At 69.5% G+C, this 56,417-nt stretch carries 50 protein-coding genes and 8 pseudogenes; 32 read left to right on the top strand and 26 right to left on the bottom strand.

Features of this window, described 5'->3' with window-relative positions; all coding sequences use genetic code 11:
- Positions 1-571: 571 nt before the first annotated feature.
- A protein-coding gene (locus tag OIC96_RS46500) for an IS5 family transposase (protein WP_330302018.1) occupies positions 572-1,463 on the bottom strand; the annotation gives its coding sequence in 2 pieces (ribosomal slippage) (positions 572-1,303 and positions 1,305-1,463; 891 coding nt in all).
- A gap of 213 nt (positions 1,464-1,676) precedes the next feature.
- On the opposite strand from OIC96_RS46500, the gene OIC96_RS46495 reads away from it, so the two are divergent.
- From OIC96_RS46495 to OIC96_RS46470, 6 genes and pseudogenes are all read left to right on the top strand, one after another.
- The gene (locus tag OIC96_RS46495) at positions 1,677-2,027 is read left to right on the top strand and encodes an antibiotic biosynthesis monooxygenase family protein (RefSeq protein ID WP_330302019.1); all 351 of its coding nucleotides are present in this window, start codon (positions 1,677-1,679) and stop codon (positions 2,025-2,027) included.
- Between the two features lie 149 nt (positions 2,028-2,176).
- Positions 2,177-2,563 carry a VOC family protein gene (locus OIC96_RS46490; protein WP_330302020.1) on the top strand — a complete coding sequence of 129 codons (387 nt, stop codon included), beginning with the start codon at positions 2,177-2,179 and terminating at the stop codon, positions 2,561-2,563.
- A gap of 859 nt (positions 2,564-3,422) precedes the next feature.
- On the top strand, positions 3,423-3,983 hold the full coding sequence (locus OIC96_RS46485; RefSeq protein ID WP_330302021.1) for a hypothetical protein: 561 nt from the start codon (positions 3,423-3,425) through the stop codon (positions 3,981-3,983).
- The gene (locus OIC96_RS46480; RefSeq protein ID WP_330302022.1) at positions 3,980-6,097 is read left to right on the top strand and encodes a SpoIIE family protein phosphatase; all 2,118 of its coding nucleotides are present in this window, start codon (positions 3,980-3,982) and stop codon (positions 6,095-6,097) included. The genes OIC96_RS46485 and OIC96_RS46480 overlap by 4 nt, the downstream gene beginning before the upstream one ends.
- A 296-nt stretch (positions 6,098-6,393) precedes the next feature.
- On the top strand, positions 6,394-6,849 hold the full coding sequence (locus OIC96_RS46475) for an SUKH-3 domain-containing protein (protein ID WP_330302023.1): 456 nt from the start codon (positions 6,394-6,396) through the stop codon (positions 6,847-6,849).
- Positions 6,850-6,861: 12 nt separating this feature from the next.
- Positions 6,862-7,095 (top strand): annotated as a pseudogene (locus tag OIC96_RS46470) (IS5/IS1182 family transposase); the annotation flags it as partial.
- A gap of 144 nt (positions 7,096-7,239) precedes the next feature.
- Here OIC96_RS46470 and tnpA read toward each other — a convergent pair.
- A pseudogene (gene tnpA, locus OIC96_RS46465) lies at positions 7,240-7,657 on the bottom strand (IS200/IS605 family transposase).
- A 25-nt stretch (positions 7,658-7,682) separates the two neighbouring features.
- Here tnpA and OIC96_RS46460 point away from each other — a divergent pair.
- The 3 genes and pseudogenes from OIC96_RS46460 (at position 7,683) to OIC96_RS46450 (ending at position 11,510) form a co-directional block, all read left to right on the top strand.
- Positions 7,683-8,906: an RNA-guided endonuclease InsQ/TnpB family protein gene (locus OIC96_RS46460; protein WP_330302024.1), complete on the top strand. Its 1,224-nt coding sequence runs from the start codon at positions 7,683-7,685 to the stop codon at positions 8,904-8,906.
- Positions 8,816-9,525: pseudogene (locus OIC96_RS46455) on the top strand (transposase). The gene OIC96_RS46460 and the pseudogene OIC96_RS46455 overlap by 91 nt, the downstream one beginning before the upstream one ends.
- A 908-nt stretch (positions 9,526-10,433) precedes the next feature.
- The gene (locus tag OIC96_RS46450; protein WP_330302025.1) at positions 10,434-11,510 is read left to right on the top strand and encodes a hypothetical protein; all 1,077 of its coding nucleotides are present in this window, start codon (positions 10,434-10,436) and stop codon (positions 11,508-11,510) included.
- Between the two features lie 449 nt (positions 11,511-11,959).
- Here OIC96_RS46450 and OIC96_RS46445 read toward each other — a convergent pair.
- Both OIC96_RS46445 and OIC96_RS46440 read right to left on the bottom strand, forming a co-directional pair.
- Positions 11,960-12,097, bottom strand: a pseudogene (locus tag OIC96_RS46445) (IS5/IS1182 family transposase); the annotation flags it as partial.
- 387 nt (positions 12,098-12,484) lie between these two features.
- On the bottom strand, positions 12,485-12,883 hold the full coding sequence (locus OIC96_RS46440; protein ID WP_330302026.1) for a hypothetical protein: 399 nt from the start codon (positions 12,881-12,883) through the stop codon (positions 12,485-12,487).
- Between the two features lie 274 nt (positions 12,884-13,157).
- Between OIC96_RS46440 and OIC96_RS46435 the strand changes: the two genes are divergently transcribed.
- Positions 13,158-14,675 (top strand): hypothetical protein, encoded by a 1,518-nt coding sequence (locus tag OIC96_RS46435; protein ID WP_330302027.1) that lies wholly within the window; start codon positions 13,158-13,160, stop codon positions 14,673-14,675.
- A gap of 185 nt (positions 14,676-14,860) precedes the next feature.
- Complete coding sequence (locus OIC96_RS46430; protein WP_330302028.1) at positions 14,861-16,423, top strand: flavin-containing monooxygenase; 1,563 nt, start codon at positions 14,861-14,863, stop codon at positions 16,421-16,423.
- Between the two features lie 549 nt (positions 16,424-16,972).
- Here OIC96_RS46430 and OIC96_RS46425 read toward each other — a convergent pair.
- From OIC96_RS46425 to OIC96_RS46405, 5 genes are all read right to left on the bottom strand, one after another.
- Positions 16,973-17,527, bottom strand: a complete 555-nt coding sequence (locus OIC96_RS46425; protein ID WP_330302029.1) for a TIGR03086 family metal-binding protein — start codon at positions 17,525-17,527, stop codon at positions 16,973-16,975.
- A complete protein-coding gene (locus tag OIC96_RS46420; RefSeq protein WP_330302030.1) occupies positions 17,524-18,066 on the bottom strand; it encodes an SRPBCC family protein in 543 nt (180 codons plus the stop codon). The genes OIC96_RS46425 and OIC96_RS46420 overlap by 4 nt, the downstream gene beginning before the upstream one ends.
- Positions 18,063-18,425, bottom strand: coding sequence for an ArsR/SmtB family transcription factor (locus OIC96_RS46415; RefSeq protein WP_330302031.1), 363 nt, complete (start codon positions 18,423-18,425; stop codon positions 18,063-18,065). The genes OIC96_RS46420 and OIC96_RS46415 overlap by 4 nt, the downstream gene beginning before the upstream one ends.
- A gap of 254 nt (positions 18,426-18,679) precedes the next feature.
- Positions 18,680-18,847: a hypothetical protein gene (locus tag OIC96_RS46410; RefSeq protein ID WP_330302032.1), complete on the bottom strand. Its 168-nt coding sequence runs from the start codon at positions 18,845-18,847 to the stop codon at positions 18,680-18,682.
- Between the two features lie 74 nt (positions 18,848-18,921).
- Positions 18,922-19,119 (bottom strand): helix-turn-helix domain-containing protein, encoded by a 198-nt coding sequence (locus OIC96_RS46405; protein ID WP_330302033.1) that lies wholly within the window; start codon positions 19,117-19,119, stop codon positions 18,922-18,924.
- A 487-nt stretch (positions 19,120-19,606) separates the two neighbouring features.
- Between OIC96_RS46405 and OIC96_RS46400 the strand changes: the two genes are divergently transcribed.
- A complete protein-coding gene (locus OIC96_RS46400; RefSeq protein WP_330302034.1) occupies positions 19,607-23,248 on the top strand; it encodes a patatin-like protein in 3,642 nt (1,213 codons plus the stop codon).
- Positions 23,249-23,694: 446 nt separating this feature from the next.
- Positions 23,695-24,504 carry a leucine-rich repeat domain-containing protein gene (locus tag OIC96_RS46395; RefSeq protein ID WP_330302035.1) on the top strand — a complete coding sequence of 270 codons (810 nt, stop codon included), beginning with the start codon at positions 23,695-23,697 and terminating at the stop codon, positions 24,502-24,504.
- Positions 24,505-24,559: 55 nt separating this feature from the next.
- On the opposite strand, the gene yczE is transcribed toward OIC96_RS46395, so the two are convergent.
- Positions 24,560-25,201 carry a membrane protein YczE gene (yczE, locus tag OIC96_RS46390; protein WP_330302036.1) on the bottom strand — a complete coding sequence of 214 codons (642 nt, stop codon included), beginning with the start codon at positions 25,199-25,201 and terminating at the stop codon, positions 24,560-24,562.
- A gap of 130 nt (positions 25,202-25,331) precedes the next feature.
- Here yczE and yczR point away from each other — a divergent pair, with 130 nt between their 5' ends.
- From yczR to OIC96_RS46365, 5 genes and pseudogenes are all read left to right on the top strand, one after another.
- Positions 25,332-26,723: a MocR-like transcription factor YczR gene (gene yczR / locus OIC96_RS46385; protein WP_443058489.1), complete on the top strand. Its 1,392-nt coding sequence runs from the start codon at positions 25,332-25,334 to the stop codon at positions 26,721-26,723.
- A 127-nt stretch (positions 26,724-26,850) separates the two neighbouring features.
- Positions 26,851-27,129, top strand: a pseudogene (locus OIC96_RS46380) (4-hydroxybenzoate 3-monooxygenase); the annotation flags it as partial.
- A gap of 25 nt (positions 27,130-27,154) precedes the next feature.
- On the top strand, positions 27,155-27,304 hold the full coding sequence (locus OIC96_RS46375; RefSeq protein ID WP_330302038.1) for a hypothetical protein: 150 nt from the start codon (positions 27,155-27,157) through the stop codon (positions 27,302-27,304).
- Positions 27,305-27,335: 31 nt separating this feature from the next.
- On the top strand, positions 27,336-28,097 hold the full coding sequence (locus OIC96_RS46370) for a phosphotransferase family protein (protein ID WP_330309951.1): 762 nt from the start codon (positions 27,336-27,338) through the stop codon (positions 28,095-28,097).
- A 10-nt stretch (positions 28,098-28,107) separates the two neighbouring features.
- Positions 28,108-29,172: an SMP-30/gluconolactonase/LRE family protein gene (locus OIC96_RS46365; RefSeq protein WP_330302039.1), complete on the top strand. Its 1,065-nt coding sequence runs from the start codon at positions 28,108-28,110 to the stop codon at positions 29,170-29,172.
- Here the strand turns inward: OIC96_RS46365 and OIC96_RS46360 are convergent.
- Entirely contained in the window at positions 29,162-30,175 is a 1,014-nt protein-coding gene (locus OIC96_RS46360) for an AraC family transcriptional regulator (protein WP_330302040.1), read from the bottom strand. The two genes, OIC96_RS46365 and OIC96_RS46360, sit on opposite strands and share 11 nt — an antisense overlap.
- Before the next feature lie 125 nt (positions 30,176-30,300).
- On the opposite strand from OIC96_RS46360, the gene OIC96_RS46355 reads away from it, so the two are divergent.
- The 5 genes and pseudogenes from OIC96_RS46355 (at position 30,301) to OIC96_RS46335 (ending at position 36,116) form a co-directional block, all read left to right on the top strand.
- The gene (locus tag OIC96_RS46355) at positions 30,301-30,498 is read left to right on the top strand and encodes a hypothetical protein (protein WP_330302041.1); all 198 of its coding nucleotides are present in this window, start codon (positions 30,301-30,303) and stop codon (positions 30,496-30,498) included.
- 108 nt (positions 30,499-30,606) lie between these two features.
- The gene (locus tag OIC96_RS46350; RefSeq protein ID WP_330302042.1) at positions 30,607-31,710 is read left to right on the top strand and encodes a baeRF2 domain-containing protein; all 1,104 of its coding nucleotides are present in this window, start codon (positions 30,607-30,609) and stop codon (positions 31,708-31,710) included.
- 119 nt (positions 31,711-31,829) lie between these two features.
- Positions 31,830-32,069: pseudogene (locus OIC96_RS46345) on the top strand (hypothetical protein); the annotation flags it as partial.
- A gap of 421 nt (positions 32,070-32,490) precedes the next feature.
- Positions 32,491-34,545, top strand: coding sequence for a DUF4139 domain-containing protein (locus OIC96_RS46340; protein WP_330302043.1), 2,055 nt, complete (start codon positions 32,491-32,493; stop codon positions 34,543-34,545).
- Positions 34,546-34,553: 8 nt separating this feature from the next.
- Positions 34,554-36,116 carry a mucoidy inhibitor MuiA family protein gene (locus OIC96_RS46335; RefSeq protein WP_330302044.1) on the top strand — a complete coding sequence of 521 codons (1,563 nt, stop codon included), beginning with the start codon at positions 34,554-34,556 and terminating at the stop codon, positions 36,114-36,116.
- Positions 36,117-36,300: 184 nt separating this feature from the next.
- On the opposite strand, the pseudogene OIC96_RS46330 reads toward OIC96_RS46335, so the two are convergent.
- Positions 36,301-36,663, bottom strand: a pseudogene (locus tag OIC96_RS46330) (alpha-ketoglutarate-dependent dioxygenase AlkB); the annotation flags it as partial.
- A gap of 368 nt (positions 36,664-37,031) precedes the next feature.
- Here OIC96_RS46330 and OIC96_RS46325 point away from each other — a divergent pair.
- Positions 37,032-39,575 carry an ATP-dependent Clp protease ATP-binding subunit gene (locus OIC96_RS46325; protein WP_330302045.1) on the top strand — a complete coding sequence of 848 codons (2,544 nt, stop codon included), beginning with the start codon at positions 37,032-37,034 and terminating at the stop codon, positions 39,573-39,575.
- 341 nt (positions 39,576-39,916) lie between these two features.
- Here OIC96_RS46325 and OIC96_RS46320 read toward each other — a convergent pair.
- Positions 39,917-40,063 (bottom strand): annotated as a pseudogene (locus OIC96_RS46320) (IS1380 family transposase); the annotation flags it as partial.
- Positions 40,064-40,067: 4 nt separating this feature from the next.
- The gene (locus OIC96_RS46315) at positions 40,068-40,670 is read right to left on the bottom strand and encodes a sugar O-acetyltransferase (protein WP_330302046.1); all 603 of its coding nucleotides are present in this window, start codon (positions 40,668-40,670) and stop codon (positions 40,068-40,070) included.
- 132 nt (positions 40,671-40,802) lie between these two features.
- Between OIC96_RS46315 and OIC96_RS46310 the strand changes: the two genes are divergently transcribed.
- Entirely contained in the window at positions 40,803-41,009 is a 207-nt protein-coding gene (locus tag OIC96_RS46310; protein WP_330302047.1) for a hypothetical protein, read from the top strand.
- A gap of 146 nt (positions 41,010-41,155) precedes the next feature.
- Here the strand turns inward: OIC96_RS46310 and OIC96_RS46305 are convergent, their stop codons facing one another.
- The 4 genes from OIC96_RS46305 to OIC96_RS46285 all read right to left on the bottom strand — a co-directional run bounded on the left by OIC96_RS46305 (position 41,156) and on the right by OIC96_RS46285 (position 43,751).
- Positions 41,156-41,635: a hypothetical protein gene (locus OIC96_RS46305; protein ID WP_330302048.1), complete on the bottom strand. Its 480-nt coding sequence runs from the start codon at positions 41,633-41,635 to the stop codon at positions 41,156-41,158.
- A gap of 296 nt (positions 41,636-41,931) precedes the next feature.
- Positions 41,932-42,366, bottom strand: coding sequence for a VOC family protein (locus OIC96_RS46295; protein WP_327326263.1), 435 nt, complete (start codon positions 42,364-42,366; stop codon positions 41,932-41,934).
- Between the two features lie 468 nt (positions 42,367-42,834).
- The gene (locus tag OIC96_RS46290; RefSeq protein ID WP_330302049.1) at positions 42,835-42,969 is read right to left on the bottom strand and encodes a hypothetical protein; all 135 of its coding nucleotides are present in this window, start codon (positions 42,967-42,969) and stop codon (positions 42,835-42,837) included.
- A 44-nt stretch (positions 42,970-43,013) separates the two neighbouring features.
- On the bottom strand, positions 43,014-43,751 hold the full coding sequence (locus OIC96_RS46285) for a VOC family protein (RefSeq protein ID WP_330302050.1): 738 nt from the start codon (positions 43,749-43,751) through the stop codon (positions 43,014-43,016).
- A 362-nt stretch (positions 43,752-44,113) separates the two neighbouring features.
- On the opposite strand from OIC96_RS46285, the gene OIC96_RS46280 reads away from it, so the two are divergent.
- The 5 genes from OIC96_RS46280 to OIC96_RS46260 all read left to right on the top strand — a co-directional run bounded on the left by OIC96_RS46280 (position 44,114) and on the right by OIC96_RS46260 (position 50,296).
- Positions 44,114-46,858, top strand: a complete 2,745-nt coding sequence (locus OIC96_RS46280) for a helix-turn-helix transcriptional regulator (protein ID WP_330302051.1) — start codon at positions 44,114-44,116, stop codon at positions 46,856-46,858.
- A 94-nt stretch (positions 46,859-46,952) separates the two neighbouring features.
- Entirely contained in the window at positions 46,953-47,777 is an 825-nt protein-coding gene (locus OIC96_RS46275) for an alpha/beta fold hydrolase (protein ID WP_330302052.1), read from the top strand.
- Between the two features lie 19 nt (positions 47,778-47,796).
- Positions 47,797-48,627, top strand: a complete 831-nt coding sequence (locus OIC96_RS46270) for an alpha/beta fold hydrolase (protein WP_330302053.1) — start codon at positions 47,797-47,799, stop codon at positions 48,625-48,627.
- A gap of 19 nt (positions 48,628-48,646) precedes the next feature.
- The gene (locus OIC96_RS46265; RefSeq protein ID WP_330302054.1) at positions 48,647-49,444 is read left to right on the top strand and encodes an alpha/beta hydrolase; all 798 of its coding nucleotides are present in this window, start codon (positions 48,647-48,649) and stop codon (positions 49,442-49,444) included.
- A gap of 60 nt (positions 49,445-49,504) precedes the next feature.
- Positions 49,505-50,296: an MBL fold metallo-hydrolase gene (locus OIC96_RS46260; RefSeq protein WP_330302055.1), complete on the top strand. Its 792-nt coding sequence runs from the start codon at positions 49,505-49,507 to the stop codon at positions 50,294-50,296.
- Between the two features lie 81 nt (positions 50,297-50,377).
- On the opposite strand, the gene OIC96_RS46255 is transcribed toward OIC96_RS46260, so the two are convergent.
- Positions 50,378-50,965, bottom strand: coding sequence for a TetR/AcrR family transcriptional regulator (locus tag OIC96_RS46255; RefSeq protein WP_330302056.1), 588 nt, complete (start codon positions 50,963-50,965; stop codon positions 50,378-50,380).
- 169 nt (positions 50,966-51,134) lie between these two features.
- On the opposite strand from OIC96_RS46255, the gene OIC96_RS46250 reads away from it, so the two are divergent.
- A complete protein-coding gene (locus OIC96_RS46250) occupies positions 51,135-52,094 on the top strand; it encodes an alpha/beta hydrolase family protein (protein WP_330302057.1) in 960 nt (319 codons plus the stop codon).
- Positions 52,095-52,232: 138 nt separating this feature from the next.
- Here OIC96_RS46250 and OIC96_RS46245 read toward each other — a convergent pair whose 3' ends face one another.
- The 7 genes from OIC96_RS46245 to OIC96_RS46215 all read right to left on the bottom strand — a co-directional run bounded on the left by OIC96_RS46245 (position 52,233) and on the right by OIC96_RS46215 (position 55,528).
- Positions 52,233-52,397 (bottom strand): hypothetical protein, encoded by a 165-nt coding sequence (locus OIC96_RS46245; RefSeq protein ID WP_330302058.1) that lies wholly within the window; start codon positions 52,395-52,397, stop codon positions 52,233-52,235.
- Between the two features lie 38 nt (positions 52,398-52,435).
- A complete protein-coding gene (locus OIC96_RS46240) occupies positions 52,436-52,747 on the bottom strand; it encodes an AfsR/SARP family transcriptional regulator (RefSeq protein WP_330302059.1) in 312 nt (103 codons plus the stop codon).
- Positions 52,740-52,916 (bottom strand): hypothetical protein, encoded by a 177-nt coding sequence (locus OIC96_RS46235; RefSeq protein ID WP_330302060.1) that lies wholly within the window; start codon positions 52,914-52,916, stop codon positions 52,740-52,742. Before OIC96_RS46235 ends, OIC96_RS46240 begins: the two co-directional genes overlap by 8 nt.
- A 152-nt stretch (positions 52,917-53,068) precedes the next feature.
- Positions 53,069-53,803, bottom strand: a complete 735-nt coding sequence (locus OIC96_RS46230) for an alpha/beta hydrolase (RefSeq protein ID WP_330302061.1) — start codon at positions 53,801-53,803, stop codon at positions 53,069-53,071.
- Positions 53,804-53,897: 94 nt separating this feature from the next.
- Positions 53,898-54,275 (bottom strand): transposase, encoded by a 378-nt coding sequence (locus tag OIC96_RS46225; protein WP_330302062.1) that lies wholly within the window; start codon positions 54,273-54,275, stop codon positions 53,898-53,900.
- Between the two features lie 18 nt (positions 54,276-54,293).
- On the bottom strand, positions 54,294-54,677 hold the full coding sequence (locus OIC96_RS46220) for a transposase family protein (protein ID WP_330302063.1): 384 nt from the start codon (positions 54,675-54,677) through the stop codon (positions 54,294-54,296).
- Between the two features lie 131 nt (positions 54,678-54,808).
- The gene (locus tag OIC96_RS46215) at positions 54,809-55,528 is read right to left on the bottom strand and encodes a TetR/AcrR family transcriptional regulator (protein ID WP_330302064.1); all 720 of its coding nucleotides are present in this window, start codon (positions 55,526-55,528) and stop codon (positions 54,809-54,811) included.
- A gap of 114 nt (positions 55,529-55,642) precedes the next feature.
- On the opposite strand from OIC96_RS46215, the gene OIC96_RS46210 reads away from it, so the two are divergent.
- Complete coding sequence (locus tag OIC96_RS46210; protein WP_330302065.1) at positions 55,643-56,344, top strand: NAD(P)-dependent oxidoreductase; 702 nt, start codon at positions 55,643-55,645, stop codon at positions 56,342-56,344.
- Positions 56,345-56,417: the final 73 nt, after the last annotated feature.

Genomic DNA, 56,417 nt, shown 5'->3' with positions numbered 1-56,417 from the left:
TAGATTGGTATGTCCGTCACGAGCTCTTCATCGTCTGCGAAGGTCAAACCTTCGATCTCGCCTCTCCCCTGCTGTCCGCCAGGCAGACGCCACGCGCCCTGGCATGGGCCGTTCCAGTTGCAGTGCACGTATCCTTCGGTCTTCGTCTGGTGCCCGTCGATGAACCGGTAGGTGTTCTTCGCGGCGAACCACAACGGCAGCGCAAGCGCACACAGGCACACGACCAACACCACCCGTTGCCAAGGCTTGAGCCCAACTATCAGATCTGCGCTCCACGACCATGGGCCCACGCCCCGCACCTCACCTTCTGTGACCACCACATCGGATCCCAGATGGCCGACGGCGTGCCTCTCAAAGCATGGCAGGCCGCCACCAGCCGATTCAGGAAAGCGCACCAAGACCCTGAAGCTGCCCGTCCGGCAACCCGTAGTTGCCCCACCGTGAACTCGACGTCCTCGTGATCGATTCGCTCTACACGTCATCCACGCACCAGAGGGTAGACGCAGGCGGTTCCACCTGTAGACAAGGCGAACATTGCCTGATGCGGCACTGGGACGTGTTGGAGATGTGGTCACAGTCCTTGACGTATCAGGGTGAGTTGGACGGTGGCTTCGTGGCGGACGGCGAGCTTGTCGTACCGGGTCGCGAGGCCGCGGGCCTGTTTCAGCGGCCCGATCCGGCTCTCGACCTTGTGCCTGCGGTTGTACATCTCGCGGTCGAAGCTGGGTGGCCGTCCGCCGGCCGTACCGCGCCGCAGACGGTGTCCGGCCTGGTCGCGCTTCTCCGGGATGGCGTGCGGGATCTGCCGGCGGCGCAGGTATTCGCGGATGGCCCGGGAGGAGTCGGCCCGGTCGGCCAGCACGTGGCCCGGCCGGGTGCGTGGATGCCCGCCGCCGATACGCGGGACACGGATGCGGTTCATGACCTCGGTGAACACCGGGGCGTCGGCTCGCTGTCCGGCGGTGACTACGGCCGCCAGGACGTGGAAGGACGCGTCGACGGCGAGGTGCGTCTTGGTGGTCAGACCACCGCGCGAGCGGCCCAGCGCGTGGTCGTCCGGCTCGGGCGCCACGCCGTTGGCGGACGCCCGGCCCGGACCGTGAGCCCCCTTCTTGCGGGCCCCGGCCTCGTGCTGGCGGGCCCGGCAGACGGTCGAGTCGACCGACACCTCCCACTCGATGTGCCCGGCCGCATCCGCTGCGACCTGCAGCACCGTCGCCCACGTGCCGTCGATCTGCCAGCGCCGGAAGAGGGTGTACGCGGTCTCCCCCGGACCGTAACGCTCGGGCACGTCCCGCCAAGGGCGAGCCGGTTCGCGCCCGCCACCAGATCCCGTCGAAGACCTGCCGACGGTCGCGTGGCGGCCGGCCCATCTTCGGCAACGGCGGCAACAGCGGTTCCAGCCGCCGCCATTGTTCGTCCGTCAGATCGCCCCGAGCCACCCCCTCAGGGTCCGGTGTCATCCCCAGGTATGGCACGGCTTCGCGCGGTCCGACCGAAGTCGCCCATCGGAACGGGAACTGCGGCTGACTTCACGGCCCGCTTACGCCGGGACGATGGAACGGTCCCCAGAAAGCAGTACCCGTAGGGACAAGGGAGTGTCGTCGCCGGATCCAGTACGGCGGTGTCCGGCCTCGGTGCCGTAGGAAAACCGATAGCGAGAGGAAGTACCGAAGATGGCCAAGCTGCAGAGCCTGGACCCGATTACCCCGATGTTCGCTCAGTTCAAGGAGAAGACCGGGCCTATCGTCCTGGCCAACACCTTCTTCGTTCCGAAGGAGAGGACTGAAGCGTTCCTGACCCTCTTTCGGAAGCAGGCGGAGTTCATGAAGGCTCAGTCGGGATTCGTCTCCCTGCAGATGCACAAGGGAACGGCGGAGAGTCAGCTTCTGATGAACGTCGCGGTCTGGGAGTCGACCGAGGCGCTCGCCACGGCGCTCGGCAGCCCGGAGTTCCAGCGCATGGCGGCCGAGTTCCCCGACGACATCGTGTCGTACCCGCACATCTTCGAGCAGATCGACGTATGACACGGCAGCTGTCGCCGGAGGAGGGCAGCCGGAGAAGCCCTGCCCTCCCCCGGGCAGTCACGCATCCATGCACCATGCCGGGTCGCCGAGGCCGCCGAGACCGCCGAGCACCCCACCACGCGCAGCCCCGTCCCTGAAGAGGAGTCACTATGACCGTGGAACTGAATCACACGATCGTCCCCGCCCGTGATCCGCAAGCCTCGGCGCAGTTCCTGGCAGAAATCCTCGGCCTGAGTGTCGATCCGCCGGTGGCGCACTTCACGCCGGTCACGCTGGCCAACCAGGTCAGCCTGGACTACGACCAGTTGGACGACTTTGAGCCACACCACTACGCGTTCATGGTCAGTGAGCAGGAGTTCGACGCCGCCCTCGCCCGCATCCAGCACGGCGGAATCACCCACTACGGCGATCCCGCATGCCAAGAAATTGGGCAGATCTATCACAGTGAGCGCACCATAGGCCGCAGGGGCACCTACTTCCACGACCCCGACGGGCATCTCATGGAAATCCTCACCCCGGGCGGCGCCGGGTCGTGAGGCCGATGGCGGCCCAGCGGATCATGGCTTCGCTGGTGGCGGGATCGTGTTCGTAGTCGCGGGCAGGCGGCGATGCGCGCTCAGCCGCGTCAGCCGTCCGTTCCACGACCCATCTGCAGGGCGGCACTGCGAAGCACTTCTGGTCTGCGGGTTTACGGACGATACTGACGGTCGTGCCCAGGGTCTGAGCGGCCCAGTCGACCAGAGGTCCGGCGAAATCGGCGTCGGCGAAGACGAACCGGCAGGCCGGCGCGGTCAGAGGCGCCCCGAGTAGGGCGATCCTGGCGCCCTGCCGGGCGGTAGGCGACCTGCCGTCCGCCGAGGCCCACGCTCCCTTGAATGCCGGGACAGCGCGAACGGACGGAACTGCTGGAGATTCGCGATCTACCAGACGGGCACTGGGCCCGCTCACCATCGTGCATGCGCGTCGCCGCGACATCCGCAGAGCCTGCGTCTTGTGGGACCCGGGGCGCATGATCCTCTACAACGGCTGGGAGTCGGCGCCGGCGGCAGCCGAAGCCGACCGGCTCGAAGGGGACGTCAGGAAGGCCAGCCACGGCAGGAGTAGCTACTCCAATGGCGAGTCCACCATGTGGCCGAACCGAGTGAGCAGGAGCGCCGCCGGACGCCGCGCTCTCCCCCCTGCTCCGGAGCGGTTCTCGTCCGAGTTGATTGCACTTCGACGCAGTCCTGCCCTCCCACCCTCGCTGTCAGCGATCGGACGTCTCTTCGCGTATCGGCTCGCGGCGGGCCCATCCGCACACGGCTTCTGGTTCGATGCGTGACCGACCGCTGTCGGGCAGTGAGGCAGCCACCGACTGGAGAGCGGGCTGGTGCTGCCGGGGTGACCATAGGAGATGTGAAGGAAGCGCAACCGGCAGCCGCCTTTGCCGGGCGGCTCCGGGAGCTGACCGCGGCGCCCTTTCTGTTCGCAGGCAGCGGCATGTCGTGGCGCTGCCTGGGGCTTGCAGGCCGGGAAGTGCTGCTGGAAAAGCAATGCGCCAACTTTCTCCGGCCGCACGCCTACTACCGTGCCACGGCGGGCGCGGATCTGCCCGGTGTCGCACATTTGAGCTCGGGACGTCCAGGAGCCGCGGTGGTCCGATGCGTACGCCGACCAAACAGTCGGCAAGGAGGCGGCGGACCCCCAGTCGGCTCACAAGATCCCCCCGCTCCGCCCACGCCCGGCGAGCTGGAAACCCCCAACCTGGTGGAACTGGTCGGCTTCTCCCCCCTCCTCGACCCTGGCACGTACCAGCTCGATGAGCTGCGGGAGGGTCTGGCGGAGCACATGGAAGACCGCGACCCGGGCAGGAACATGCACAAGACCGACTTCCACATGCGCGTACACATGCGCGTGTGCCTGTCCGACCTCCTGAAGCACGGCCCGGACTCTGCCCACATGCGAGGTGCGGGATGAGAGAACCGAACCCGGTCGAGGAACTGATCAGCGGCGCCGCACAGGACGCCGGCGGCTGGCTCGGGGCGCTGCCAGTGGCACAGGTGGCCACCAGCGCCGACGGAACGATCGTGCGCTGGAACCGGGCCGCCGTCGAGCTGCTCGGCTTCACCCCGCAGCAGGTGATCGGACGGCACATCGCCGAGCTGTTGCACCCGGGCGCGGACCGAAGCCTTGGCCGGTCGTTGTGGGAGGCGGCGGCCGGCGGACGGGGGGTCATGGGCACAGTCACCGCCTGGCACCGGGACGGGCACCCCGTGGAACTGGAGATCTGGGCAAGTCCCGTTCCCGACCGGCGTGACGACGCCTCCGCGATCCTGATCTTCGCCGCCGAGGCGCACACGGCCCGGCGTATCCGCGGATCGTCGGCGGTATGGGACGGATTGTTCGCCCGCTCCCCGGTCGGTATCGCTGTCCTGGACACACAGCTGCGATTCCTCCGGGTCAACCCGGCCCTGGAGCAGATGAACGGACTGTCGGAGTCGGCACACGTCGGCCGGCGCCTGGCCCAGCTGCTGCCCGAGGTCAACGCCGAGGACATGGAGGAGGCGATGCAGCAGGTCCTGGACAGCGGTGAGTCGATCTTGGACCGCCGCCACATCGGCCGCACGCCGGCCGACCTCGACCGCGACCGGGTGTGGTCATGCTCCTACGTACGCGTCGAAGACCCCGGCGGCCGGGCCATCGGCGTCATCGCCTCCCTGCTCGACATCACTGACCAGCAGCGCGCCCATTCCGAAGCCGAAGCAGGACGGCGCAGGCTCGCTCTGCTCAGCGAGTCATCCATCCGGATCGGCTCCAGCCTGGACCTGGAGCGCACCGCCCAGGAACTCGCCGACCTCGCCGTTCCCCACCTCGCCGATGCGGTCACCGTCGACGTCCTGGACACCCTCGCCCACGGCGACGAACCCGGCATGGGCCTGACCGGCGGTGTCGCCCTGCGCCGCTTGGGCAAAGCCCCGCTGACCGGCTCCGCGGTCGCTGATGTCCTCGCCCCGCTGGGCCGCACCCTCGACTTCCCAGCGGCCGCCCCCTACACCCAGGCTCTCGCCGGGCGCCAGCCGTTCCTGATCGCCCGCCTCGACGAGAAGGCCATCGCCCCCGCCGCCCGCCACACCAGCAAACCGGCGCAGCTGCTGAAACTCGGCGTGCACTCGTTCATGATGGCCCCGCTCGTCGCCCGGGACCTGGTGCTGGGCGTGGCGACCTTCTATCGCACGCGATCAGTCAGCCCTTTCACCTCCGAGGACGTGACGCTGGCCGGTGAGCTGGCCGCGCGTGCCGCGCTCAGCATCGACAACGCTCGCCTCTACCACCGCGAGCACGACACCGCGCTCACCCTGCAGCGCAGCATGCTGCCTCAGCACATCACCCCGCCCCCCGGGATCGAGGTCGCCCATCGCTACTTGCCCGCCAGCGACGTCAACGAGGTCGGCGGCGACTGGTACGACGTGCTGCACCTGCCCCGAGGCAGAGTGGCCCTCCTCATCGGCGACGTCATGGGTCACGGCACCCAGGCCGCAGCCGTCATGGGACGGCTCTCCGCCAGCGTCCGGGCACTCGCCCGGCTCGACCTCGAACCCGAGGAACTGCTGCACCAGTTGGAAGCAGCCCTCGACGATCTCGCCGAGCCGATGCTCGCCACCTTCCTCTACATCGTGATGGACCTGACGACCGGCCGCTGCCGCATGACCCGCGCCGGCCACCCGCCGCCCGTCACCGTCAGCCCCGGCGGCACCGTCCACGTGCTCGACCTTCCGCCCGGCACCCCACTCGGTGTCGGAGGCACCCGCTTCACCACCACCGAGACCACCCTGGAACCGGGCAGCATCCTCGTGCTGTACACCGACGGCCTCATCGAGTCCCGCGGCAGCGACATCGACGAACGCCTCGCTGAACTGACCCATCTGCTCGCCCAGCCCCACCCGTCCCTGACGGGACTGTGCGACAACCTGCTCACTCACCTCGCGCCGGGCTCCGCCGACGACGACATCGCCCTGCTGATCGCCCGCCTCCCCGGCGGCGGAACCGACCCGCACCTGAGCATGGAAGCGCGCGCACCCCTTCTTCGTTGACCCTCCGCCCCAGGCGGACCCAGTCGCCCAGCTCTCTCCCCCCAGCGCTCGGATACCGTCCAGGCATGGACACATCGGCCGACCCTCTATGACACCATTCGGCCCTTCTTCACAGACGACCAGTCAAAGACCCGCGATGCCGCCCCAAGGGTTGTCCCGTAAACGATCTCCGTGTCCTTCGTGGCCAATGGCCCTGTCTGCTGGTCGGGATGTGCGGCAGACTGGGGCAACAGACACGGTCGAGGGGAGGGCGCATAGAGCACGTTAGTGAGTCGATGACGGCTTGCAGTCCGTCGGTGACGGACGCGCTTGGTGCTGCTGGTTGGACAGCAGGTCGCAAGATCGCCACTAGGGACTGGAGACGGCAACTGACGGGTGCCGGGTTCGAACTCAACGACGTGGCGATAGCGGTCTGGGCCGAGTTCGGCGAGCTGACGATTGAGAGCTCCTCGACCCGTGTCCCCGGTTCATCACTGCACATGGACCCCGTTGACGCCTGCATCGACGCCGCCGAGGAAGCGTCCAAGTTGAGGCTTCACTACGGAGAGAACTACAGCCCTCTGGGCATGTGGTCGAGCCAGTTCTGTGCGTACATTGCGGCCAGCGGTCGCGTCGTCGCCGTGGGGCCGAACTGCCTCTGGCCGCTGGGTTCTTCCTTCATGGAGGCGTTGGCCTACGTGGTGGACGGCGATGGCGGCGTCAATCGTGCGGAACGGGCAGACTGGCTCGCCAACTGCCTGCCCGGCAGGTGAGACGATCTTGCCCTGGCTGGTGTGATCACGGCGTCAGAGCCCTCGTGGAGAGCCCCGTTTACCGGGCTGAGCCCACGGCAGTTCGCCAAGCTACTCACCACGTTGCGGCGCGAAGGCGCAGACCCGGTCCGCAAGGGCAGGCCCTGAAGCCTGTCGCTGGAGGACCGGGTGCTGCTGGTCACCGCGTGCTGGCGCACGAACCTGACGCTGCGGCAGCTGGCGCTACCGGGATTCATTCGCAGTGCTCCGGCCTTCAGGCCGGGGGTGAAGCGAATCTGACGGTGGCGACGCGGAGCGTCGCGGATTCCGGTCCGGCGGAGCCGGATGCCGCCTGTTCACCACCATGGCGCGGAGCGCCGCGATGGCTGCTCCGGCGGAGCCGGGCGATGCTCACACCGGCCGGTTCTGCTGCTCGATGTACTCCCTTGACCACCGAGAGCGGGGCGCCGCCGACGGTGCCGGCGAAGGAGGAACCGGACCAGAGCTTGTTGGCCCGCCAGTAGTGGCGTACCAGGTCGGGGAACTCCTGGCGCAGGCGGCGGGAGGAGACGCCCTTGAGGGAGTTGACGAGTTTGGTGACGGCGACCTTGGGCGGGAAGTTCACCAGGAGGTGGACGTGGTTGTCCCCACCGTTGAACTCCACCAGCTCGCACTCGAAGTCCGCGCACACCGACCGCATGATCTCCTCCATCCGCGTCAGGTGATCGTCCGTGAATACGTTGTGCCGGAACTTTGTCACGAAGACCAAGTGCACATGCATCACGAAAACACAGTGCCGACCAGTTCTCATCTTCTGCATCTCACCCATAACCCACATATGTAGCGTGGCGGCCATGCAGCTCCGGTACAGCTTCCGCCTGTACCCGGATGCCGGCCAACGCACCGCGCTGGCACGGGCGTTCGGGTGTGCCCGCGTCGTGTTCAACGACGCCGTGCGCGCCCGCGAACACGCCCGCCGAGCGGGCGAGGCCTTCCCGGCGGCCGGTGAGCTGTCGAAGAGGCTGATCACTGAGGCGAAACGGACCGAGGCCCGCTCCTGGCTGGGCGAGGTCTCCGCCGTCGTGCTCCAGCAGGCGCTGCGCGACGCGGAGGCCGCCTACAAGAACTTCTTCGCCTCCCTCAAGGGCCAGCGGCAGGGCGCGAAGATGGGTGCACCCCGGTTCAAGTCCCGCAAGGACAACCGGCAGTCGATCCGCTTCACGGCCAACGCCCGCTGGTCGATCACCGACAACGGGCGGCTGAACCTGCCCAAGGTCGGGGCGGTGAAGGTGAAGTGGTCACGGACTCTGCCCACCCAGCCCTCCTCGGTCACCGTGATCAAGGACGCGGCCGGACGGTACTTCGCCTCCTTCGTCATCGACACCAACCCGCACACCGACGCCACCCGGATGCCCGACACCGACCAGATCGTCGGCATCGACCTCGGCCTGACCCACTTCGCGGTCCTGTCCGACGGCCGCATGATCGACTCCCCCAGGTTTCTGCGCCGCGCGGAGAAGAAACTCAAAAGAGCCCAGCGGGAGTTGTCCCGCAAGCAGAAAGGCAGCAAGAACCGCAAGAAGGCCCGCCTCAAGGTCGCCCGCGCCCACGCGAAGGTGACCGACGCGCGCAAAGAATTCCACCACCAGCTCTCCACCCAGCTGATCCGCGACAATCAAGCGATCGGTGTGGAAGACCTGGCGGTCAAAGGACTCGCGCGCACCAGACTGGCCAAGAGTGTCCACGACGCCGGATGGTCGGCGTTCGTGACCATGCTGGAGTACAAGGCGGCCCGGTACGGCCGGACCCTGGTCAAGATCGGCCGGTTCGAGCCGACCTCCCAGACCTGCTCGGCCTGCGGGGCCAAGGACGGACCCAAGCCCCTACACGTACGGTCATGGACCTGTGCTGCCTGCGGTGCGGTCCATGACCGGGACCACAACGCCGCGATCAACGTCAAAACGGCCGCCGGACTGGCGGTTGCAGCCTGCGGAGCGCCGGTAAGACCAGGACTCGTCCTGGCACAGCGCGAAGAAACAGGAAGCCACGGATTCTCTCCCGAACCCCGTGCCGCGTAGCGGCACAGCAACGGACGAGAAAGCCAGAATCCTCGGGCTTCAGCCCGAGGAGCAAGTCAATGTTCGGCGTCTCGAAGAGTCCGCGGCCGACCGCATCATCGACCACCTGGGGCCGGCGCTCGCGTTGCAGCCCCGTAAGCGGTTCCGTCAGGACACTGTGCTGATCGTGGACGACACCCTGGTGCCCACGCGTGACCATACGGTCGCCGCGCAGTCCAAGAACTATCGGTACTCGACGAACCACCAGGTCGTCATCGACGCCGACACCCGGCTCGTCGTCGCGGTCGGCCGGCCCCTGCCGGGCAACCGCAACGACTGCAAGGCGTGGGAGTTGTCCGGAGCGAAGGACGCCGTCGGCACCACCACCGTGATCGCCGACGGCGGCTACCGGGGCACCGGCCTGGTCATCCCGCACCGCCGCGAACCCGGCCAGACCGAACTCCCGGCCTGGAAAGAGGGACACAACGCGTCCCACCGCAGGGTCCGCGCCCGCGTCGAGCACGCCTTCGCCCGGATGAAGACCTGGAAGATCCTCCGGGACTGCCGGCTCAAGGGCGACGGCGTCCACCACGCGATGCTCGGCATCGCCGGCCTGCACAAGCTCGCCCTCGCCGGGTGACGAAGGGGCAGGCAGGTCAACGAACACGTCGTAGATCATTTATGGGACAGCGCTTGGCTGCTGTACTTCCGTTGCTTGCCCCACCAGAGCTCGCCCACCAGGCTGAAGGCCTGCGCGATGACGTGTGGGCTCTCGCCGCCAACAGCGCCCCTTACCGGCGGCGAGCGATCAACACACTCGCCAGCTGGGGCGAGGACATCACACTCTTCCAGCAGTACAGGCACACGCCCGCTGGCGTCAGCGCGCACGCTGAAGGCTTTGCCGACGATCCGCCTTTCTCAAACCACCTTTGAGTCCCCCACCCGGTTGTGTGAAGAAGACCAGAAAAAACCGGTGATGTCACCGTCCGGATCAGCCGTGAGCCGCAACTCGAGTCGTGCGAACCGGAGCGTTCCGAAGTCGGCGACCGGTTCCGGCAGATCGAAGAAGCTTCGGCACGTATAAGTTCCTGTCAGGAACGTGGCGTCCATCATGATCTGCTGTCGGTTGCGACCGATGTCGCCCTATTTCGCCCTAAGGATCGTGGAGGCAGACCGCGACTCGGTAGCCGCCAAACTCGGCTGCGACTCGTTGAATTGAGGGAAACCGCGTTCCGCAGACGTCGTACTCCGCAGCCGGTGTCCCGGCCACGGGTATTCCCGCTGGCTCGGCCAGACACTGTTCGACGGATTTCCCGAAGACGACCCCGATGGGATTTTCGTCAACGGCGGTGGGAGACCTGATCTCCTTCTTTTCACCGCCGGTGAGGAAATCTTCCTTCTCCGACTTGAGGACTATTCATCGCTGCGCGATATGACGGTGTGTCCGCATGCCCGGCACCGGCCGGATGTGGCTTGATCTTCGGGCGGTCCCACGCAGGGACCGGAACATCGAACCCATTCGGCATCCCTTATCAAGGAGTCCCGAGCGTGAGACTGACCATGCACCATGCGGTATCCCCACGACGTGGCGCCGGGGCCACAGCCGAACGGCTGCGACACCCGGCCCGGCGCAGCGCCCTCCTGCTCGCCATGGTGGCACTGCCGGCGGGGCTGGTTGTGCCCCTGGCCACGCCCGCCGAGGCGGCGCCCGTGACCGTCACCTTCACCCCCGGCGCCAACCAGCCCTTCACCGTCCCGTCCGGCATCGCCCAACTGACCATCACCGCCACCGGCGCCTCAGGGCAGAACGGGACCAACGGAGGAGTGGGCGGTGGCGCCTCCACCGTCACCGGCACCGTCAACGTGCCGTCGGGCACCACCACCCTCTACGTCAACGTCGACACAGGCGGAGGCACAGCAGGCGGTAGTTTCGCCGACGGCGGCGCCGGCGGCGGAGCCAGCGACGTGCGCACCTGCGACTCCACTACCTCCGGCTGTTTCCTCACCGGCGTCACCGCGACCGACCCCCGCCTGATTGTCGCGGGCGGCGGAGGAGGCGGAGGAGCCGGCGGTGATCAATACCCCGCCCCCGAGGTCACCGGAGGAGACGCCGGAGTCACCGGTCAGACGGGCGGCAGCAGGCCCAACGGCGGCGGAGGAGGAGGCGGGGGAACTCAGACGACCCCCGGCGCGGGTGGAGCCGCTTGCCCCGTTGTCGGGCTCCCACTACCCAGCACACCCGGCACCCCCGGTGGCGGCGGTACCGGCGGCAACGGTGGCGATCCCTACTCCGGCGGAGGCGGCGGAGCCGGCTGGTTCGGCGGCGGCGGGGGCGGTGGCTGCGACGAGATTCGCGCCAATGGGACGGAAGGGCCCGGTGGCGGCGGTGGCGGGTCCAACCGCGTCCCGGCGGGCGGTACCTCCGGACCCGCCACCGGCCCGGCCGCGGTGACCATCACCTACGAACAGGCCGACGGGAACAACGGCGGAGGCACCGGGCTGATCCCGCCCATCAACCTCAGCGGCATCCTCCCGATGTTCAACAACATCAGCGTCAACAACAACATCAAGAGCCCCGGCGCCAGCAACACCACCACACAGAACCTCGGCCTGAACGCGCCCTGAACCACGGCACGCCGCTCAGGAGCGTGCGGTGAGGTGAGCGGCCGTCGATGGCGGTCCCGGCGGATGCCGACGGGACCGCCATCGGTCTCTCGCTCCGTGATCCGCGGCGGCAGCGGCAACGACCGCTGTCCGACCGCGACGGCAATCACGCCCAGGCCCATGGGCGGCAGCCGCGGAGCCTGCCCGGCCCGGCTCCTTGTCGCGGTCGTCCTCCGGATCCGGCGGTGCGGCGGCCTGGCGGCGGGCTCCGGGACTGATCAAGAAGAGCCTTGGACCCGCGGACTCACTCTCGCGCAGGCTCATGACTGTGAGTGGTTCGCCCAGATCTACACCGACGTCGTGTTGACCAGAGCCGTTGGGACTTCCGCGACAACATGCGGGGGCGGACCGAATTTTGGTCGGATCGCCTGTCCGGGTGCGCACCGCGAGCCCAGATGCAGGCAGCTCTTTCAGCGTTTCCGCTCCAGGGTGAGGACGGCTGCGCAGATTGACGACATGCGATTCGGGCTGCATCGGGCTTTGCGGGAGATCCGCCAGGACTTCAGTCGTGCGACGCCGCGCTCGACCGGTGCCCGTGCCTCGGACAGCTCGCGGGTGACGATGAGCATCGTGACCCACTCGACCAGCACATGAGGCAGGCCGAGTGCGGCAGGACAGGGATCCAACACGGCTCCTTTGCCTATGGGTTGCGACGTCGAGCGCCTCCCCCAACGGCACGGGATCCTCGTGCGTTGCGCGCCCTGCCCCGTCACCCGACCAGTGACCACACCGAAAGAACTCAGTGGACGAAAGAGCCACCGGCCGCCCGCTGACGGCAGCTCCACTCCGCGGACTCCGGTCCGTCCTCCTCACCGAACTGCTGGCGCCAGCACAGGAAGTCGAGGTTCTTCCGCATCACCCGCGTTCGATCGGCTCAGGGGACAGCCCTGCCTCCCGGGCCAGGTCCTCTGTGCTGCTCATCGACTCGGGCTGGCTCAGTTCAGCAGCGCCGAGATGCGCTCGACTGCCTTCTGACCTGCGCGCTGCTTGATCAGACCCTCCTTGGCAATCGCCCGTACGTGCAGGGTGGTGGTTCGCTCGCCGCCGCGAGTCGCATCGACGGTGACCACCACCGGGTTCATGTTGAGGGCTCCGCCTCCGGTGAGCACGCGGAGCGTCACTCGGTCCGTTGCTGCCTCTACCAGTTCTGGGTTCGCGCCAGGGGACAGCTCGGCAAGCACAGCGCGGACGCGTTCAAGAGCGAGATCGAATCCCAGCGGCAGTTCGCGGTCGAACTCACCGATGTCATTCTTGAGGAACCGGGAGGCGATCTTCCCGCCGCGGTTGATGCGGCCGAGGGCTTCCGCCAGGAGCTCGTCCTCTGGCTGCTGCATCCGGTGCCCCCTTCTTACCTGCACGATCGAAACGGCTCCGCCAAGACTGCGCTACCCCACCGGTGTTTTCAACGGCAAGGGTCCGTTGCCGCGCCTGTCCAACGTCTGCGAAGCGCCGTTGAGTCTCACCGCACACGAGTTCCAAAGCTCAAGGAGCGCTTCAGTTGGCGGGTTTCACCGAGTACCGCGCCAAGGACGTGCCCGATGCCGCCAACAACTCGTTGACGTCGAAATCCAAGAGCCATTCGGTCTCGGCCCAGGCAGGATGCCCTCTGTGAACCATGTCCTGTGCGGGCTCGCCGCCAATACCGCCCTGCCGCCCGAGCTGATCGACCGGCTGATCGCGGTCGCGGACGCCGACGTCGCCGCGGACCTCGCCGACCGCGCGGACCTCAGCCATGCGCAGGCGGTTGCGTTGAGCTCACGCGTTGAGGAGAGCGCTGTACGGCTTGCCTACGAGGGCCGGCTGATCGCCGCCGACGTCGATCCCGCAGCACAGCCGCATGCCGCCCTCGCCTTGCTCTACGAACGTGCCGGCAGCCCGGAGTGGGCGCGCCTCCTGGCGGCAGATCCGAGCATTGAGTGTCGGGAGAAGCTGGCTGCCTGCTCCGGCCTCCCGGCCGACGTGGTGGAGACGCTCGCCGCGGACCCGGACGTACGCGTCGTCGTGGAACTTGCGTTGTGGACCACGCCGGACGTGGCAGCCAGGCTTGCAGGGCATCCGCACGCCGAGGTCCGCCGCGCGGTGGCGGCCAACGAGGCGACACCCCCGGGCGTACTGGCGGCGCTGATCACCGGTGAGGGGCTGCCTCCCGCGCAGCGGTGCCTGGTCTGCGACCGCGAAGCGACGCCGTTCGTGCACGATCCGCAGTGCCCGCGGCCCGACTGCGATCTGCTGCCGGGCGCCTCTTGCGACGGGTCCCACGAGTCCACCGTGCACGACATGCAGGAGGCTGCACTGCGGAACCCGGCGACACCCACCGAGGCCGCCGTCGGCTTCGTGGACCATCCTTCAATGCTGCTGCGCTGGGCGCTCGCCGCCAGGCCCGGCCTGCCCTCGGAGGTGTGCGTACAGCTCGCCGTTGATCCCATTCCCGGCGTCCGATCCAGCCTCGCCGAAAATCCCTCGATCGACGATGCCCTGATGCGCGCGCTGGCCAGTGACCGTGGCCACGATGTGCAGCGCAGGCTCGCACACAACACGCACGTGCCGCTGGATGTGCTCATCCACCTGGCCGGCGCTACCAAAATCGGCGCCACCCTGCTGCCGCGTGTCGCTGCCGCCTCTTCTGCCGAGCTTGAGGAGCTGGCCCAGTCGCCAAACCCGGCCGCGCGGATGCTCCTGGCCCAACGACGCGATCTGCCGACCGAGATCCGCGACGCGCTGGCCGCCGACCCCGACGCGAAGGTGGTCAAGTCCATCGCTCCGCACCCGGGCCTCTCCGAAGCACAGCTGCGCGCCATGGTCCACCGGCACGGGGCCCGGGTCGTTGCCAAGGTGGCGGCCAACCCGGACGCGACTCCGGCGCTGCTGGAACAGCTGACCCGGCACGAACCATCGGTACACAAGGCGTTCCGCGAAGTCGCCCGGCATCGCAATGCGACGGCCCCGGCGCTGCTCGCCTGCTTGGCGGACAGACAGGCGAGGCCCATAGCCGCCGGCCATCCGGCACTCCCGCCGCCGGTCATCGTAGAGCTGCTCACCGACGCCGACTGGCAGGTAGCGGAAGCGGCAGCCACCAACCCGTCACTGCCGCTTGCTGTCATGTCGGAGCTGGTGCCCTACCCGTAATTGCCCTGTCTGCCAACAGTTGGCGCAACCGATAGCCGCAGCAGTTGGCGCAGCCCGGCGGGCGTCTGCGCTGGGGGCGGTGTCGATCGAGCGGCAGAGGCTGGATGACCGTGTCTTCCTCGCGTCCTCTCCCGTTGCTACTGACAGGGGAGCTACAGCTCTCGGTCTTGGGGAGGAGCGGGCGTTTGCAGCACGATCCGTCAGGCGGTGCGTCGGAAGGCAAGGATGCCCAGGTCATCGTGGTCGGTGCGGGCTTCTCCGGCATCGGTGCCGCGATCCGGCTGCGCCAGCAGGGATTCGGTGACCTCCTGGTGTTGGAGAAGGCTCCGCAGCTCGGGGGTACCTGGCGGGAGAACACCTATCCGGGCTGCGCGTGCGATGTGCCGTCCTCTCTCTATTCCTATTCCTTCAGCCCCAACCCCGGGTGGAGCAGACTCTTCGCAGGGCAGCGGGAGATCCACGACTATCTCCGGACGACTGCGGATCAGTACGGCGTAGGCGAAGCGTTGCGCTGCGGTGTCCATGTGCTGCGGGCCTGCTGGGATCGGTCTGCGGGGCGTTGGCGGTTGGAGACGACCGACGGCGACTACAGCAGCGAGGTGCTGGTCATGGCCACGGGCCCCTGGCACCGGCCACGGCGTCCTGAGGTGTTGGGGCTCGCCGAATTTCCCGGTCCGGTTGTCCACACCGCGCAGTGGGACCACACCGTGGACCTGGCCGGTCGGCGCGTGGCCGTGGTGGGGAGCGGGGCTTCGGCCGTGCAGGTCGTCCCGGCCATCCAGGAACAGGCGGCAGCGGTGCACGTATTCCAGCGCACCGCCCAGTGGATCCTGCCCAAACCCGACTTCCCGGTCCCTCGGGCCCTCGGCTGGTGTCTGCATCACCTGCCCGGCGCGCAACGAGCCATGCGCGGCGCCCAGTTCAGGATGCAGGAGGGCTTCGGTTACGCCTTCCGCCATCCACGGCTCGTGCGCCCCCTGCAGGCAGCTGCCCGTGCCCACTTGCGCCTCGCGGTCCGTGACCGGCGCCTGCGACAGGCGCTCACGCCGCACTACACCCTGGGCTGCAAGCGCCTGCTGACCTCGAGCACCTACTATCCAGCGCTGGCCAGGCCCCACGTCCACCTACACCCCACCGCGGTGTCCGCCGCTCGCGGGAACCGCCTCATCGGTGCCGACGGCACCCAGGCCGAGGCCGACGTGGTGATCCTGGCCACCGGCTTCCACATCGGCGAGCTGCCGCTGGCACGACATGTGTACGGCACGGACGGCCGGACCCTGCACGAGACCTGGGCCGAGAGGCCCGAGGCCTACCTCGGCACCACCGTCAGCGGCTTCCCCAACCTCTTCCTCCTCCTGGGCCCCAACATCCTCAGCGGCTCCACCTCCGCCATCACCGTCCTCGAAGCCCAGCTCACCTACCTGCGCGAAGCCCTGACACACCGACGCCGGGGCGGCTACACCTCCATGGACGTGAAACCGGCGGTCCAGGCCGCGTACAACACCGCGTTGCAGGAGGCGCTGCGCACGACCGTGTACGACGCCGGCCACTGCTCCAGCTACTACCTCAGCCCCAGCGGGCAGAACACCTTCTCCTGGCCCTGGTCCACCGGTCGGCTCATCCGCAGCCTCAGCCGCTTCGACCCAGCGGCCTACACCGTTCAAGGACCCTCTCTGCCCGGCCCCCGGTCCGCGCCCATCACGCCGCATCACACCAGCACCGTTGGTAAGAACGGAACCTCGGCGTGACACAGCAGCCGCCACCGCGACGACAGCCTCACGGCCGCGCCCGAGACACTCGTCTCCGACAAGGGTCACGCAGCGAAGGGGCCCGGGCAGAGTCCGTGAGGCGAAAACCTCAGCGGGCCGCGCTCGCGGGGCTGGGCGTGGGAAGGGCGTGACGCCGCCAGAGGTAGACGGACAGACCGGGAGTCATGGCCTGTGGTCCCCTCCACGGTGCTGGGCCTTCGGCATGGAAGGCTCAGCACGGCTGCGACACGGTGGTGCAACGCGTCCTCTCAGCCGCGCCCCCCATAGCGGCGCCGGCCACGTCTCCCCCAGGTGTCCGGCGCCCCGAGCGACCTGACCCGAGCCTCCCGGCGCCCCTGTTCGCCGTATACGCGACGCTCTCGGTGACCCGGTGGGGTTGAGCGTCCCCAGCGACCCCAGCGGCCACTTCAGCCCGGTGGATCGCAGAGCCATCGCCCGGCGGCAAGGTCACCGTCAGGCCCGGAGCCGCTGGGCCCTTCCGATCCTACGAATGACCGGCGCGGACCCGTGCTGGAAGGCAGGACACGCTCAAGGCTTGCGGCCGATGAAGGCAAGCAAGCGAGTCTGTACGTCGGCGTTTTCGGGTACCTCGACCCGTGGTCCGTACTGCCCGCTGTTGCGGAGCACGTCGTCCAGCGGCAGCATCCCGTCGAGCAACTGGGCGCACCTGCCGGGGTCGAGGCGCTCCTCCTGGCCGGTGGCCCGCGCCAGGTCCCAGGTGTGCATGAAGACGTCGGCGGTGTAGAACCGGTCGACCGCCTGGTCCAGCGCGACCTCTCCGACGTGCGGGTTCGACAGCATCCTCTGCGCCGTGGCCGGATCGTCGAGGAGGGCCTGCACCCCGTCGCTGTGCACCGTCCAGGCCGCCACCGGGTCGTCGTCCACCGACGGCCCTTTCGGCAGTTCGACTCCGGCGCCGGCCTTCAGGAAGTCCGGGAACCACTCGACAAGGTGGCGCACCACGTCCCGGGCGACCCACCCCTCGCACGGCGCTGGGTTGTCCCATGCCCCGGGACGCACTTGGCGCACGCGGTCCGTGAATACCCCTGCGACGGCGCGGTGTTCATCGGCTGCCCTCGTCATGGTCTCAAGCCTTCCCTCTCGGTACGTTGGTCGGCGTTGCCGCTCTGACGGCCCCTGAGCAGCTCGTCAAGCCGCTCGTAGCCTTCGCGGACGCCGCGTTGCATGCCGCTCTTGATCATCGAGTCGCGGGCCTCGACGGAGTCCATGAGGGATTTGGCGGTGACCCGGGTGCGACCGCCGAGGTCCTCGAAGGTGGTTGTCTCCAGGCTGACGCCGTCCGGGAAGCCGTCGTAGGCGAAGGTCTGCACGAGGCGCTCGTTGAGACGTACCTCGTGGAACACGCCGCGGAATCCGTACTCCGTGCCGTCGTCCTCGCGATGCACATAGCGGTACGACCCGCCGGTGCGCGTGTCGTACTCGTCGATCCGCATGGTGAGCCGACGCGGGCCGAGCCACTGGACGACCAGGTCAGGATCGGTGTACGCCCGGAACACGAGCTCAGGCGAAGCATCGAACTCCCGGGTGATGAGGATCGTGGGCTGAACCGGGTCGGCCACGATGTGCGTCTCGTGCCGGCGATTGGTCTCCGCGCCGCTCATGATGCCGCCTCCTTCGTCGGGGTGCCCGTCCCCGGTTGTTCCTTCAGCTGCTCGAGGACGGCATCGAGCCGGCGGAAACGGTCCTCCGCTTCGCGCCGGTAACGTTCGATCCATTGCGTCATCAGGTCGAAGACCTCGCCCTCAAGGTGGCAGGGCCGCCGCTGGGCGTCCCTGCTCCGACTGATCAGACCGGCGTCTTCCAGAACCCTGATGTGCTTGGACACGGCCTGCACGGTCACGTCGTACGGCGCGGCCAGCTCATTGACCGTGGCATCCCCGACGGCCAGCCTGGCCACGATGTCGCGCCGAGTCGGGTCGGCCAGAGCGGAGAACACTCGGGACAGCCTGTCGTCGGCCATCTCGCACCTCACATATTCAACTGATCGGTTGAATAACGCTACGCTCGAACCCGCGAAGTTGTCAACCGACTGGTTGAATAGCGGTCGACGCAGGAGGGTTACGGCCTCCATTCAGGATGTAGACCGGGCGGCGGCGTGATGGCTCCCCCGTTGCTGCCGAAGACGTACGCCGACTCGCCGTCCGGCAGCACGCACAAGAGGAACCGGTCCGCGCCGGGGCGGTGTGGCTACGACGGCCAAGAGCTTGACCAGCCCTAGCTGTCGAGCGTGGGTGACTCGGCGCAACTGCCCCGCCGGACCGGGCTGCAGAACGACACTCGTCCCTCGGCGTCGGTGAAGACCATGGACTTCACGGCGTTCTGCTTGGTCTTGCCGGAGACGAACCTGTCCCGGTCCCTGCGGCCCGCGGCCGGGCGTCGCACACGGAACTCCCTGCCGTCGGTGATCCCGGTCTGACCGTCGGCGCCCAGGTGCTAGATGACCTCGGCGAGACTGCTCAGCCGCATGCCGGCTCGACGGCGCAGCCTCGTTGCGCAAGCAGCGGCCGGACCCCACCGATGGCACGCGTGATGGTGGAGCGGTCCACGCCGAACCAGCACGCCAGCACGTCATGAGTGGTGCCATGACGCAGACTCACCAGCGTGGCCAGCAGCCGGTCGACGAAGACGAACTTGTGCTTCGCCCCTGCCCCCACAGCCCCGCCTTCGCGGCCGAGGCACGAGCCGATCCTGATGCCGGTCGTGCCACAACGACCCGACCTCAGCGATGAGTTCAGCGATCACATCCGGCGACAGCCCCGCAGGCCGGTGATGCCGAGGACTCAGTTCTGGTTCACTGGCCAGAACGCCGCCGGATCGCAGTGGGCCGGGCACACCAGCAGGCAGACCTCGTTGCCAAGAACAGCCCGTAGGTGTCGGCCCCAACGCTGTAGGGCTGCTCCGATTGGCCAGGATGCAGGCTCGGCTTGGGCGGTTCGCCGGCCCACCAGTGCCGGGCGGTGGTCGCGATGATCGCGCCATCGGGACGATCCGGGGAGGGCTGCGCCGCGTACAACGCCAACCACCGGTGAACCGCCCACGCCAGAGTATCGGCGCGTCACACGCAGGAAGCGGAGGGCCACGATCGGGTGATAAACGCTTCCGGGTCCTTCCGCGGCGCGCCGCCCGGGAGAACCCTTGAACATGGGCAATACGACAAAGCTCGGACCCACTACCCAGGAGCTGCGGATCGCCACGGCGATGACCGGCGGCGTGAGCCTGGCGATCTGGATGGGCGGCGTGGCCCGCGAGCTGAACCTGCTCCAGCAGGCGGCCTGGTGGCGCAACGCCCTCCAGGAGGACGATCCCCTGCCCGAGCCGGACGACACCGCCGGCGGCGACGAGCGGGCCAAGGCCCTGTATCTGCGTCTGCTGGAACTGCTGGACACCACCGTCTCCATCGACGTGCTGTCCGGCACCAGCGCGGGCGGCATCAACGCCGCGCTGCTGGGCCTGGCCAGGGCCAGGTCGTGGGACCTCGGGCCACTGCGCGACTTCTGGCTGAAGTCCGGTGCCTTCGAGACGCTGCTGCGCGACCCCGCGCAGAAACAACCGCCCTCGCTCCTCCAGGGCGACGGCGTCCTGTTCCGTGAACTGCTCAACGGAATCAAGGGGTTGGGGCTGGCCTCACAGTCCGGGCTGCCGTCGCCCGGCACCGTCGACGACGACGTCACCAACGGTACGCAGGTCTTCATCACCACCACGCTGCTCACTGGAGAGACGGGACGGTTCACCGACTCCTACGGCACCCAGGTCCAGGACGAGGACCACCGGGGCCTGTTCGTCTTCGACGAGCGCGTCCTGGGCGAGAAGTCCGGCGAGCAGGCCGTGGCGCTGGCAGCCCGCTGCAGCGCCTCCTATCCGGCCGCGTTCGAGCCGTCGTTCCTGCCGTACGACACCCCGGTCGACGGGACCCGCGACGTTCCCGCGCGCCCTGCGATGAGGAAGTACACCAACATCACCCGCTCGCACTGGGCCGCCGACGGCGGTCTGCTGGCGAACCGGCCGATCAGACCGCTGCTGCGGGCCATCTTCGACCGGCCGGCGGAACGTCAGGTGCGGCGCGTCCTCCTGTACGTCGTCCCCTCGGCCGGTGCCGCGCCCGACCCCCGTACGACACCACCGCAGGAGTCCTTCAAGGAACCGTGGACCCTGGGCGAGGCCCTGATGAAGGACCTCGGTGCCGCTCTCAGCCAGTCGATCAGCGCCGAACTGAGCGAACTGCGCGACCACAACGACCGCATGGACGCGCTCCGAGACACCCGCCGCCGTATGGCCGAGGTCGGTGCCCGGGGGCGTATGGCGGCGCGGGCGCTGGCCGAGTGCCGGGGCCGGCTCGGTGAGGACGAGGTGGCGGATGCTGCCGTGGGCCGGCTCCTGACCCCGCAGATGTACGAGGACTTCCGGATCCGGGAGGGCACCTGGCTGGCCCGGCCAGTGATCGCCGCGCTGATGCGCGCCCTGACCACCCGGCCGGCCAAGGCGCTGGCTCAGTCGTGGCTGGCCGCGATGGCTCCGGGCGGCGGCGCGGAGGAAGTCTGCCGGGACGCCGCGGTGAACGCGGTCACGGCGCAGTGGACCTTTCCGGAGCCGGACGACCGAGGCGACGTGCTGTACGGGCGGCTGGCCGACTTCGGGGTGGCTCCATTCGACGGCGCGAAGGCGACCGTGCTGGCGATGCTCCGGGAGGCGTTCGTGTGCTGCCCCGAGCAACGTACGGAGCTGGCGCAGGTCGTACGCCGGGTGCACCGGGCGTTCGTACCGGACAAGCGGCCGGACGGTGAGGAACTCGTCGAGCGAGCGATGAACGAGGGGCAGGCGCGCGGCTCGGCCCTTGGAGGCGTGGCGGGCGACGCCGCGCGGGCGTACTGGGACCAGCGCGGCCGGCCGGCCCCTCCACCGCAGGACGGCGACGGGGAGGACCTCTCCCTCAAGGGCGCGTGGCGCCGGCTCGCGGCCGCCGTGATCCGGCTGCGAGAGCTGGTCCCGCAGCAGAGCGCCAAGCAGGCGGCGGTCGCGCCGCCGGTGGCCACCACGGCCCAGGGAAGACGTCAGCGGGCGGCCGCGGAACTGGGCACCTACTTCGGATTCCTTCCCGATGAGCGCGACGGCGTCGCGCTCGCACTCTTTGAACTGCACGTGGCCACCCGTTCCGTACTGTCCGTGGGCACCGAGGTCGAACAGCCGGTCGAACTGGTGCAGGTCAGCGCCGACACGCGGTGCGCACTCGCACCCCGCCGGCCGACCGCCGCGAAGAAGCTGACCGGGCTGCAGCTGCACCATTTCGGGGCGTTCTACAAGTCGTCATGGCGGGCGAACGACTGGACCTGGGGCCGGCTGGACGGCGCCGGCTGGCTGGTTCACCTGCTGCTGGACCCGCGGCGCGTTCTCACCGTCGTACCGGACGCCGAGGGAGGGAAGAGTCGGGCCGAAGCGTTCTACGAACAGTTGCGCATCCTGTTCGCCGACGGCGAGGACCCCGACCAACCCATCGACGAAGCCCCGGACGGGACCGTCACCCGGCTCACCAAAGAGGCGATCTGCGGCGAGCTGCGCTTCCTCGACCACCCGGACGAGCGCGTGCCGTCCAGCCTGCCCCTGACGTCGCTGTGGATCGCGCAGAGCTGGCAGCGGTGCGTCGCGGAGGTCGAACTTCCGGTCATCGCACGGGAGATGCTCAGTACACCGGCTACCCGGACACACCCATGGGCCACGCAGGTGCTCGACGTCGCAGGCAGCCCCGAGCGAGCCCGGGCAGCGGCCCAGACCGCGGTCGCCGCGGTGATGAGCGGCGACTGGACCGCGCGACAGCGGGAACTGATCAAGCAGGAACAACGAGCCGCCGAACAGCGGGAACTGATCGAGCGGGAACAACGAGCCGCCGAACAGAGGAAACCGAGCAACGAGCAACAGCAGGCCGCCGGGCAGCGAAATCCGGGCGAGTCACCACAGCGAACCGCCCCGCCGCAGAAGCCGGGCGCCTCGGAGCGCCAGACCTACGACCCGGTCACACGCGCGGACCCCGCCGCCCTCGCCGCACTGCTGGCGTCCTGCCCGGTGCCCGACGAGACCTTCGCCGGCGAGCTGGGGCAGCCGCTGCTGACCCGCACCGTCAGCAAGGCCGTCGCCGTGGCCACCGCCGGGGTCTGCGAAGTGCGCCGGATGCCGGCGCCGCTGAAACCGTTCCTCGCCTCGACCCGCACCATCACGCTGGCGGGCTACCGCGCCTCCGCCCTCACCCGCGGCCGGTCCCGCACTCTCATCCTCACCGGCGCCGCCGCGCTGACCGTCGGTGTCCTGTCGATGATCCAACGCGTCACCTGGCTCGGTCTGACGGGCACGCTGCTCGCACTCATCGGCTCCTATCTGCTCGTCCTCGGCACCTGGGCACACTGGCGCAAGGCGCTGGTCGCCGCGGGAGCGCTCACCGTCGTGGTGGCGGTCTTCTTCACCGGCTGCCCGGTCGGCCGCCGCGTGCTGTTCGGCACCGGCGGCCACGACACCGGGGTGGTCGGCCGGGACGTCGTGCCGTGGCTGCGCACACCGTGGTGGCACCCGATCGTCGCGCTGGCCGGAATCGTGCTCCTGACGCTGCTGTTCAGCGGGGTGTTCACGGCGGCGGGGCGGGGGATCCGGCGCCGCGTCGACCGGCTGACGGGCGCGCCCACGACCGCCGGGCCGACATCACAGTCCGGCTCAGACTCCGGCGCCGAAGTGGCTACCGGCCAGACGAAGGAGCCGACCGGCCACACGGAGCCGCACTCCGGGCGGGGAATCCCCAGGTGACCCGGCCTCAAGTGTCCGTCGGGTGCCGGGTGACGCCGATACCAAGGTGCTTCAGCTCGGCGCCTAGGGACGGGCGGCTGGTCGTCTGGGCACAGGGCGAAGCTCAACCGCCTTCTGGACGCGTCCGAACCATCTTGAACAGCGACTTTGCAAGGCTCCCTCACCGTTACGCCAGATGACTGGAGATACAAGGCCACCCGTTGCGTCTCATCGGCGACTCCGGCACCGGCACCGGCACCGGCAAGTCTCACGCTACGGGCGCGTCGACCTTTTGTGCATCGATGGTCTGCGCGGCCATCGCCGAGGGCTCATATTCGGCGGGAACATCATCCAGACCGGTACCAACTCTCATCGGCTCGCCCAGACCAAGCCCAGGTCGCCCAGGCTGACTGCCTCGACCCGATAATCCCTGGGATGGCCTGTGGCAGCTTCCGTATCTTGGCGCCATGAAGGATGAGGGAGAGTCAACGCTCTTTGTGAACCACTGGGGTGACACATCGGACCCGGCCTCAGATGGGCGCGAGTCCTCCAGGGACGCCTGCTCATGCTTCGACCAGTCCAAGCCGCATCCGCGAGCCCGGGCCGGCTTCCACACCGAACGGCAGGATACGTCCGCCCCGGGCTGGCAGCACTTGCTGGAACTGGTGGACGAGGCCGCCGCCGACGGCCGCGAGGAGTTCCGCCCTCTGTTCAAGCTCAGCCCCGAAGAGCGGCGGCAGGTCGTCACCCTGCCGCCGAGCATCGCCAAGCTCACGGCGGTCAGGCATCTCGTGCTCTACGGCAGCAATCTGGTGCGGATTCCGCCCGAGATCGGGGCCATGACCAGCCTGGAGGAGTTCACCCCCTACACCTCCTACCGGCTGCACTGGTTCCCCTACGAGATCACCCGGTGCCGGAAGCTGACCCGCAGTACGGTGAGCACCCGCGCGCTGTTCGGCAACTACAAGCTGCGACCGCCCTTCCCACGGCTCGCGCCCTCCCAAGACTCCGTCGCGGAACGCGATCCTGCAGACCTGGATCCCCGACGCTGGGGTGCCACCGCGATCCACAGCTGCAGTACCTGCGACCGGCCGATCGAGCAGGCCGGACTCCATCAGGTGTGGATCTCGATACGAGTGGCCACCGACGTATTGCCCCTGCTGGTCAGCGCCTGCTCGCCGGAGTGTGTGGCCGCGCTGCCCAACGGCGCCCAGGACTACATCCCCTCACCGCACAAGGGCGGCAGCGTCGATCAACCGCCGCCTGACTGGGACTGACCAGCGAACACCCTTCTCGCAAAGGTGAGCGACGCCGGAATTCATCGACTGGCGATCACCGGCTGCACCGTTCGCGTGCCGCAGCAGCGGGAAGGCGAACTGTGAGGAGCGGCAGAAAGTAGCCGACGAGGGGCCCCATGCCCAGCGCGACGAGTACGGTCCCGCCCCCAAGGCTTCCACCGAGAGTCCAGCCGATGCAGGCGACGGCGACGTCGATTCCCGTACGCACCACCGCGACGGGTAGGCGGGTGAGTCGAACAAGTCCGGTCATGATGCCGTCGCGTGGACCCGATCCGAACTGTGCGCCGAGGTAGAGCGCATCAAAGAAGGCCAGTGCAACGAGGCCGACGACGAGGTACCCGATCTCGGCAACTATCCCCTGAGGGGCGGGGAGCACGGCCGCGGTGGCGTCCGCGGCGAAGCCGACGACCGCGACGTTGAGGAGAGTGCCGAGCCCCGGCAGTTCCCGCAGAGGTATCCAGGCGAGAAGCACCAGAAGTGAGATCAGGTTCGTGGCCCATCCGAACGAGATGCCAAGACTCTTCGCCGTGCCGTCCGTGAGTACGCTCCAGCTGGCTGTGCCAAGACCGGACTGGACGAGCATCATGACGGCGGCGCCGTACCCCACCAAGCCGGCCAGGAGCTGGGGGATGCGACGCGCCGTTCGGCCCGCCCGAACTTGGGCGAAGGCGTTCATGCGCCTCATCACAGGGCGGTCGTGAGGGGCCGGGACGGACAGGTGCGCAGCGGAAGCGGGAGGAGCCATAGCGCAAGCCTCCACGCCATCTGGACTCTGATTCCATAACCAGATTGCTTAAGCTGGTTCGGTGAAAATCAGTTCGCACGCGGTAGCGCGCATGTTGGGAACCTGGCAGGAGGGACCCGGGCCGGCACACCAGCGCCTCTCCGACAGGCTGCGGCTGCTGGTCCTGGACGGACGTCTCTCCCTTGGGGCGGCGCTGCCGAGCGAACGCGACCTGGCTACCGCGCTCGGCACCAGCAGAACCACCGTCGGTGCCGCATACCGCACTCTTGTCGAGCACCGGTACCTCGCCACGAGGGCGCGCGCCAGGGCGACTGTACGGCTCCCCCATGACACGCCGTCCGAGCGGCCGTCCGGCACGGACTCGGCGACCATCGACCTGTCGTTCGCTGCGCCACCGGCACCCGCCGAAATCCTCCACGCCGCTTTCGCGGATGCTCTCGAACGGCTGCCGCTCCACTTCGAGCGGCACGGATACGACCGATACGGCACCGCGGAGCTGCGCGAAGCGGTTGCCGATTGGTATCAGCGCAGAGGGCTGCCCACTGCACCCGATCACATCATGATCACCAACGGTGCACAGCACGCGCTCGGTCTTCTGGCGCGAACGCTCCTGGCCCCACGCGACAAGGTCTTGATCGACCATCCCACCTACCCGCACGCGATCAGGACCTTTACTGCGGCGCGCGCCCGACTCCTGCCCGTCGCCGTTGAGGCGTCCGGCTGGGACACCGCGCAACTCCATGCAGCAGGGCGTGCCGCACAACTGGCCTACCTGATACCCGACTTTCACAACCCGACCGGGATGTGCATGTCCGCGAGCGTGCGCCGCCGGCTCAGACTGGCGTGTCCCACGATCATCGACGAAACCATGACCGACCTGGCTCTGGACGGCGCGAAACCGGAACCCTTCGCCGTACACATGCCGACCGCCGTCAGCATCGGCTCGGTGTCCAAGAGCATCTGGGGCGGCCTTCGCACCGGCTGGATTCGCGCCGTGCCCTCACTCCTTGAGCGCCTCGAACAAGCCCGCCCCGCTACAGACCTCGGCACCCCCGTCGTCGAACAGCTGGCCACCGCCGTCCTCCTGAACGAGCGCCGGACCGAACCGCCCGACACGCTCCAGCAACTGCGATCGCAACGGGACGCACTGCGGCGCGCACTCAGCGAGTACCTGCCCGACGTCCACGCACCCCAGCCAGCCGGAGGCGTGACGCTTTGGGCAGCGTTCCCCGAGCCCATCAGCTCACGGCTGGCAGCGATCGCGCCGGACTACGGAGTGACCATCGCGGCCGGACCACGATTCGGGATCGGCGGGGCATTCGAACGCTACATCCGACTGCCGTACACGCTCCCTTCGAGCCGGCTCACCGAGGCGATCCGCAGGCTCGAACAGGCACAACTGGCTCTCGCCCAGGGCGCTACCGGAACCCACACTCCCGCACCCGTTGCGTGAGCTGCGACCGTTCCTGCCTGTCAGTAACGGGCGTTGTGGCAGGTGACGGCATCATCGGCAGGTGATGGACGGGATTTCACACCGGGTGCGGACCCGCGTTCAGTGGCGTGACCCGCCCAAACGCCTCCTCAACCTCGTCGCCACCGACGTCGTCGTGCTGGCCCGCGCTCTCACCCACCTCAAGGACACAGGCTCGGCCGAGTTGCTCGACGCGTACTCCGACACCTGCCTGCGCCGCATAGGGCGGGCCAAGCACCTCTCGTATTTCATGACGACGACTCTGCACACCGACCCGGAGCAGTCCGTCTTCGAGACCAGGTTGCAGCTCTCCCAGCTCGACCGGATCGCGACGTCGGAGCACGCCGCCGCCGAACTGCCGGGACTTCACGCGGCGCTTCCTCGAAGCGCAGGGCCTCGCCCCGGACGATGCGTTGGTACAGGTGCTGATGGCGCTCGGCGACGGCATGGTCTATCAGCGCATCGTCTTCGGAGAGGACCACCACGCGGTCATGGCGCGCCAGATCGAGGGGTTCAGGCGGCTGGTCCGATCGATGACAGGCCACCGGGCCGACTCCGCCTGACGAGCCGTGGCGGCCGCACGCACACTACGTGATGCGGCGCATCCTCGGCCCGATCCCGCGCAAGGACCTGCCGCGCGGGGTGGTACTCGACCGCGAGCAGACCGCCGCCCTGTGCCGCAACGTCGTCGACCTGCTCGTGGACCTGCACGAGGTCGACCTCACAGCCACGGGACTCGGTGACCTCGGCAAGGGCGGCTGGTACGTAAGCCGCCAGGTGGAGGGCTGGTCGGAGCGTTACCGCAAGGCGCGCACCTGGAACGTCGGCGGCTTCGAGCGGGTGATGCGGTGGCTGGCCGACAACCAGCCGGCCGACCGGCCGCACACCCTGGTGCACAACGACTTCCGCTTCGACAACGTCGTACTCGACGCCGAGGACCCCACGCGGCCTGTCGGTCTTCTCGACTGGGAACTCGCCACTGTCGGCGACCCGCTCATGGACCTCGCCAACGGCCTCGGGTACTGGGTGCAGGCGGACGACGGCAGGCACATGCAGGCGTTCCGGCGTCAACCCACCCATCTGCCCGGGATGATGACCCGGGAGGAGGTGGTGGCACACTACTGCGGGCGCACCGGCACCAGCGTGACGAACCGGGAGTGGGCCTGGACCAGGTCTTCGGCCTGTTCCGCGTCGCCGTCATCGCCCAGCAGGTCTATCAGCGGTATCTCACCGGGCAGACCACGAACAAGCAGTTCCGTCTCTTCGGCATCGCGGTCGTGCTGCTCGAACTGCGGTGCCGCCGCATCATCGCCGCCGCCCGACGGATGTCCCCCGACATCGCCGACGCCCAGGTAGGGAAGTAGCCATGACCTCGAACAGGGAGCCCAACGCCGTGCCCCTGACCCGCCGCCTCCTCTCGCCCCGCCACTGGACGCCGCCCCTGGCTCCCGCCGACGAAGGGCGCACACCCACCACGCGCCGTTTCGCCGTCGCCCGCCGGATCGCGAGCGGCGGGCACGGCCCTGAGGACGTGATCTTCGACGGAAAGGGCAGCCTGCTCACCGGTCTCGCCGACGGCAGGATCGTGCGCGTCGACCCGGCCACCGGTGCGTGCACGGTGGTGGGCGACACCGGAGGCCGCCCGCTGGGACTCGAACCCTCCGCCGACGGCAGCGTCCTGGTCTGCGACCACGACCGGGGGCTGCTGCGGATGTCCGCCGACGGCTCGGTCGAGGTGCTGGTCGACACCGTGGCGGGCCGGCCGCTCACCTTCGCCAGCAACGTGGCCGAGGGCCCGGACGGGACCATCTGGTTCACGGTGTCCACGCGACGCTGGGACCTGGAGCACTACCTCGGCGACGTCATCGAGCACTCCTGCACCGGCCTGCTCGTCCGCCGTGACCCCGACGGCACCGTCACCGTGCTGCGTGACGACCTGAAGTTCGCCAACGGCCTCGTCCTCGCCCCGGACGCCTCGCACCTGCTGGTCGCCGAGACCACCGGGTACCGGGTGAGCCGCCACTGGCTCACCGGCCCGAAGGCAGGGACCGGCGAGCCCTTCGTCGAGAACCTCGCCGGCATGCCCGACAACATGAGCCTCGGCAGCGACGGGCTGCTGTGGGTGGCGATCGCAGCACCCCGCAACGCCCTGCTCGACCGGCTGCTCCCGTTGCCGGGATTCCTTCGGACCGTGGTGTGGAATCTGCCCGAGGCCGTACGTCCCAAGGCCACGCCCATCGCCTGGGTCATGGCCTTCGACCTCGACGGCCGCCTCATTCACGACCTGCGCGCGACTGGGGGCACCTCCCGCTCGAGCGAAGACGAGAGTGGGGGAGGCTCGTACGGCTTCGTGACCAGCGTCGCCGAGTACGACGGGATCGTGGTGGCGGGCAGCCTGCACGAGGACGACCTCGTCGTGCTCAGCCTCTGACGCGTGCCTCGCGGCGCAGGGCGGTCGGTGTCCGGCCCCACCAGCGTCGGGCGCAGCGAGTGAGGACCGCCTGTTCGGCGAAACCGACGAGGTTGCTGACCTGGGCCAGCGGCATGTCCGTCGTGGTCAGGTAGGTACGGGCCCGGGCCCGGCGCACCCCGTCGAGGATCGAGGCGAACGACTCGCCCTCCGCGGTGAGTTGGCGCTGCAGGGTCCGTGGGTGCACGGCGAGGACCCGGGCGACGTCGACGAGGTCGGTGGAACCGGTCCCCAGGGACTGGTCGAGCACCGCGCGCACCTTCGCGGCCACCACCGGCCCGGCCTCGGGAGAGTGCCGGGACAGAAACGCCAGCGCGAGCCGGCGCAATGTCTCGTCGACCCCGTCGAGCGGGCGCGCCAGCAGGCTCGACGGTACCCGCAGGAGTGCGCTGTCGCGTCCGAAGCGGACCCGGGCGCCGAAGGCGTCCTCGTACCGCGTCCGTGGTGCCACGGGCTGATGAGGCAGATCGACCGACCGCAGGCCGTAGCCGCCACCGACGAGGAACATGACGGCGCGGTGGACGAACAGCGTGGTCATGTCGGTGGCCTGTGACAGCGGCTGTACGCCCGCGCCGAAGGAGTACCGCAGCCCGACCACCCCGCGCGCCCCGTCGGGGTCGTCCACCAACGAGACACTGAGGTCGCGCGCGTGGACGAACAGATACCGGGATGTGCACTCCAGTGCGTCGGCGACCGAAGCGGAGTGCTGGATCGCCACCGCAAGCGGGCCCAGCATGCCGAAGTCCTGCGCCTCGGCCACCCGCAGGCCCAGGTCAGGACAGCCGAGGTCGGCTGCGGCGATCTCCAGGACCGCGGCAAGAGCGGTGTCCTCCACGAGCAGCTCATCGGTGTCGAGCGCCCCGTCCGGCAGCCCAGCCCGCCGGGCGTACGCGTTCGCGTCTCCGCCGAGGCTCTCCACGACCTGCCGGAACTTCTGCAGACCTGCCGACCGGACCAAGGACACCCGCACAGCATGACGTTCGTGTCATCGGGGATCAAGACGACTCCATCGCCAGTGGACGGTTCCTGGTGCTGGAGCGAGGTCATCGCGCGGGTGGCGGGTGCCGGCCGCCCGCTCTCGCGGTGGACATGGCAGGGCATGGGCTGCCCGCCCGTCGGCCGGAATGCCTCACCGGACGCCCGTACGACTCCGAGTCGCCGGCCACCGAAGTCTCGCCGGTGGCGGACGTGGACCTCGACCAGGCGGGTGACCTGCTGGTTTCGCAGATCAGGCAGCTCGGCCGCGGTGGCCAGGTCCCCGGCTGGTCGTCGTCCAGCCACACGTAGCCGGGGCGGGTGTCACCGGGCGGCCGACGACGACCACCGGCGTTCCCGGCACCGTTGCCCATGGGCGCGCATCATCAAAGGAGGGGAGACCATCGACGAGGAGTGGCGATGAGGTTGTCGTTCCTTGAACCCCTCTACGCGGAGCCGGGCCCGTTCGCCTCCGTATACCTGGACACCTCCCGAAACGTCGAGCATCCCGAGCGGGCGATAGCGCTGCGCTGGGGGCGGCTGCGCGAGAGTCTGTCCCGTCAGGGCTCGGACCGGGCGCTGCTGAACGTTCTGGAGGAGGTGGTCGGCGCCGACACAGAGGTGCCGGGGGTGCACGGTCAGGCCATCTTCGCCGCCCACGGCACGCTCGTCCTGGACGGGGAGCTGCCCAGGCCGCCCGAGCACGACTCCGCGCGCTACAGCACCCTGCCGGACGCGATGCCCCTGGTCACCCAGCACGTTCCGGAGATCCCCTACATGGCCGTAGTCGTCCACTATGGCGGCCTTCCGACCGCCGAGACCCACGGCTGGGTAACTCTGGAGGCGGAGACCGGCACCTGGCCCGCGTCCACCGTCACCCCGGGTGAGCGGCTGCACCGCAGGGTCGCGGTGGCGACCTGGCACCGCACCTCCCTCCGGCTCGGCCACCAGCTGGACGATCGGGCGCGGCGCGCCCATGCCGACGCCGTCGTCGTGGGCGGGGACGAGTGGGCGTGCAACGTACTGATCCGCCGCCTGCCGCACACCCTGCGGGACAAGGTCGTACGCGTGGGCGGCCGGACCCCCACGGACACCGGGCGCGCCCTGTTGGAGCCGCAGCTCGACGGCGTCTTCCGCGGCCGCATGGCCGCGCACGACCAGGAACTCGTGGACATCTTCATCGGTCGGCGTGCCCTGCACGGACCCATGACGGAGGGGCTGGCCGCCACCGTCGCCGCCCTCCAGCGCGGCCAGGTCGCGGCACTGCTGCTGAACCGGCCGCCAGGGTCTTGGTCTTCGCTGCGGCTCTGGGCGGGCTCCCAGCCCACTCAGCTCGCCCTGACCGAGGCGGAGCTGATGTCCTTCGGCGTGCGGGCCCCGCGCGAGGAACGTGCCGACGAGGCCCTCGTCCGGGCCCTCGTCGGCACCGGTGCCGAGCTGGTCGTCGTACCGGAGAGCGAGCTGAGGCTGTACGAGGGCGTGGGCGCCCTGCTGCGGTACACCGACCCGGGGACCCCGACCTGACGCCGGCGCGCTGCGGCCTCCCGGATCTCGGGTCGGGTCGCCCCTTGCGCCCGCCCCGGATCGCCCGCGCGCGGAACGTGCCGACACTGGGCTGGAGCGGCAGCGCGGCGGATGGGGCACATGTGAGCGACGAGGCGACGTCACGACGGATCACGGCCGGGTTCTTCCGGGAGCACCCGGTCTCCGAGCTGGCCGAACGATCCGCCCGGTGGCTCAACCGGCAGGGCCGGCTCACCGAGCCGATGGTCAAGCGGCCCGGCTCGGACCACTACGAACCCATCGGCTGGGACGCGGCCTTCGCACTGCTGGCCGGGGAACTGGCCCAGCTGGACTCCCCCGACGAGGCCGTCTTCTACACATAGGGCCGCGTCAGCAACGAGGCCGCCTTCCTCCTCCAGATCCGGCCCGGCGGTGACCTCGCCCTGTTCCAGGCGCTGAACCGGCTGCTGCTGGAGGCCGCGGACGCCGCCGAGGGCACCGTGCAGACGGAAGTAAACGGGCTGCCTCAGAAGGAGCGTTGGGCATTCGAGCGGCCGCCCGCTTGCGTGCGGGCAGCCGTAGCCGTCCACGGCAGCACTGCAGTGCATGCCACCCGCTCCCTGGAGGAGGCCGTGAAACGGCTGCTCAGCCAAGGGCGTGTGGTCCTGGACGCCATCCTCCTGATTCGACGCGGACGCGCAGACCGCCCGGGCGTAGGCTTCGCTCAGCATGGACGCGACGGGGGCGGAGCACGTGACGGCTGAGTCAGCACAGAGGTGGGGGTCGACCCTCGATTCGGTCGTGGTGTACGCGCAGGGCGCGGTCTGCCGACGCCTGGCCCGGGGCAGCGTGTCGTCTGACGGCCGGGTGCGGGTGACGGGACTGCCCCGCTCGCTGGACCCGGGCTCGCTGCGGGCCCGGGTCCTGGGCGCCTCCGGGGTGCGAGTCACCGAGGCCCGGGTGGAAGTCGAGGCCGAGCCGCTCGACACCGGCACGCCCGACGAGTTGCGGCGCGAGGTCGAGCGGCTGAGCGACGAGTACGCGGCGGCGCAGGGACGCCGGGACCGACAGCTGAGCCTGATCGAGGAGGTCAGGGCTCTCCACCCGGTCCCACCTGCCCGCAGGCGCGAGGACCCGCACCGCCGCACCCCGGTCGACGCGTGGATGGAGCTCGCCGACTTCGTCGACGAGCGGCTGGCGGGACTGCACAACCGCCTCGTCGAGCTGGAGGAGGCACTGCGCAACGTCGAGCACGAGCTCACCGTCGCCGCCGACAGGCTCGCCCGCGCCTCCACCGACGCACCGTCAGCGCACGTGGAGACCACGGTCTGTGCGGTCCTGACCCTCGACGGCACCGGTGATGCGGAGGTGGAGCTGGAGCTGGAATACGGGGTGCCGGGCGCCGTCTGGGTGCCGGCCTACCGTCTCACTCACCGTCAGGGCGACGGCAGCGGCCGTCTGGTGCTGCGCGCCTCGGTCGCCCAGCGGACCGGCGAGGACTGGACCGGCGTGCGCATCGCTCTGGCCACCGCCGATCTTCGGCGCCTCACCGACCTGCCGAGGCTCCGCTCGATCCGGATCGGACGCAGTCAGACCGCCCCCGCGCCTTCTGGCTGGCGCGAGCCCCCGGCCGGGCTCGTCGACCTGTTCTCCGGTTACGACGCGGCAGGCCCCGGCCCAGCCACGACCGCCGCACCCGCGGCTGTCGGTGCCGGCTCCGCGCCCGTGGGTGCCGCGGGCGGCTCCGCGTCCGGTCCCGTTCCACCGCCGCCTCCCCCGTCGCCGGCACTGCAGAGCTACGGCGGTCCGCCGGCCGCAGTCCCGGTGCCCGGCGGCGCAGGCGGCGCGCCCCCGGAAGTCTTCGGCGGCGGGATGCCCGCCCTCCCGCAGCCGGCCGGATCGCGACCGGGCGACAGGCCGCGTACCGGCGGCAGGCCCCTCGCGGGTGCCCTCGCCGCCACGGCGCCCGCAGATCCTGGCCGGGCTGCGCCGCCACCCCCTCCGGCACCGGTGGCCGGTCCGCCGCAGCCGAGCGGTGCCGAGCTCGACTATGCCGCCCTTGTTCTGTGCGGCCCCGACGAGCAGGGCGGTCGCAGAGGCCGGCTGTTTCCTGACTCTCCCTTCGACCCGGTGGCGGCCGAGTACCGTCGCCGCGCCGAAGCGGTGGCCGCGCTGCCGCTGCCCGGACAGGCCGTGCGGCCCCGCGAGTCGGCGGGTTCCTTCGACCACCGCTTCGATGCCACCGCCCGCGCCGACATTCCGTCAGACGGCACCTGGCACACCGTCACCGTCGGCGAGATCCCGGTCGGCCTGCGTACCGAGTACCTCTGCGTGCCGTCCGTGGAGCAGACCGTGTACGCGACGTTGGTGCTCTCCAATGCCACCGACCAGGCACTGCTGGCCGGCCCGGTGGAGGTCACCGTCGACGACGACTTCCTGCTGACCGCCGCACTGCCCACGCTTGCCCCCGGCGGTGTCCGCCGGATGGGCCTGGGGCCGGCCGAGGGCATCCGGGTCACCCGCCGTGCCAATCTGCACGAGTCGACCTCGGGTCTGCGCAACAACACCACCGTGCTCGACCACCGCGTCCACGTGGAGCTGGCCAACCGGCTCGCGAGGCCCGTCACCGTGGAAGTCCGCGAGCGGGTGCCGGTCACCTCCGAACCGGACGTCCGGATCGAGGAACGGGCCGGCTGGACGGCACCCGAGGAAGGCACGGGGCCCGATCGACATGCGCCGGGCACCCGTGTCTGGCGACTGGACCTGCCCGCAGGCGCCACTGCTGCCCTCGACGGCGGCTACGAGATCCGCATCCCGACCGGCAAGGCCCTGGTCGGCGGCAACCGCAGGAGCTGACACACGCCATGTCCACGGCCCCGAAGCCGATCGCTCTCCCCGTCACCGCCGTCACGTGCCTCGAGGATCGCGCCCACATCGAGCGCACCGTCATGCTCGACCTGGAGGCCGGGGTCCAGCGGCTGCGTCTCGGGCCGGTCAGTGCGCTGGCCGTCGACCGGACCCTCCATGCCGAGCTGACCGCCGATCACCCCGCGACCGTGCTCGACGTGCGGATCGTCCGCAGCTGGACGCCGCGCGGGCCGCTGCCGTCCACCGACGACGACTCCGCCCTGCGCCACCGCGTACACACCCTCGAAGAGGAGCGGCTGGCCCTGGGGCAGCGACGCGATCGGCTGCATGCCCGCCTTGACCTGCTCAGCCGCCTCGCCGCCGATCTGCTGCGGGAGATCGGCGAAGGCGCCGGGTCCGGAGAGACGGAACGGCCCCGCTGGGCCCGCGAACTGGACAGGGTGGACGACGAGCGCGACGCGCACAGCGAGCAACTCCGCACCGTGGAGGCCCGGCTGGCTACCCTCGCTGTCGAACTCGGGGAAGCCCAGCGGGCCATGTATCTCTCCGAGGAGGAGCCCGCCGCGCTGGTCGGCCATATCGAGTTGACCGTGGAGGCCGCGGTAGCCGGGCCGGTCGGGCTGCGCCTGAGCCACCTCACCCCGTGTGCGCTGTGGCGGCCCGCCTATCGGGCCGTGCTCGACGGGGACTCCCTGACCCTGGAGACCGACGCGATGGTCTGGCAGCGCACCGGTGAGGACTGGTCGGACGTACGGCTGACATTGTCGACGGCCCGCTCGGCGCTGGCCACCGATCCGCCACGGCTGGGCGAGGACCGGCTGACGCTCAAGGACCGATCCGCAGCGGAGCGCCGCACGGTCGACGTCGAACTGCGCGAGGAGGAGATCGGGGCCCTCGGCCCGGCCCCGGTGCTCGGCCTGCCAGGGGTGGACGACGGCGGCGAGGCGCGGGTGTTGAGATCTCCCGCGCCGGTCTCGGTTCCTGGTGACGGCCGCGCCCACCGAGTGCTGCTCTCCGCATTCACCACGGCCGCGCGCAGTGAGTACGCCTGCTCACCGGAGTTGTCCCCCCTGGTCACCCAGGTGGTGCGGTTCGACAACCTGTCCGGCCACGCGCTGCTCGCCGGGCCCGTGGACCTGGTCCGCGGCAGCGGCTTCAGCGGCTGCGGCACGCTGGACTTCACTGCCCCCGGCGCCCCCGTCGAGCTGGCCTTCGGCAGCTGCGACGACTACAGGGTGGTCCGGGATACCAAGGAGTCCCGCGACTCCGCCGGTATCACCCAGCGGACCGTGGTCACCCGTACGGTCCGGCTGCACCTGTCCCGGTTCTCCGCCCCCGGGGAGCACAGCGAGCGGGTGGTCGTCCTTCGGGAGCGGATCCCGGTCTCCGAGGTCTCGGCGGTGGAGATACGCCTGCACAAGGATTCGTGCTCCCCGGCGCCCGACGTGGTCGACGCCGAGGGCATCGCCCGCTGGGACATCACCCTCCCACCCGGCAGCCGCCGCACGGTCACCCTGGTCTACGAGCTGTCGGCGAGTACCAAAGTCACCGGGCTCTGAGCACGGTGGGCCGCTGCTCGCCTGCTGATGCAGGCCTGATCTGGGCTCCCGCCCCCGGCCGGGGGCATCTCGCACACCCGAAGGACATGAGGGGCGGTCACCACTGGCCGCCGGTACGCGGCCTGTCGCCCGGTCGCGACCGGCTGCTGCGAGGGCGGGCCTCCCGCCTGCCGACAGCACGTACGCCGTTGCGGTAGTGGCACAGGCCGGCCGTCGTGAAGGGTTCACCGAGCTCGGCGGCGTAGTGCCTGGAGAGTGCCTGCCGCGCCTCGTCGAGGACGGGGCGGTGCAGCGGTTCGCCGGCACGGTAGAAGGCGAGCAGGCGCGGGACGTCCACGACCCGCTCGAACGTCTGCCGCCGCTCGGCCTTCCAGGGAACATCCGTGGCCAGCTGTTCGAACAGGGCGTCGGCGCCGCTCAGCCTGCCCGGCAGGAGGTCGATCCAGGCGCCGTCGCCCAGCGCGGTTCTACGGGGCCCGTCCAGTGGGAGTGGAAACACGTCGTCGCCCTGATCGAACAGAGACCGCTGGAGCTGGTGCGTCGCCATGACTACAGGCCACCCGCATTCGAACGCATGCGCCATTAGGAACGTATCCCGTCCCGGACCCCTGCCCCCCTGGGCGCCGGGCGGCACCGGTGGATACCGCGGTACGGCCCGGACCCCGGGGGTCCACCCCGGCAGGCACCGGCCATCCCGCGCGCCAGGATCCGCGGATCGATGCGCGCTACATACCCCCGCTTCCCGCCAACCCTTGTTCCCGTCCACCGACACGCGGCGCCCATATCGTCTAAATTAGGGCAAGTGGGGTTGCGGCCGTCTGTGGTCACGCCGGACTTGCGGGACCGCGTCCGAACGGCTGTACGTGCACCGAGAGAGCGTGGCCCGGTCGGGCCGGGCCACGGGGACGGATAGCCATGACCGACGGCCAGCGGGGTCCCGAGAACGGTCCGGACCCCCTCGGAGACTTCCTCTCGCACTTTCTCGGCACCGGACAAGGTGGAGAACCGCCCGACCCGCGGCGCATCGACTTCAGCCGTCTGTTGAGCGGTCCCGCACGGCAACTCGTCTCCGTCGCAGCGTCCTATGCCGCCCAGCACGGGAGTACCGACCTCGACACGGAACACCTCTTGCGGGCCGCGCTCTCCACCGAGCCGACTCGTCGCATGGTCACGCGAGCGGGCGCCGATCCCGACGCGCTCGCCGCCGAAATCGACCGGCAGGTCGGGGAGGGGCCGCCACGCCAGTTCATCGCCGTCACCCCGGCGGTCAAGCGCGCTCTGCTCGACGCCCATGAAATCGCGCGCTCCACCGGCGCCTCCTACATCGGCCCGGAACACGTGTTGGTGGCACTCGCCGCCAACCGCGACTCCGCAGCGGGGCAAATGCTCAACGCCGCGCACTTCTCGCCGCCCGTCGGCGCCCGGGACGGCCTCACGCCCGCGCCCGGAAGCGCCGGCCAGCGTACCGGCCCCGGCGAGCGGAACACCCCCAACCTGGACAAGTTCGGGCGCGACCTCACCGACCTGGCTGGGGAGGGCCGTATCGACCCGGTCATCGGCCGCGACGCGGAGATCGAACAGACCATTGAGGTACTCGCCCGCCGAAGCAAGAACAATCCCGTCATGATCGGCGAAGCCGGAGTGGGCAAGACCGCCATCGTCGAGGGACTGGCCCAGCGCATCGCGGACGGCGAGGTGCCGGACATCCTGCTGGGTCGGCGTGTCGTCCAGCTCGACCTCTCAGGAGTCGTCGCCGGTACCCGCTTCCGTGGGGACTTCGAGGAACGGCTCACCGGCCTCATCGACGAAATCCGCGCCCACTCGGACGAGCTGATCATCTTCATTGACGAACTTCATACCGTCGTCGGGGCGGGCGGCGGCTCCGAGGGCGGACCGATGGACGCGAGCAATATGCTCAAGCCCGCTCTGGCCCGCGGCGAACTCCATGTCGTGGGGGCCAGCACGCTCGAGGAGTACCGCCGATACATCGAGAAGGACGCCGCGCTCGCCCGCCGGTTCCAGCCGGTTCTGATCCCCGAGCCCAGTCCGGCGGACGCCGTCGAGATCCTGCGGGGTCTCCAGGACCGCTACGAAGCCCATCACCAGGTCCGCTACACCGACGAGGCACTGCTCGCCGCCGTCGAGCTGTCCGACCGCTATCTCACCGACCGCTACCTGCCCGACAAAGCGATCGACCTCATGGACCAGGCCGGCGCACGGGTCCGGCTGCGCTCCTCCACCCGCGGCACCAACGTCCGCGCCCTGGAACGCGAAGTGGAGCAGGTCACCCGGGACAAGGACCAGGCCGTCGCCACCGAGCAGTACGAGCGGGCGACCGAGCTGCGCGACCGACTCGCCGACCTCCAGCAGCGGATCGCCGAGGGGAACCACGCACAGCAGCCCCGCAGCCATGTCACCGAGGTCACCGTCGAAGACATAGCCGACATCGTGTCCCGTCAGACCGGAATTCCCGTCAGCAGCCTCACCCAGGAGGAGCGGGACCGGCTGCTGAGCCTGGAAGAACATCTGCACCAGCGCGTCATCGGCCAGGACGAAGCGGTGACCGCCGTCGCCGACGCCGTCCTGCGCTCGCGGGCCGGTCTGGCCGACGCCAGCCGCCCGATCGGGAGCTTCCTCTTCCTCGGCCCCACCGGCGTCGGCAAGACCGAACTCGCCCGCGCGCTCGCGGAGGCGCTCTTCGGGAGCGAGGACCGGATGATCCGTCTCGACATGAGTGAGTACCAGGAACGGCACACCGTCAGCCGTCTGGTCGGCGCTCCCCCCGGCTACGTCGGCTTCGAGGAGGCCGGACAGTTCACCGAAGCGGTGCGAAGGAACCCCTACTCGCTGCTGCTCCTGGACGAGATCGAGAAGGCGCACCCCGACGTCTTCAACATCCTGCTGCAGGTGCTCGACGACGGGCGGCTCACCGACTCCCAGGGCCGCACGATCGATTTCAAGAACACCGTCATCGTCATGACCAGCAACCTCGGTTCGCAGGCCATTACCGGTCGCGGCGGCGCGATGGGATTCGGTGCCGGCGACGCGGACGCCGACGAGCAGGCCCGCCGCGAGCGGGTGCTGCGCCCCCTGCGCGAACACTTCCGGCCGGAGTTCCTCAATCGCATCGACGAGATCGTGATCTTCCGCCAACTCGCCGACCAGCAGCTACGGCAGATCACCAACATGCTGCTGGACGACTCCAGGCGCCGGCTCCACGCCCAGGACGTCACCGTCGATGTCACCATGGCTGCTGTCGAATGGCTCGCCCAACGCGGCTACCAGCCCGAATACGGTGCCCGCCCGTTGCGCCGTACGATCCAGCGCGAGGTCGACAACCGGCTCTCCCGCATGCTGCTCGACGGCAACCTGCAGCCACACAGCCGCCTCCGGATCGACGTCGCCGACGGTGAGCTGACCATCCACAAGGAGGAAGAACCACAGGGCCCCGCGAGCTGACCCCGAGCGGCGCGTCCCGGAGAGCTCCCCCTGACTCACACATCGGGCCATGTTCCGCGCCAACTGTTCCTGATCGATGCTGACGTGATCGTGGTGGGGACGGGGATCGCGGGCTCGGCTGAGCCGTTCCCACAGCCCTCCCCGATGCCAATGCCAGGAAGCTGGGATGGGTGACGAGGCTGTCGGTCCAGGGAACTGACATCTCGTCAAGAAACCTGGCCCGGGGTGCATGTCCCGAAGACCTCCTCGGTCTCCTGGCACCACATTTCCTGACGGTCCTCGGTATCGACGGGCTGCCCGGCAGACCGTGCCCCGCAACTCTCCAGGGCCTGCTTCACGCCCTCGGCCCGCAGCATCGCGACATCCGCCAGGCAGTCCCTGCCCAGGGCGACCGCAAGCGCCTTGTCCAGCAGGATCTTGCCCGAATCGTGCACTACCCGCGGCTTGCGCCACGGTGCCGGCACCGCCGATATCGCCGCGTCCAGGCCGGGGCTAACGCCCGGCAAGGCGCGTGGTGAGGTCTTCGTCCGTGATGGGGCGGAGCACACGGCAAGGGGTTCCGACCGCGACGGCCATGGGGGGAATACTGCGGCTGACGACGCTGCCGGCGCCGATGACCGATCCGTATCCGATACGAACGCCCGGGAGGACGACCACGTTGCTGCCGATCCACACCTTGTCCTCGATCACGATCGGTTCCGAGAACCTCCCGAAGTCCACGCGCCGCGAGGGGTGCACCGGGTGTCCCGTCGTGGTCAGTGTCACGCTGGGAGCGATCATGACATCGTTGCCTATACGGATGTCCACGTCATCGACAAACGTGAGGTTCACGTTTCCGAAGAAGTCGTCACCGATATGGACGTTGCTTCCGAACCCGGCGTGAAACGGCGGCAGCAGCACCGTGCGTTCTCCGACTGATCCGAAGATCGCAACGAGCAGCGATCGACGCTTTTCCGTTTCGCTCGGTGGTGTGTGGTTGTACTCGAAGATCTGCTCGGTGCGGCGTTGAGGAGCCTGGAAGGCTGCTTCCGACTCGGTATACACAAGCCCCTTACCGATCCGGGCCAGGACTTCTTCCTCATGACCTTGCGGCACAGCAGACCCCTCCGCTCAGCAAACCCCTCAAACACAGGCGCAACGCGCCCCCCCATCCACCGGGCGCAGCCAGAGCCTACGTGCACCGCGAAGACACCATCAGCCCTTTTCCGACCTCTCGTTGTCCTCTACATGTGCATCGTCTCCGACACCGCGCCCCCACCACGCCCATACCGGGGGCACTTGGGCGGTGTCGGCGGCACGCATGTCATTGGTGCGGCCGTACAGCATCTCTGGAACCCGGCCACGGCGTCGAAGACCTTCCCGGTCATACGCAGCGGCCCCGCCACCCACCAGACCACACTGAGCCGGCCCCGCCTCGCCGGCTTCCACAGCTGACCAGTCGGCCGGACGGCTGGACGACAAGAACCTGCCTCCGCTTCGCCTCAAGGTCACTCCAGAGACTGGCCGACCGCCCTCAGGGACTACGGGTTCGCCCACCCCGCTTCCCCCGGCGGAGGAATCGTCAGGACCTGTGGATCAACTCAGTTGGGCTGCTCTCTGTGCCGCAGCCGCTGGCTCGCTGCGTTTCGGACGCGGCGGGATCGTCCACGTTCGGCCAGCAGTCTGAGGGCCTCGGATGAGGCCACGAACTGCGGGGTGGAGGCCATCCGTTGGAACCAGTCGGATGCTGCGGTGAGCTCTTCGTCGGTCCATGGGTTGCCCAGGGCGAGGGTTCTGAGGAGGGTCCACTCGTGCAGGCGCTGGGTGAGGAAGTCGCGATCCGCGATCGCCTCTGCCATGGTCTGGGCCCAGGCAGTGAACTGTGGGTCGGTCAGGAGGCCGGCGGCCCGGCGGTCGAGATGGCGGCCCACCGCGCTGTCGGCCATCGTCGCGTCCTGGTCGTGCAGGACGGCGGCCACCAGGTCGGCCTCGTCCGTCTCGGCGACGGTGGCCAGGGCATGCAGGTAGTGGGTGAAGCGCCGATGTTCGGCGGGCTCTTCGTCGAGGTGGGGGCTGGTCATGCCGCGATTCTCTCCGGCCGCTCAACCAGCCGGCCGCGCTCGAAATGGGCTCCTGCCCGGACCAGGGCAACCAGGTGGGATGCGTTGACTGCGTGCCGGCGGGCCTGCGCTGATTCGATCAGAGCGGACTTCCTGCCATTCCGCCTCGGTCGTGTCGGAGGTGTAACACCGGGCCCGGTCCGGATAATCGCCCGCGTCACCGAACCGGTGAGCGAGCAGTCGCACGGCGACACGGTTCGACTGATCAAGCCCGCCGACCGGTGAGCGGAAGCCTTCTTGAAGCCAGCGCCCTGCCCTCAATCCAGGCAGAATTCGTTTCCCTCCGGGTCGGTCATCACGATGATCCCCTCGTCCAGGCCATTGGGCTCGAGCCGGTACAGCCGCTTCGCTCCCAGCCCCTCCAGCCTGGTGGCCTCCTCCTCCAGCGTGGCCATCCGCTCGTCCCCGGTCAGGCCGGGTGCTGCGCGCACATCCAGGTGCAAGCGGTTCTTCGCCGTCTTTCCCTCCGGGACCTTCTGGAAGAACACCCGCGGCCCCTTGCCGTCCGGATCCGTGATGGCCGACCGGTCGTTGTGGTGCTCAGGCGGCACGCCCCACGCCGTCAGCGCAGCCGTCCAGTCGGGGAAGCCCTCGGGCGGCGGCTGGATGCGATAGCCCAGCGCCTGAGCCCAGAACGCCGCCTGCGCGCCCGGATCGGCGCAGTCGTAAGTCACCTGGAATTCCTTGGCCATGCCGCCTCCGACCGCTCGAAACCTGCCCACGTCCTCGCCCCGGTCGCCTCCCGGAACACAGCGCCATCCTCGCACCGGCCTCGGACAAGCCGCTCGCCGATCCCGGAGTCAGTCCCCCGCCCTCAGCCCCAGCACCAGCCCAGGACCGGCAACCCCAACCGCCCCCGCGAAGTCTTCGCCCGCCGCCTTCGGCGCCCCCTCCGCCACAGTGAGCGCGACCTGCACCCGCTCGGCCTCCTCCCGCAACCGTGCTGCCCATTCCCGGACCCGCTTCTCCCGGGCCTCCAACGGACCGAGCACCGACGGCACAGACCACTTCCACAAGCACGATGCGAGCAGTCGAACGACCCCATCTCTCCCGCCGCCGAGCAGAGTTCATGTCCACGCAGCCCGAATCAAACGATCACGTTCGGAAAGCGGATGGCTTCTTACCTATCCGGAGCGACTTCGTGTCGCACACTGAGCGCTTCAGTCGGCGAGTTGAGTGGTGTGGTCGGCGAGCGAGCCGATCTCGCCCCCTGCGCGCAAGCTCTCGCCGCCCGAATCGACCGAGACGCCACAGCCCGACCCACCCGGGGTCTTGGCGACCTGCATTGCCCCCATGACCAGACAAGGCTCCCGTGTCGGGGTGTCGTCAACGCTCCGCGTCAGGACCGGGCGAGGACGCAGAACTCGTGGCCCTCCGGGTCGGCCAGACACGTCCACGGGACGTCGCCCTGGCCGATGTCGAGGTCGGTGGCGCCAAGGGCCCGCAGCCGGGCCACCTCCGCCTCCTTGTCGTCACCGGGGTCCGGCACCAGGTCAAGATGGACGCGGTCCGGCACGGTCTTCACACCAGTGCGGCGGAACTCGAGATACGGGCCGACACCCTTGGCGGAGCGCCACACCGCATGATCGTCGGTCACCTCGTGCAGGGCCCAGTCCATCGCCTCGTCCCAGAACCCGGCCATGGCCCGCGGATCCGCGCAGTCGACCACCACCCGGGCGATCGGCCCGGTGTCCCGGTAGATCTCCCGAAGCTCCAGCACGCAGAACTCGTTGCCCTCCGGGTCGGCGAGGACCGTCCACGGCACATCGCCCTGGCCCACGTCGGCGGGCGTCGCACCGAGAGCCAGGAGGCGCGCGACCAACTCCGCCTGATGGGCCGCAGAGGTGGTGGCGAGATCGAGGTGCACACGGTTCTTTGATGTCGTCTTGGGCTCCGGGACGGCAATGACGTCGACGCAGACGCCGACCGGGTCCAGCCAATCGAAGCCGACGGGTTGAGCGGCGGTCGCGCCGGGTTCCGCGCTGGTAACACGCCAGCCGAGCGCCTCCGCCCAGAACCGGCCGACCGCCGAGTCATCAAGAGCCTTTATGTTCACCAGGACAGGTCGCAGGGTCATGCCGGCGATCCTAGGCACCCGCTCCGCAATGACGCAGGTACCGCCGCCGAACAGAGATCAACTCGCGCGCCGACGCTGGTCGAGCGAATTGATGACGCGTATCAGGAGTGTCCGATCGCGTACGACGTCGGTGCCGACTCGGTATGGCCGTCGCGCTGAACAAGCCGTCGTCAGCGTGATCCGGTTGGCGGAGGAGCCGCGGCGAAGCGGAGGGAGGCAAATGACTTGTGCAAGCTTCCCGCAAGTCCGGGCGGGCATATGCAGGATGGGCAGCACCAGCGGAGGGTGCGGGCGCAATGTACGTGGGGGGACCGCGTTGCCGTTGACCTTGCCACCCGACCTCTTTGAAGGGTTTCGGTGTCATGCTCAAGGGGCGGGTCAGGGAACGTGAAGCGCTCGATCGGTTCGTCGCGGACCTGCGCGAGGGATTGAGCGGTGTCGTTCTCCTACGCGGTGACGCCGGCATCGGCAAAACTGTGTTGCTGGAGCATGCGGCTGCGGAGGCCGCCGACTTGCGCGTCCTGCGGGTGGCGGGTGTGGAGGCGGAGTCCGGGTTCCCTTTCGCGGCGCTGCACCGTCTGCTCGTACCATTCCTGGACGGTCTCAAGGAGCCCGGCGCGCTGCCCGAGACGCAGCGCGCGGCGCTGCGGGTGGCGTGTGGACTGGCCGACGGCCCGGCCGCCGATCAGTTCCTGGTGGGGCTTGCGACGCTCACACTGCTTGCGGAGGCCGCGAAGCAGCGGCCTTTGCTGGCCTGCGTCGATGACACCCAGTGGCTCGACGAGGAGTCCTTGGGCGTGCTCGCGTTCGTAGGCCGGCGAGTGCACGCCGAGGGCGTCGGCCTCTTGTTCACCGCGCGGACCGGATTCGACGCGCCCCCCGGCCTTCCGTCTACCGAAGTCACCGGTCTGCAGGACGAGTTCGCTCTGGAACTGCTGCGGGAGACTGTCCCCGGACAGCTGGACACCCGTGTTGCGGCGCGGATCGTGGCCGCCACCGCCGGGAACCCGCTGGCACTGGCTGACCTCGGGCTGGAACTGTCCGCCGACCAGCTCTCCGGAGGGCTCGCGCTGCCCGAACCACTGCCCGTGGGCGGCAGGCTGGAGGCGCACTACCTCCAGCAGGTTCGCGAGCTGCCGGAGCCGACGCAGACCTGGCTGCTCCTCGCCGCCGCCGAACCGGGCGGCGACCTTGGGTACCTCACGAGCGCGGCACACCGGCTCGGGATCGGCACGGAGGCCTCCGGTCCGGCCGAAACCGCGCGTCTGGTGGTGCTGCACGCCGCCGTACGGTTCCGCCATCCGCTGGTGCGGTCGGCTGTGTACAGCGGCGCCACCAGCGTCGAGCGAAGGCGGGCGCACCACACGCTGGCGGAGGTCACCGACCGCCCGGCCGACACGGACCGGCGGGCCTGGCATCTCGCCGCGGCCGCCATCGGGACGGATACCGCCGTCGCCGCGGAGGTGGAATGCGTGGCCGACCGGGCGGGCGCGCGGGGTGGCTACGCCGCGCGCGCCACCTTCCTGACCCGGGCAGCCGAGCTGACGCCCGAAGGCGACGTACGAGCGGGGCGGCTGCTGGCGGCGGCCGAGGCAGCGCTGCGGTCCGGGGCGCCGCTGCAGGCGGAGTCGCTGCTGGACGGGATCGATGCGCAGCTGCTCGGCGATGTCGGCCAGGGCCGGGCGCTGTTGGTCCGGGCGACCACGGGTCTCGCGCTGGGCGGCGCGGGTTCGTTCGCGCAGGCGCCGGCGCTGTGCGTGCGCGCCGCCCAGTGCCTCTCCGACGGTGCTCCGGACCTGGCCCGTGAGGCGCTCCTCAGGGCGATCGACCGCGCCATCACTGCGGAGCACCTCATTCGGGACACGACGCCGACCGAGATCGCCCGGGCCGTGGAGACGCTGGTACCGCGCACCGGTGAGGCGAGCGGCGTCGACCTCGTGCTGCGCGGCTTCGCGGCCCTGGCCACCGACGGCTACGAACGCGCTGTACCCCACCTGCGGCGGGCCTGCGCCATGGTGCTGGACCCGGGCACCCCGGAGGAGGAGGTGCTGCGCGCCTATCTGCCCGCCGTCACCCTGTCGATGATCCTGTGGGATGAGCAGACACACACCGCTGTCATCCGGCGGGCGGCTGACGTCGCCCGGCGGACCGGCGCGCTGTGGCAGCTGGACTCCGCGCTGTACTGCGCCACGATGTCCGAGACCAATCTCGGCGAGCTGGCCGCTGCTGACGACCTGTTGGCCGAGGGGCACCAGATTCGTGCGGCGATCGGCGCGAACGACGACGTGTGGGCCATCTACCGGCATCCCGAGCTGCTCGCCTGGCACGGCGAGCGCGACGACCTGGACGCCGTTCTGCGCGGGTCGATGGGGGCCGGCACCTGGCTCGGCATCGGCGCGGTCGAGTCCATCGCCCGCATCGGCATGGTGGTGCTGGCTCTGAGCCGCGGCGACTACGCCGAGGCGCGCACCCTCGCGCACGAACTGATCGAGCACGATGTGCTCGGGGTGCATTCCCGGCTGCTCCCCCACCTTGTCGAGGCGGCCGTACGCTGCGGCGACCGGGTCCTGGCCACGGCCGCGCTGGGGACGCTGACATCCCGGGCGACGGCCTCCGGCACGCCCTGGGCCCTGGGCCTGCTGGCCCGCTCGAGTGCCCTGCTCGCAGCCGTCGGCGACGCCGAGCCGCTGTACCGCGAGGCGATCACCCTGTTGTCGGGCACCGGAGCCCGCTCCGATCTCGCCGTCGCCCACCTGCTGTACGGCGAGTGGCTGCGCCGCCGTAAGCGCCGCAGGGACGCCCGCGAGCAACTGCGTACGGCCGTCACGATGTTCGACGCCATGCGGGCCTCGGGATACGCGGCGCGCGCCGCCCAGGAACTTGCCGCCACCGGGGCGCAGCCCCAGCGCGGAAAGGCCGGGACGACGAGCGCACTGACCCCGCAGGAACTCCAGATCGCGCGCCTCGCCAAGGGCGGTGCGACCAACGCCGAGATCGCCGCCCAGCTGTACATCAGCGCCAGCACCGTCGACTACCACCTGCGGAAGATCTTCCGGAAGCTCGACGTGACGTCCCGGCGCCAGCTCCACCAGGCATGGGACGACTGACTCCGGGTCACGACTACGCGCTCCACGGGATTCGAGCACCGTCCGCCCTGGCGACGCTTGGGCGACCGGACAGATCCTGCAGACGGGAGCATCCATGCCATACGTCACCGCAAGCGACGGGGCGCAGATCCACTACAAGGACTGGGGCACGGGCCGGCCGATCGTGCTCAGTCACGGCTGGCCGCTGAACTCGGACAGCTGGGAGGCACAGCAGCTGTTCCTCGCCTCGAACGGCTTCCGCGCCATCGCCCACGACCGCCGTGGGCACGGCCGGTCCACCCAGACCTGGCACGGCAACGAGATGAACACCTACGCCGATGACCTCGCCACGCTCATCGACACGCTCGACCTGCGCGACGCGACGCTCGTCGGCTTCTCGACGGGCGGCGGCGAAGTCGCCCGCTACGTCGGGCGGCATGGCACCGCCCGTATCGCGCAGCTCGTGCTGGTCTCCGCCGTACCGCCCTTCATGCTCAAGACCGACGACAATCCCGGTGGCCTGCCGATCGAGGAATTCGACGCGATCCGCGCCGGGTCGCTCGCCGACCGCTCGCAGCTGTACCACGACCTGGCCGACGGCCCGTTCTTCGGCAACAACCGACCCGGCGCCGACGTCTCCCAGGGCATCCGGGACGCGTTCTGGCGCCAGAGCCTGCAGGCCGGACACCGAGGCGCCTACGAGTGCGTCGCGGCCTTCTCGGCCACCGACTTCCGCGCCGACCTGGACGCCTTCGACGTACCCACGCTGGTCATCCACGGCGACGACGACCAGGTCGTGCCCTTCGAAGTGGGCGGCAAGGCATCGGCGGCCCGCATCAAGAACGCGACGCTGAAGGTCTACCCGGGCGCGCCGCACGGCATCACGGACACGCACAAGGAAGAGCTCGGCACCGACCTGCTGGACTTCCTCAACTCCTGACCACGGAAGGAACCACCGCATGATTCCCGAAGGTCAGCCCCGCCGTCGCGTACTCGGCGGCCTGCTCGCGGCGGGAGCGGTCACACTCGGCGCCGCCCCCGCCCCCGCCTCGGCCTCCACCCGCTCGGGCGGCGGTACGACACCGACCGTCGTGCTCGTGCACGGCGTGTTCGCCGACTCCTCCGGCTGGAACGACGTCATCGCCCGGCTGCTGAAGGCCGGCTTCCCGGTCATCGCCCCCGCGAACCCGCTGCGCGACCTGGCGGGCGACTCGGCGTACGTCTCCAGCGTCGTCGACACCATCCCCGGCCCCGTCATCCTGGTCGGCCACTCCTACGGCGGCGAGGTCATCACCAACGCCGGGCGCGGTCACTCCGACGTCAAGGCGCTGGTGTACGTCGGGGCCTTCGCACCCGACGAGGGCGAGAGCGCGCTGCAACTGGCCGGTATGTTCCCCGGCAGCAAGCTCCCGGACGCGCTGGTGACCCGTCCGTTCCCGCTGCCCGACGGCACCACCGGCGCTGACGGCTACATCGACCCGGCGAAGTTCCACGAGGTCTTCGCCCAGGACCTGCCGGCCTCCGTGACACAGCTCATGGCGGCCACCCAGCGCCCTGGCAGCGTAGGCGGGTTGGCGTCCGGCAGCGGCGTGCCGGCCTGGAAGAGCCTGCCGTCCTGGTACGTGATCCCCACCGCCGACAACGTCATCCCGGCCGCGGTGCAGCGCTTCATGGCCAAGCGCGCCGGGAGCACGGCCGTCGAGGTGAAGGGCTCCTCCCACGTCGTGATGATGTCGCACCCCGACATCGTCGTCCGGCAGATCCTGGCCGCCCACCGCGCCACCCGTTGACGCCCTGGAAGGAACATCGATGAGCGCACCGAACACCATCGTCCTGATCCACGGCTTCTGGGTCACCCCTCGCAGCTGGGAGCACTGGATCGACCGTTACGAGAAGCAGGGCTACCGCGTGCTCGCGCCCGCCTACCCCGGCTTCGAGGTGGAGGTCGAGTCGCTGAACGCCGACCCGACCCCGATCGAGAAGCTGACAGCCCCTCAGATCGTCGAGAGCCTGGCCAACGTGATCCGCGGGCTCGACAAGCCGCCCGTCCTGATCGGCCACTCCGCGGGCGGGGCGTTCACCCAGGTCCTGCTCGACCACGGCTTCGGGGCGGCCGGAGTGGCCATCAACTCCGCACCCACCGAAGGCGTGAAGACGGTCCCGCTGAGCCAGGTGAAGTCGACCTTCCCCGTGCTCAAGAACCCCGCCAACCACCACAAGGCGGTCGGCCTCACCCATGAGCAGTGGCACTACGCCTTCACCAACACCTTCACCGAAGAGGAGTCCCGGGCGCTCTACGAGCGTTACGCGATCCCCGCCTCGGGCCGCATCCTGTGGAACAGCGTGCTGGCCAACCTCCAGCCCGGCCACCAGGACATCTGGGTGAACTACCACAACGACGACCGTGCACCGCTGCTGTTCCTCTCCGGCGAACTGGACCACCTCATGCCGCCCAAGATCCAGCAGTCCAACGCCCAGCACTACAAGTCGAACACCGTCACCGAGATCAAGGAGTATCCGGGGCAGCCGCACCTGATGCCGGCCTCGCCAGGCTGGGAAGAGGTCGCGGACTACGCGCTGTCGTGGGCCCTGTCGCACGCCCGATAGCCACCAGCACGCCCGGGGCGGCCATACCCGCCGCCCCGGGCCACCGGAAGGGATCACCGCATGACCGACGTCCGCGTCACCCACATCGGCGGCCCGACCACACTGATCGAGGTCGGCGGCTGGCGGCTGCTGACCGACCCGACGTTCGATCCGCCGGGCCACCGCTACCGGTTCGGCTGGGGCACCTCCTCCCGTAAGACGTCCGGCCCCGCCCTCGCCGTCGCGGACCTGCCGCCGGTCGACGCCGTCCTGCTCAGCCACGACCACCACGGCGACAACCTCGACATGGCCGGACGCGCCCTGCTGCCGACCGCGGACGCCGTACTCACCACGACGTCCGGAGCACAACGACTCGGCGGCAACGCCGTTGGCCTGGCGCCCTGGACGACCACACGCCTTCAGGCCCCAGGACGCACGACGATCGACATCACCGCGACACCCGCCCGCCACGGCCCGCCGCTGTCCCGGCCGATCACCGGGGACGTCACCGGCTTCGCGCTGCACTGGCCGGGACAACGCCACGGCGTGCTGTGGATCTCCGGAGACACCGTCCTCCACGACGGCGTACGACACCTTGCACGTCGCCTGAACGTGGGCACCGCCCTGTTGCACATGGGCGGCGTGCGCTTCCCGCTGACGGGACCGATCCGCTATTCGATGACGGCCCGTCAGGCCGTAGAGCTGTGCCATCTCCTCACCCCGCGAACCGCTCTCCCCATCCACTACGAGGGCTGGCACCACTTCCGCGAGAACCGCGACGCCATCGAACGGCACCTGGCCTCGGCCCCCGTCGACATCCAGGACCGCTTCCGCTGGCTGCCCGTCGGAACGGGGGTTGACCTCGACGTGTGACGGCGCCGGCCGGTGCTGACGCTCCAAGGCCAGGGAGCGAGGAGGGCGTTGCGGGGACGATCTCGGCGTTGGGGCAGCTCGCTACGGTCGCTGCAGCCCCCGCAGGAGCAGTTCGATCAATCGGCGGGGGTCATAGCGGGGGTCGCTGTCATGTCCGATGCAGAGGTTGCCGATGCCGCGCATCAGTTCGTAGGCGTGCGTGCCGGGATCGATTTCGCCGGCGTCGGCGGCGGCGTCGAGCAGTTGCGTGCAGACGGGCACCAGGCGGTCGAGGAAGTAGGCGTGGAGTGCCTCGAAGCCGCTGCTGTCCGATTGCAGTGCGTTGGCGAGGCCGTGCTTGGTGACCAGGAAGTCGACGAAGAGGTCGACCCACTGGCGGAGTGCCGCGAGCGGGGAGTCGGCACCGGCCAGCAGGTTCGGGCCTGCTTCGGCGCAGGCTTCGACCTGGTGGCGGTAGACGGCGACGACGAGATCCGCGCGCGTCGGGAAGTGGCGGTAGATCGTGCCCATCCCGACACCGGCTCTGGCCGCGATCTCCCGGATGGGCGCGTCGACGCCGGAGCTGACGAACACCTCGGCGGCGGCTTCGAGCAGCGTCTGCTGGTTGCGCACCGCGTCGGCCCGCTTGCTCCGGGCGGACGCCCCTCTGGACGGGCTTGCAGCGGACACCACGCTCTCCTTCCGAGGACAGTTGACGAAACGGAACAGCGCTCCGTATCGTAAACGGAACGACGCTCCGATTTCAGGGTAGCTGAAGCCGGGCGTTCCTGGCCCCGTCTCGCCCGCTGCCCGGCCGCATGAGCCGGGCAGCAGTGGCTATCGAAGGGAAATGCGCGTCATGAGTGAATCGACTTACACGACCGACACCTTCAACTCGCCCACTCCGGTCCTCTCGGTCAGTCCGGTCGTGCTGCCGGCTCCCGGCCGGGCGGTGGACCTTCAGGTGCGCGTCTCCGCCCCCGTGACAGGGAGCGAGCTGCCGGTCATCCTCCTCTCGCACGGTCTCGGCTTCTCGAACAACCTCTCCTCGCTGAACGGCTACGCCCCCCTCGCCAACTTCTGGGCGGCACATGGCTTCGTCGTGATCCAGCCCACCCATCTGGACTCCAGGACACTGAGCCTGGATCCCGACACCCCCAGGGCGCTTCCGCACTGGCGCTCACGAGCCGAGGACATGAAGCGCATCCTCGACCAGCTCGACGTGATCGAGGCCGCCATCCCCCAGCTCGCCGGGCGCCTCGACCGAAGCAAGGTCGCCGTAGCCGGGCACTCGATGGGCGGGCACACCGCGAGCCTGCTCCTGGGCGCCCGGCTCACCGATCCGCACGACGGAACGGAGGTGAACCTGGCCGAGCCACGGATCAAGACAGGCGTGCTGCTTGCCGCACCTGGCCGAGGCGGCGACGCCCTCACCGAGTTCACGGCCGAGAACTACTCGTTCTTCCTGACCACGGACTTCTCCGAGATGACGACGCCCGCGCTCGTGGTCGCCGGCGACAAGGACGACTCCGCCTTCCTGACGGTCCGGGGACCGGACTGGCACACCGATCCGTACGTTCTCTCCCCGGGCCCCAAGTCTCTGCTCACCCTGTTCGACGCGGAGCACGGGCTCGGCGGGGTCTCCGGATACGACGTCGCCGAGACCACGGACGAGAACCCCGAGCGAGTCGCCGCGGTCGCGCGGCTCACCTGGGCCTACCTCCGCACCGAGCTCTACCCCGGAGGCTCCGCCTGGCAGTCAGCGCGTGACGCGCTGACAACCGGCCCCAACCCGCTTGGACGAATCCAATCCAAGTAGGCCAAGGGACACCACCTCCGTAGCGGACCAGCAGCACGAGATGGCCTCGCTCTCTCACTCCCGGTGGGACCGGCGGGAGGAGCCAGGGCCCACCCACGACACCAGACAGAAGTCGGTCAGGTCTCGCATCGGGCGGTCTCAACCACCGTCGCCGCCGTCATCGTCGTCCTCCAGCCCGACGGCGTCCGGTTCGCGCAGGGGCCGCAGTCCCTCGCGCGGGACGGATGCGGGGGCTCGGCAACTCCAGCCGGGCGGCGTCGTGCGGCCCGCCGAAATCACCGCCCTCGCCGGCGTGATAGACATCCGCAACTCCGGCGACAGGCCCAGGGACGATAGGGCGGTCATCGCCCCGCGAAGAGTTCCGGCGTTCCCGTTGTCCCGGCGGTGAGGGTCGGGTCGCCGTTGAGGATCCGCTGGTGCAGTGCCGACAGTTCCCGTCCCGGGTCCAGGCCCAGCTCGTCGACGAGCCGTGCCCGCGCCTGGTCGTAGGCGCCGAGGGCGTCGGCCCGGCGCCCCGTCCGGTGCAGGGCCAGCATGAGCAGTGCCCACAGCCGTTCTCTGAGGGGCTGTTCCACGACCAGGGCGCGCAGTTCGCCGATCACCTCGGCATGCTCCCCGCACGCCGGCCTCGTCCGCAGCCAGTCCTCAGCCACGGCCGGCCGCGATCCGTCCGGCGGTGCGGCGGGTCTCGGCCACCACCGGCGCTGGGACGCCCGTTCCGCCGGGCACCATCAGCCAGACGGCGGCGACATCGTGGGGCGAGATCCGCGGGGGTGCCGCAGCACAGCTGACCCTGGGGTGGTTGCCGCCCGCGTCACCCACCCGTCGCAGGTCTCCGTCGACGGGTGGGTGACGGCGCCAGGAACTAGAAGGCGTGCGGGCCGAAGCGGCCCCAGGCGACCACGGCCGCGAGCGCCAGCAGGACCACGCTCACGGTGATCATCTGGAGCTGCTGCCGGCCTGACGGCCCGGCCTCACTTCAGGTGCCGGGTGAAGAACTGGGCCGCGACGTCCCCCGCGAACTGCGGGACGCCGGTGTGACCGCCCATATTGGCGTGCAGGGACTTCTCCTTGGAGCCGAAGGCGTCGAACAGGTCCAGGGCCGCCTGCCGGTCGTTCCCTTCGTCGTCCCACTGCAGCAGGACATGCAGCGGAATGGTGACCTGGCGGGCCTCCTCGAACATGGCGCGAGGCACGAAACTCCCGGCGAAGAAACCGGCGGCCACGATGCGCGGCTCGACCACCGCAAGCCGGATTCCGATGGAGATCACTCCCCCCGAGTACCCGACCGGGCCGCCGATCTCGGGCAGCGACAGGAGGGCGTCCAGGGTGGCCTGCCATTCCGGGACCGCCTTGTCGACCAGCGGGAGGATGAGGGCGTCGATGACCTCGTCGCTGACCGGCTCGCCGGCCTCCATCGCCCGGCGCAGGTCGGCGCGGGCCTGCTCGACGGCGGCCCAACGGGGCCGGTCACCGCTTCCGGGAAGCTCGATGGTGGCCGAGGCGAAGCCCTCCGCCGCGGCGTGCTGGGCCCGCGCCACCAGTCGGGGGTACATCTTGCGCAGTCCGAGTGGGGGGTGGCCGATCAGGATCAGCGGCGCCGGTACGGATGCGGGCGCGGGCGTCCACAGGATGCCGGGGATCTCGCCGAGGGTGAATTCGCGCTCGAGGACGCCGTCATCGAGGCGCTGTTCGGAAGTGAAATGCATGGTCGTGCCTTTCGGGAGTGCTCAGAGCGGCGCTCCCGGACGACCTATCGCCCGACCGTGACCCCGGAGGGGAGCACCCATGTCAATACTGCGTTCACGGGTACCACCTCCTCGTTCTCTCGCCCGGCCTCGGGAAGATTAGCAGTGGTCGCCGTGGTCCACTAACGGGTTTTCGCGGAGGCTCGCCGGGGTGCGCGGTGAGCCAGGCGGCGAGCGTCTCGCTGGTGCGGTCGGGCAACAGGTCGATGGGGGTGGAGGTCTCGACGTCGACCAGGATGGTTCCGTAGGTGCGTGAGCGGCGGAAGGCGAAGTCGTCGACGCCCAGCACTCGCGGGCTCCGGGCGGGAACGTCGGTCGGGTGCAGCTGGCTGAGCAGCCGGGCCCGGCCTGTGGGTACGGCCAGCGAGCGGCACAGCCGCATCCCCGGTCGGCCGTCCGCCGTCAGTGCGAAGGACCGACACAGCGTCTTCACGCCGGGCCCGGCCCGGGCCTAGCGCGTGGTCAGGCCTTCGACCTGCTCGACGAACGTCCGGCACCCGCAGTCGGCGGCGTCGCAGAAGAACCGCCGGACCTCCAGCCTCACCACCACGCGGCGCCCGCCGACCGGGTACTCGGCGAGCCGTCGTCCGTATCGGCTGTGCACCCGGCGCGAGACGGTGGTGCAGTCCGGACACGTCAACTCCGGTACGACGCTGTGGGCTTCGGCCACAACCACCCCGTCCACCTCGGCCAACCGGTCCAGCATCATCCCCACGGCATCCGGGAACAGCACGTCCTTCAACGCGGACAGAACCCCCATGGCCAGGGCATTCCCGCAGGCAAACACGACGCTGTCGAGGGTCAAGTATTTCCCCATTGACGGCGGCTTGAGCATCCTGCAATTCCACAGGGGGAAGCACCCCCGGCAGCGGCGCGCACGCTCGTGGGATTGATGCCCCGGCGGTAGTTGCTTGCCCTACGGAGGCGAGTCAGCGGTGCTGTAGCTGTGTCGCTTGCGCAGGGCAGTCAGCTCTGCGGTGGGATGTCCAAGGAGCGGATGAGCTGGGCCAGTTCTTCGCGGAAGAGCTTTTCCGGGCTGAGGGCCTGGGTCTGCAGGTGGCCGTAGATCTCCAGCGACACCAGGCCGTGCAGGTGGCTCCAGATACGCAGGGCGAGGGCCACGGCGGCCGGAGGCAGATCGGGGAAGGCCGGGCGGACCTTGTCCAGCAGGCCGAGGTCGAAGTCGGACCACTCGAAGTCGCTGTTCGAGTAACGGAGTTCGGCGTGCGGCCAGGCCGTGGCCGCGAGTGCGGTTATGCCGGTGCAGACACGGCGGGCGGCTTCCGGAGCGGCACCGCCTTCGGGCGGCCGGTAGCCGGGGACGGGGTCGCCGTAGATGAGGCGGAAGCCCTCGGGGTTGGCCAGCGCCCAGTTCCTGAAGGCGCGGGCCCATGCCTGGATCCCGGCGGCCGGATCCTGAGCGGGGGCGGCGCCCCAGGCGGCGTCCACGGTGTCGGCCAGCGAGGTGTAGACGTTGTTGATCAGCGTGGTGACCAGGTCGTCGCGGGTGGCGAAGTAGCCGTAGATGGCGTTGGCCGTCATGCCCATCTCGCGCGCGATGGCCCGCAGCGTGATCGCGTCCGGTCCCCCCGAGGCCATCAACTCCAGCGCGACCTTCTTGATCTCTGCGGTCGTCTCGGCCCTCAGTCGCTCGCGGCGCCCCTTGGTGTTTCCCACGCTTTCCATGGCCACTCACTCTACAGCGTCACAATACTGTGCGCCGTATTAATACTTCACGCCGTATAGTCTCTGTGCGCCGTGAAGGTAGGCGGCGGTGCGAGCAACCACCCAGGGAGAGCCATGCACATCGGAGTCATCGGGGCCACAGGCGGCATCGGCAGTCGCGTCGTCACCGAAGCCCTCAACCGGGGGCATCACGTCACGGCGTTCAGCCGTGACGCCACGCGGATCGACGAGGACCGCAAGAACGTCGTCTGGAAGAGCGTCGACGTCCTGGACGCCGACGCCGTCGCCGCCGTCATATCCGGCCTCGACGTACTGATCAGCGGATTCCAGCCCGGAAACGCCGCCAGGGACATCGCCGACACCGTGGCCCGCTCGATCGCCGATCCCACGGTGTACGTCACCGCCGCGCGCGCACTGCTGAAGGCGCTGGAAAGCCACCCACGGACCCGGCTCATCGTCATCGGCGGTGCCGGCAGCCTGGAGATCGAGCCCGGAGTCGTACGGGCCGACTCCGACGAACTCCTGCACGAAACCCTCGACGCGATCGGCCTGCCGAGGGAGTACGCCGCCGCGGTGCGCGGCCACCGCGACGCCCTGAACGTCCTGCGCACCTCCAACCGGCTGTGGACCTACTTCAGCCCCGCGGAGGACATCGCACCCGGCGAACGTACGGGCCGGTTCCGCATCGGGGGCGACCAGCCGGTACTCGACGCGGAAGGGCGCAGCCGTATCTCCATGGAGGACTCCGCCGTCGCCCTTGTCGACGAGGCAGAACTGCCGCGCTTCGTCCAACGTCGCTTCACCATCGGCTACTGACCGACACCGACGGGCCAAGGCTGCATCTGTCGGATGGCCCTGAGTGTGCGCCGCTGCGTCGGCAGGACCGGAA

It is taken from the genome of Streptomyces sp. NBC_00775 (assembly GCF_036347135.1).
GTDB classification, from domain to species: domain Bacteria; phylum Actinomycetota; class Actinomycetes; order Streptomycetales; family Streptomycetaceae; genus Streptomyces; species Streptomyces lutosisoli.
Note: the sequence above shows the minus strand (reverse complement) of the source record. Positions and strands in the feature narration are given on the sequence as shown.

Bases quoted from the DNA above. Each gene is read 5' to 3' on its own strand.
- OIC96_RS46350 (WP_330302042.1), top strand. From the start codon at position 30,607: ATGAGGTTGTCGTTCCTTGAACCCCTCTACGCGGAGCCGGGCCCGTTC.
- OIC96_RS46415 (WP_330302031.1), bottom strand. From the start codon at position 18,425: ATGGCCGACGACAGGCTGTCCCGAGTGTTCTCCGCTCTGGCCGACCCG.
- OIC96_RS46290 (WP_330302049.1), bottom strand. From the start codon at position 42,969: ATGGGGGCAATGCAGGTCGCCAAGACCCCGGGTGGGTCGGGCTGTGGC.
- OIC96_RS46230 (WP_330302061.1), bottom strand. From the start codon at position 53,803: ATGCATTTCACTTCCGAACAGCGCCTCGATGACGGCGTCCTCGAGCGC.
- OIC96_RS46220 (WP_330302063.1), bottom strand. From the start codon at position 54,677: ATGCTCAAGCCGCCGTCAATGGGGAAATACTTGACCCTCGACAGCGTC.
- OIC96_RS46400 (WP_330302034.1), top strand. From the start codon at position 19,607: ATGGGCAATACGACAAAGCTCGGACCCACTACCCAGGAGCTGCGGATC.
- OIC96_RS46440 (WP_330302026.1), bottom strand. From the start codon at position 12,883: ATGCAGCAGCCAGAGGACGAGCTCCTGGCGGAAGCCCTCGGCCGCATC.
- OIC96_RS46250 (WP_330302057.1), top strand. From the start codon at position 51,135: ATGAGTGAATCGACTTACACGACCGACACCTTCAACTCGCCCACTCCG.
- OIC96_RS46310 (WP_330302047.1), top strand. From the start codon at position 40,803: ATGTGCATCGTCTCCGACACCGCGCCCCCACCACGCCCATACCGGGGG.
- OIC96_RS46495 (WP_330302019.1), top strand. From the start codon at position 1,677: ATGGCCAAGCTGCAGAGCCTGGACCCGATTACCCCGATGTTCGCTCAG.
- OIC96_RS46260 (WP_330302055.1), top strand. From the start codon at position 49,505: ATGACCGACGTCCGCGTCACCCACATCGGCGGCCCGACCACACTGATC.
- OIC96_RS46355 (WP_330302041.1), top strand. From the start codon at position 30,301: ATGGCAGGGCATGGGCTGCCCGCCCGTCGGCCGGAATGCCTCACCGGA.
- OIC96_RS46460 (WP_330302024.1), top strand. From the start codon at position 7,683: ATGCAGCTCCGGTACAGCTTCCGCCTGTACCCGGATGCCGGCCAACGC.
- OIC96_RS46295 (WP_327326263.1), bottom strand. From the start codon at position 42,366: ATGGCCAAGGAATTCCAGGTGACTTACGACTGCGCCGATCCGGGCGCG.
- yczE (WP_330302036.1), bottom strand. From the start codon at position 25,201: ATGAACGCCTTCGCCCAAGTTCGGGCGGGCCGAACGGCGCGTCGCATC.
- OIC96_RS46215 (WP_330302064.1), bottom strand. From the start codon at position 55,528: ATGGAAAGCGTGGGAAACACCAAGGGGCGCCGCGAGCGACTGAGGGCC.
- OIC96_RS46245 (WP_330302058.1), bottom strand. From the start codon at position 52,397: ATGTCTATCACGCCGGCGAGGGCGGTGATTTCGGCGGGCCGCACGACG.
- OIC96_RS46425 (WP_330302029.1), bottom strand. From the start codon at position 17,527: ATGACGAGGGCAGCCGATGAACACCGCGCCGTCGCAGGGGTATTCACG.
- OIC96_RS46210 (WP_330302065.1), top strand. From the start codon at position 55,643: ATGCACATCGGAGTCATCGGGGCCACAGGCGGCATCGGCAGTCGCGTC.
- OIC96_RS46480 (WP_330302022.1), top strand. From the start codon at position 3,980: ATGAGAGAACCGAACCCGGTCGAGGAACTGATCAGCGGCGCCGCACAG.
- OIC96_RS46275 (WP_330302052.1), top strand. From the start codon at position 46,953: ATGCCATACGTCACCGCAAGCGACGGGGCGCAGATCCACTACAAGGAC.
- OIC96_RS46420 (WP_330302030.1), bottom strand. From the start codon at position 18,066: ATGAGCGGCGCGGAGACCAATCGCCGGCACGAGACGCACATCGTGGCC.
- OIC96_RS46305 (WP_330302048.1), bottom strand. From the start codon at position 41,635: ATGACCAGCCCCCACCTCGACGAAGAGCCCGCCGAACATCGGCGCTTC.
- OIC96_RS46395 (WP_330302035.1), top strand. From the start codon at position 23,695: ATGAAGGATGAGGGAGAGTCAACGCTCTTTGTGAACCACTGGGGTGAC.
- OIC96_RS46370 (WP_330309951.1), top strand. From the start codon at position 27,336: ATGCGGCGCATCCTCGGCCCGATCCCGCGCAAGGACCTGCCGCGCGGG.
- OIC96_RS46265 (WP_330302054.1), top strand. From the start codon at position 48,647: ATGAGCGCACCGAACACCATCGTCCTGATCCACGGCTTCTGGGTCACC.
- OIC96_RS46270 (WP_330302053.1), top strand. From the start codon at position 47,797: ATGATTCCCGAAGGTCAGCCCCGCCGTCGCGTACTCGGCGGCCTGCTC.
- OIC96_RS46280 (WP_330302051.1), top strand. From the start codon at position 44,114: ATGCTCAAGGGGCGGGTCAGGGAACGTGAAGCGCTCGATCGGTTCGTC.
- OIC96_RS46285 (WP_330302050.1), bottom strand. From the start codon at position 43,751: ATGACCCTGCGACCTGTCCTGGTGAACATAAAGGCTCTTGATGACTCG.
- OIC96_RS46335 (WP_330302044.1), top strand. From the start codon at position 34,554: ATGTCCACGGCCCCGAAGCCGATCGCTCTCCCCGTCACCGCCGTCACG.
- OIC96_RS46325 (WP_330302045.1), top strand. From the start codon at position 37,032: ATGACCGACGGCCAGCGGGGTCCCGAGAACGGTCCGGACCCCCTCGGA.
- OIC96_RS46365 (WP_330302039.1), top strand. From the start codon at position 28,108: ATGACCTCGAACAGGGAGCCCAACGCCGTGCCCCTGACCCGCCGCCTC.
- OIC96_RS46490 (WP_330302020.1), top strand. From the start codon at position 2,177: ATGACCGTGGAACTGAATCACACGATCGTCCCCGCCCGTGATCCGCAA.